General features: G+C 51.9%; 60 protein-coding genes, 1 rRNA gene and 1 pseudogene (1 of these 62 only partly in view). 40 read left to right on the forward strand and 22 right to left on the reverse strand.

The window, feature by feature from the left end; translation table 11 throughout:
• From MV421_RS03365 to wtpC, 5 genes are all read left to right on the forward strand, one after another.
• Window positions 1-7: the final stretch of a GTP-binding protein gene (locus MV421_RS03365; protein WP_297417281.1), read on the forward strand. Its footprint begins 308 nt before the window's first position; only the last 7 of its 315 coding nucleotides appear in the window; the start codon falls outside the window, past its left edge; it ends in the stop codon at window positions 5-7.
• A gap of 2 nt (window positions 8-9) precedes the next feature.
• On the forward strand, window positions 10-570 hold the full coding sequence (locus MV421_RS03370) for an HD family hydrolase (protein ID WP_297417160.1): 561 nt from the start codon (window positions 10-12) through the stop codon (window positions 568-570).
• A gap of 60 nt (window positions 571-630) precedes the next feature.
• Window positions 631-1,692, forward strand: coding sequence for a tungstate ABC transporter substrate-binding protein WtpA (gene wtpA / locus MV421_RS03375; RefSeq protein ID WP_297417157.1), 1,062 nt, complete (start codon window positions 631-633; stop codon window positions 1,690-1,692).
• 66 nt (window positions 1,693-1,758) lie between these two features.
• Window positions 1,759-2,511, forward strand: a complete 753-nt coding sequence (gene wtpB / locus MV421_RS03380) for a tungstate ABC transporter permease WtpB (protein ID WP_297417278.1) — start codon at window positions 1,759-1,761, stop codon at window positions 2,509-2,511.
• On the forward strand, window positions 2,498-3,532 hold the full coding sequence (wtpC, locus tag MV421_RS03385; protein WP_297417154.1) for a tungstate ABC transporter ATP-binding protein WtpC: 1,035 nt from the start codon (window positions 2,498-2,500) through the stop codon (window positions 3,530-3,532). Before wtpB ends, wtpC begins: the two co-directional genes overlap by 14 nt.
• On the opposite strand, the gene tsaA is transcribed toward wtpC, so the two are convergent.
• Complete coding sequence (tsaA, locus tag MV421_RS03390; RefSeq protein WP_297417150.1) at window positions 3,504-4,169, reverse strand: tRNA (N6-threonylcarbamoyladenosine(37)-N6)-methyltransferase TrmO; 666 nt, start codon at window positions 4,167-4,169, stop codon at window positions 3,504-3,506. The two genes, wtpC and tsaA, sit on opposite strands and share 29 nt — an antisense overlap.
• A gap of 107 nt (window positions 4,170-4,276) precedes the next feature.
• On the opposite strand from tsaA, the gene MV421_RS03395 reads away from it, so the two are divergent.
• The 5 genes from MV421_RS03395 to MV421_RS03415 are packed head-to-tail and all read left to right on the forward strand — an operon-like array spanning window position 4,277 to window position 9,984.
• Window positions 4,277-5,251, forward strand: a complete 975-nt coding sequence (locus MV421_RS03395; protein WP_297417147.1) for a MoxR family ATPase — start codon at window positions 4,277-4,279, stop codon at window positions 5,249-5,251.
• On the forward strand, window positions 5,251-7,074 hold the full coding sequence (locus MV421_RS03400; RefSeq protein ID WP_297417144.1) for an Ig-like domain-containing protein: 1,824 nt from the start codon (window positions 5,251-5,253) through the stop codon (window positions 7,072-7,074). The genes MV421_RS03395 and MV421_RS03400 overlap by 1 nt, the downstream gene beginning before the upstream one ends.
• Entirely contained in the window at window positions 7,071-7,871 is an 801-nt protein-coding gene (locus MV421_RS03405) for a hypothetical protein (RefSeq protein WP_297417141.1), read from the forward strand. The genes MV421_RS03400 and MV421_RS03405 overlap by 4 nt, the downstream gene beginning before the upstream one ends.
• Window positions 7,872-7,876: 5 nt before the next feature.
• Window positions 7,877-9,103 carry a DUF58 domain-containing protein gene (locus MV421_RS03410; protein ID WP_297417138.1) on the forward strand — a complete coding sequence of 409 codons (1,227 nt, stop codon included), beginning with the start codon at window positions 7,877-7,879 and terminating at the stop codon, window positions 9,101-9,103.
• Window positions 9,100-9,984, forward strand: coding sequence for a hypothetical protein (locus MV421_RS03415; protein WP_297417135.1), 885 nt, complete (start codon window positions 9,100-9,102; stop codon window positions 9,982-9,984). The genes MV421_RS03410 and MV421_RS03415 overlap by 4 nt, the downstream gene beginning before the upstream one ends.
• On the opposite strand, the gene MV421_RS03420 is transcribed toward MV421_RS03415, so the two are convergent.
• Entirely contained in the window at window positions 9,935-11,200 is a 1,266-nt protein-coding gene (locus tag MV421_RS03420) for an adenosylhomocysteinase (RefSeq protein ID WP_297417132.1), read from the reverse strand. The two genes, MV421_RS03415 and MV421_RS03420, sit on opposite strands and share 50 nt — an antisense overlap.
• Before the next feature lie 338 nt (window positions 11,201-11,538).
• Here MV421_RS03420 and MV421_RS03425 point away from each other — a divergent pair, with 338 nt between their 5' ends.
• Window positions 11,539-12,117 carry a cyclase family protein gene (locus MV421_RS03425; RefSeq protein ID WP_297417129.1) on the forward strand — a complete coding sequence of 193 codons (579 nt, stop codon included), beginning with the start codon at window positions 11,539-11,541 and terminating at the stop codon, window positions 12,115-12,117.
• Here MV421_RS03425 and MV421_RS03430 read toward each other — a convergent pair.
• Together MV421_RS03430 and MV421_RS03435 are read right to left on the reverse strand one after the other, a co-directional pair.
• The gene (locus MV421_RS03430) at window positions 12,102-12,464 is read right to left on the reverse strand and encodes a ribonuclease P protein component 4 (RefSeq protein WP_297417125.1); all 363 of its coding nucleotides are present in this window, start codon (window positions 12,462-12,464) and stop codon (window positions 12,102-12,104) included. The genes MV421_RS03425 and MV421_RS03430 overlap by 16 nt on opposite strands.
• A gap of 1 nt (window position 12,465) precedes the next feature.
• The gene (locus MV421_RS03435; protein WP_297417122.1) at window positions 12,466-13,980 is read right to left on the reverse strand and encodes a hypothetical protein; all 1,515 of its coding nucleotides are present in this window, start codon (window positions 13,978-13,980) and stop codon (window positions 12,466-12,468) included.
• Between the two features lie 55 nt (window positions 13,981-14,035).
• Here MV421_RS03435 and rrf point away from each other — a divergent pair.
• Window positions 14,036-14,157, forward strand: a 5S ribosomal RNA gene (gene rrf, locus MV421_RS03440).
• A 76-nt stretch (window positions 14,158-14,233) separates the two neighbouring features.
• Window positions 14,234-15,313: a hypothetical protein gene (locus tag MV421_RS03445; RefSeq protein ID WP_297417275.1), complete on the forward strand. Its 1,080-nt coding sequence runs from the start codon at window positions 14,234-14,236 to the stop codon at window positions 15,311-15,313.
• Here MV421_RS03445 and MV421_RS03450 read toward each other — a convergent pair.
• Complete coding sequence (locus tag MV421_RS03450) at window positions 15,278-16,024, reverse strand: PH0542 domain-containing protein (RefSeq protein ID WP_297417119.1); 747 nt, start codon at window positions 16,022-16,024, stop codon at window positions 15,278-15,280. The genes MV421_RS03445 and MV421_RS03450 overlap by 36 nt on opposite strands.
• Window positions 16,025-16,093: 69 nt before the next feature.
• Here MV421_RS03450 and MV421_RS03455 point away from each other — a divergent pair, with 69 nt between their 5' ends.
• Window positions 16,094-17,377, forward strand: a complete 1,284-nt coding sequence (locus MV421_RS03455) for a PQQ-binding-like beta-propeller repeat protein (RefSeq protein ID WP_297417116.1) — start codon at window positions 16,094-16,096, stop codon at window positions 17,375-17,377.
• 17 nt (window positions 17,378-17,394) lie between these two features.
• On the opposite strand, the gene MV421_RS03460 is transcribed toward MV421_RS03455, so the two are convergent.
• Genes MV421_RS03460 through MV421_RS03505 form a run of 10 tightly spaced genes read right to left on the reverse strand, consistent with a single transcriptional unit; the run spans window position 17,395 to window position 27,942 of the window.
• Window positions 17,395-18,420, reverse strand: a complete 1,026-nt coding sequence (locus MV421_RS03460; protein WP_297417112.1) for a CheF family chemotaxis protein — start codon at window positions 18,418-18,420, stop codon at window positions 17,395-17,397.
• A 19-nt stretch (window positions 18,421-18,439) separates the two neighbouring features.
• Window positions 18,440-19,189 (reverse strand): hypothetical protein, encoded by a 750-nt coding sequence (locus MV421_RS03465; protein WP_297417110.1) that lies wholly within the window; start codon window positions 19,187-19,189, stop codon window positions 18,440-18,442.
• A gap of 34 nt (window positions 19,190-19,223) precedes the next feature.
• Entirely contained in the window at window positions 19,224-21,467 is a 2,244-nt protein-coding gene (locus tag MV421_RS03470; RefSeq protein WP_297417107.1) for a methyl-accepting chemotaxis protein, read from the reverse strand.
• Window positions 21,468-21,481: 14 nt separating this feature from the next.
• Window positions 21,482-21,970 carry a chemotaxis protein CheD gene (locus tag MV421_RS03475; RefSeq protein WP_297417104.1) on the reverse strand — a complete coding sequence of 163 codons (489 nt, stop codon included), beginning with the start codon at window positions 21,968-21,970 and terminating at the stop codon, window positions 21,482-21,484.
• Window positions 21,971-21,973: 3 nt separating this feature from the next.
• Window positions 21,974-22,699: a chemotaxis protein CheC gene (locus MV421_RS03480; protein ID WP_297417101.1), complete on the reverse strand. Its 726-nt coding sequence runs from the start codon at window positions 22,697-22,699 to the stop codon at window positions 21,974-21,976.
• Complete coding sequence (locus tag MV421_RS03485; RefSeq protein ID WP_297517835.1) at window positions 22,696-23,331, reverse strand: chemotaxis protein CheC; 636 nt, start codon at window positions 23,329-23,331, stop codon at window positions 22,696-22,698. Before MV421_RS03485 ends, MV421_RS03480 begins: the two co-directional genes overlap by 4 nt.
• On the reverse strand, window positions 23,321-25,642 hold the full coding sequence (locus MV421_RS03490; RefSeq protein WP_297503757.1) for a chemotaxis protein CheA: 2,322 nt from the start codon (window positions 25,640-25,642) through the stop codon (window positions 23,321-23,323). Before MV421_RS03490 ends, MV421_RS03485 begins: the two co-directional genes overlap by 11 nt.
• Window positions 25,614-26,726, reverse strand: coding sequence for a chemotaxis response regulator protein-glutamate methylesterase (locus MV421_RS03495; protein WP_297417088.1), 1,113 nt, complete (start codon window positions 26,724-26,726; stop codon window positions 25,614-25,616). Before MV421_RS03495 ends, MV421_RS03490 begins: the two co-directional genes overlap by 29 nt.
• Window positions 26,727-26,741: 15 nt before the next feature.
• Window positions 26,742-27,104 (reverse strand): response regulator, encoded by a 363-nt coding sequence (locus tag MV421_RS03500; protein WP_297517838.1) that lies wholly within the window; start codon window positions 27,102-27,104, stop codon window positions 26,742-26,744.
• On the reverse strand, window positions 27,079-27,942 hold the full coding sequence (locus tag MV421_RS03505) for a protein-glutamate O-methyltransferase CheR (protein ID WP_297417272.1): 864 nt from the start codon (window positions 27,940-27,942) through the stop codon (window positions 27,079-27,081). Before MV421_RS03505 ends, MV421_RS03500 begins: the two co-directional genes overlap by 26 nt.
• Window positions 27,943-28,186: 244 nt before the next feature.
• Here MV421_RS03505 and MV421_RS03510 point away from each other — a divergent pair, with 244 nt between their 5' ends.
• Window positions 28,187-29,410, forward strand: a complete 1,224-nt coding sequence (locus tag MV421_RS03510; protein WP_297503760.1) for a methyl-accepting chemotaxis protein — start codon at window positions 28,187-28,189, stop codon at window positions 29,408-29,410.
• A gap of 4 nt (window positions 29,411-29,414) precedes the next feature.
• On the forward strand, window positions 29,415-29,855 hold the full coding sequence (locus tag MV421_RS03515; RefSeq protein ID WP_297503763.1) for a chemotaxis protein CheW: 441 nt from the start codon (window positions 29,415-29,417) through the stop codon (window positions 29,853-29,855).
• Between the two features lie 20 nt (window positions 29,856-29,875).
• On the opposite strand, the gene MV421_RS03520 is transcribed toward MV421_RS03515, so the two are convergent.
• A complete protein-coding gene (locus MV421_RS03520; RefSeq protein WP_297503766.1) occupies window positions 29,876-30,961 on the reverse strand; it encodes a hypothetical protein in 1,086 nt (361 codons plus the stop codon).
• A 348-nt stretch (window positions 30,962-31,309) separates the two neighbouring features.
• Between MV421_RS03520 and MV421_RS03525 the strand changes: the two genes are divergently transcribed.
• The 17 genes and pseudogenes from MV421_RS03525 to MV421_RS03600 all read left to right on the forward strand — a co-directional run bounded on the left by MV421_RS03525 (window position 31,310) and on the right by MV421_RS03600 (window position 46,229).
• Window positions 31,310-31,639 carry a helix-turn-helix domain-containing protein gene (locus tag MV421_RS03525; RefSeq protein WP_297517841.1) on the forward strand — a complete coding sequence of 110 codons (330 nt, stop codon included), beginning with the start codon at window positions 31,310-31,312 and terminating at the stop codon, window positions 31,637-31,639.
• Window positions 31,640-31,649: 10 nt separating this feature from the next.
• Window positions 31,650-32,603 (forward strand): class I SAM-dependent methyltransferase, encoded by a 954-nt coding sequence (locus MV421_RS03530; RefSeq protein ID WP_297417268.1) that lies wholly within the window; start codon window positions 31,650-31,652, stop codon window positions 32,601-32,603.
• Window positions 32,604-32,777: 174 nt separating this feature from the next.
• A complete protein-coding gene (locus tag MV421_RS03535) occupies window positions 32,778-33,413 on the forward strand; it encodes a flagellin (protein ID WP_297417069.1) in 636 nt (211 codons plus the stop codon).
• Window positions 33,414-33,429: 16 nt separating this feature from the next.
• Window positions 33,430-33,756 (forward strand): annotated as a pseudogene (locus MV421_RS03540) (archaellin/type IV pilin N-terminal domain-containing protein); the annotation flags it as partial.
• Window positions 33,757-33,912: 156 nt separating this feature from the next.
• Window positions 33,913-34,395 (forward strand): hypothetical protein, encoded by a 483-nt coding sequence (locus MV421_RS11030; RefSeq protein WP_297417265.1) that lies wholly within the window; start codon window positions 33,913-33,915, stop codon window positions 34,393-34,395.
• A 51-nt stretch (window positions 34,396-34,446) separates the two neighbouring features.
• Window positions 34,447-35,112: a flagellin gene (locus MV421_RS03545; RefSeq protein WP_297417066.1), complete on the forward strand. Its 666-nt coding sequence runs from the start codon at window positions 34,447-34,449 to the stop codon at window positions 35,110-35,112.
• A gap of 9 nt (window positions 35,113-35,121) precedes the next feature.
• On the forward strand, window positions 35,122-35,766 hold the full coding sequence (locus tag MV421_RS03550; protein WP_297417063.1) for a flagellin: 645 nt from the start codon (window positions 35,122-35,124) through the stop codon (window positions 35,764-35,766).
• Between the two features lie 13 nt (window positions 35,767-35,779).
• Entirely contained in the window at window positions 35,780-36,262 is a 483-nt protein-coding gene (locus MV421_RS03555; protein ID WP_297417262.1) for a flagella accessory protein C, read from the forward strand.
• Window positions 36,263-36,265: 3 nt separating this feature from the next.
• Window positions 36,266-37,747, forward strand: a complete 1,482-nt coding sequence (locus tag MV421_RS03560) for a FlaD/FlaE family flagellar protein (RefSeq protein WP_297417060.1) — start codon at window positions 36,266-36,268, stop codon at window positions 37,745-37,747.
• 27 nt (window positions 37,748-37,774) lie between these two features.
• A complete protein-coding gene (locus MV421_RS03565) occupies window positions 37,775-38,299 on the forward strand; it encodes a flagella (protein ID WP_297417057.1) in 525 nt (174 codons plus the stop codon).
• Complete coding sequence (locus MV421_RS03570) at window positions 38,299-38,787, forward strand: flagellar protein G (RefSeq protein WP_297417259.1); 489 nt, start codon at window positions 38,299-38,301, stop codon at window positions 38,785-38,787. The genes MV421_RS03565 and MV421_RS03570 overlap by 1 nt, the downstream gene beginning before the upstream one ends.
• A gap of 33 nt (window positions 38,788-38,820) precedes the next feature.
• Window positions 38,821-39,519 carry an ATPase domain-containing protein gene (locus MV421_RS03575; RefSeq protein WP_297417054.1) on the forward strand — a complete coding sequence of 233 codons (699 nt, stop codon included), beginning with the start codon at window positions 38,821-38,823 and terminating at the stop codon, window positions 39,517-39,519.
• A 1-nt stretch (window position 39,520) separates the two neighbouring features.
• A complete protein-coding gene (locus MV421_RS03580; protein WP_297417051.1) occupies window positions 39,521-41,164 on the forward strand; it encodes a type II/IV secretion system ATPase subunit in 1,644 nt (547 codons plus the stop codon).
• A gap of 10 nt (window positions 41,165-41,174) precedes the next feature.
• Window positions 41,175-42,908 carry an archaellar assembly protein FlaJ gene (gene flaJ / locus MV421_RS03585; RefSeq protein WP_297417048.1) on the forward strand — a complete coding sequence of 578 codons (1,734 nt, stop codon included), beginning with the start codon at window positions 41,175-41,177 and terminating at the stop codon, window positions 42,906-42,908.
• Window positions 42,905-44,854, forward strand: coding sequence for a hypothetical protein (locus MV421_RS03590; RefSeq protein ID WP_297417045.1), 1,950 nt, complete (start codon window positions 42,905-42,907; stop codon window positions 44,852-44,854). The genes flaJ and MV421_RS03590 overlap by 4 nt, the downstream gene beginning before the upstream one ends.
• A gap of 60 nt (window positions 44,855-44,914) precedes the next feature.
• Complete coding sequence (locus tag MV421_RS03595) at window positions 44,915-45,565, forward strand: protein-L-isoaspartate(D-aspartate) O-methyltransferase (RefSeq protein WP_297417042.1); 651 nt, start codon at window positions 44,915-44,917, stop codon at window positions 45,563-45,565.
• A gap of 40 nt (window positions 45,566-45,605) precedes the next feature.
• The gene (locus MV421_RS03600; protein ID WP_297417039.1) at window positions 45,606-46,229 is read left to right on the forward strand and encodes an HAD-IB family phosphatase; all 624 of its coding nucleotides are present in this window, start codon (window positions 45,606-45,608) and stop codon (window positions 46,227-46,229) included.
• A gap of 151 nt (window positions 46,230-46,380) precedes the next feature.
• Here MV421_RS03600 and MV421_RS03605 read toward each other — a convergent pair whose 3' ends face one another.
• Both MV421_RS03605 and MV421_RS03610 read right to left on the reverse strand, forming a co-directional pair.
• Window positions 46,381-47,595: an A24 family peptidase C-terminal domain-containing protein gene (locus MV421_RS03605; protein ID WP_297417036.1), complete on the reverse strand. Its 1,215-nt coding sequence runs from the start codon at window positions 47,593-47,595 to the stop codon at window positions 46,381-46,383.
• 9 nt (window positions 47,596-47,604) lie between these two features.
• Window positions 47,605-47,769 (reverse strand): class III signal peptide-containing protein, encoded by a 165-nt coding sequence (locus MV421_RS03610; protein ID WP_297417033.1) that lies wholly within the window; start codon window positions 47,767-47,769, stop codon window positions 47,605-47,607.
• Between the two features lie 87 nt (window positions 47,770-47,856).
• Here MV421_RS03610 and MV421_RS03615 point away from each other — a divergent pair, with 87 nt between their 5' ends.
• Both MV421_RS03615 and MV421_RS03620 read left to right on the forward strand, forming a co-directional pair.
• On the forward strand, window positions 47,857-48,201 hold the full coding sequence (locus MV421_RS03615; protein ID WP_297503258.1) for an ASCH domain-containing protein: 345 nt from the start codon (window positions 47,857-47,859) through the stop codon (window positions 48,199-48,201).
• A gap of 5 nt (window positions 48,202-48,206) precedes the next feature.
• The gene (locus MV421_RS03620) at window positions 48,207-48,776 is read left to right on the forward strand and encodes an ASCH domain-containing protein (protein ID WP_297417256.1); all 570 of its coding nucleotides are present in this window, start codon (window positions 48,207-48,209) and stop codon (window positions 48,774-48,776) included.
• On the opposite strand, the gene MV421_RS03625 is transcribed toward MV421_RS03620, so the two are convergent.
• Window positions 48,757-48,987 (reverse strand): hypothetical protein, encoded by a 231-nt coding sequence (locus MV421_RS03625; RefSeq protein WP_297417026.1) that lies wholly within the window; start codon window positions 48,985-48,987, stop codon window positions 48,757-48,759. The genes MV421_RS03620 and MV421_RS03625 overlap by 20 nt on opposite strands.
• A gap of 213 nt (window positions 48,988-49,200) precedes the next feature.
• On the opposite strand from MV421_RS03625, the gene MV421_RS03630 reads away from it, so the two are divergent.
• Complete coding sequence (locus tag MV421_RS03630; RefSeq protein WP_297417253.1) at window positions 49,201-49,908, forward strand: TIGR02253 family HAD-type hydrolase; 708 nt, start codon at window positions 49,201-49,203, stop codon at window positions 49,906-49,908.
• A gap of 96 nt (window positions 49,909-50,004) precedes the next feature.
• Here the strand turns inward: MV421_RS03630 and pgsA are convergent, their stop codons facing one another.
• The 3 genes from pgsA to MV421_RS03645 are packed head-to-tail and all read right to left on the reverse strand — an operon-like array spanning window position 50,005 to window position 52,717.
• Entirely contained in the window at window positions 50,005-50,568 is a 564-nt protein-coding gene (gene pgsA, locus MV421_RS03635; protein WP_297417023.1) for an archaetidylinositol phosphate synthase, read from the reverse strand.
• A gap of 12 nt (window positions 50,569-50,580) precedes the next feature.
• Window positions 50,581-51,114, reverse strand: coding sequence for a tRNA (cytidine(56)-2'-O)-methyltransferase (locus tag MV421_RS03640; protein WP_297417020.1), 534 nt, complete (start codon window positions 51,112-51,114; stop codon window positions 50,581-50,583).
• 4 nt (window positions 51,115-51,118) lie between these two features.
• Complete coding sequence (locus tag MV421_RS03645) at window positions 51,119-52,717, reverse strand: transglutaminase domain-containing protein (protein ID WP_297517846.1); 1,599 nt, start codon at window positions 52,715-52,717, stop codon at window positions 51,119-51,121.
• Between the two features lie 49 nt (window positions 52,718-52,766).
• Here MV421_RS03645 and MV421_RS03650 point away from each other — a divergent pair, with 49 nt between their 5' ends.
• The 4 genes from MV421_RS03650 to MV421_RS03665 all read left to right on the forward strand — a co-directional run.
• Window positions 52,767-53,546 (forward strand): S-adenosyl-l-methionine hydroxide adenosyltransferase family protein, encoded by a 780-nt coding sequence (locus tag MV421_RS03650; protein ID WP_297517856.1) that lies wholly within the window; start codon window positions 52,767-52,769, stop codon window positions 53,544-53,546.
• Window positions 53,547-53,645: 99 nt separating this feature from the next.
• A complete protein-coding gene (locus tag MV421_RS03655) occupies window positions 53,646-53,834 on the forward strand; it encodes a hypothetical protein (RefSeq protein ID WP_297517850.1) in 189 nt (62 codons plus the stop codon).
• A gap of 7 nt (window positions 53,835-53,841) precedes the next feature.
• On the forward strand, window positions 53,842-54,204 hold the full coding sequence (locus tag MV421_RS03660) for a PIN domain-containing protein (protein ID WP_297417011.1): 363 nt from the start codon (window positions 53,842-53,844) through the stop codon (window positions 54,202-54,204).
• Window positions 54,197-54,570: nicotinamide-nucleotide adenylyltransferase (locus MV421_RS03665; RefSeq protein ID WP_297517854.1), on the forward strand; the 374-nt coding region annotated here is incomplete at its 3' end. The genes MV421_RS03660 and MV421_RS03665, both read left to right, overlap by 8 nt.

Genomic DNA, 54,570 nt, shown 5'->3' on the forward strand with positions numbered 1-54,570 from the left:
GGAGTGAAAATGTCCCTCATTGAGCTTTTTCTCGAGGCCGGCAACCTCAAGAGACTCCCGAGAACTGGCTGGCTTCTCCGTGGGATCAAGAACCCAGAGAGTATAGCGGATCACAGCTTCAGAACAGCCCTAATAACACTCTTCCTCGCGGATGAGCTGAAATCCAAAGGCGTTGAGGTCAATATTGAAAAGGCTATTAAGATGACCCTTCTACACGATTTGGCCGAGGCTAGAATAACCGACGTGCCGCTCACTGCCCAGGAATACCTCAACAAAGCGACCGGCGAGAGGGAAGCACTCCAAGAGATGCTCTCCCCGGTCGGTCGTCGGGACCTATTGGATCTCTTTGATGAGTACGAAAACGAGACCACCCTCGAGGGCAAGCTCGTAAAGTTCGCGGACAGGTTGGAGATGCTGGTTCAGACCCTTGAGTATGAGCGAACTGGATTCCAAAACCTCGACGAGTTCTGGGGGGCCGTTGAGAAGCTCAGGGAGAGCGAGCTTTACGACGAGCTAGGTTATTTGGTGGAGGAACTCCTCAAATTGAGAAAACACGAGAGTTTACGTTAATGCCTTTGTTTGCTCAAAATGTTTAAATACATTTTCTGTCATCCTACTTAGGTGGGTTCCATGAGAAAGCTAAGTGTAAGTTTACTCCTAATCTCGGTTCTTCTGATGTCTGTGGCAGCTGCTGGATGCATCGGTAGTTCTTCCAGCGGAGTCACAAAGGCGGCCCAGAGCAAAACCCCCAAGGAAGAGACCTTGATAATCTTCCATGCTGGTTCGCTGAGCGTCCCGCTCCAGCAACTTGAGACGGAATTCGCCAAATACGCCGAGAAGAATCTCGGAGTTAAGGTAACGTTTCAGGATGAGGCGAGTGGAAGCGTCATGGCAGCTAGGAAGGTTACAGATCTCCACAAACCGGCGGACATAGTGGCAACGGCCGATTACACCCTGATCCCGCAGATGTTGGTCCCCAATTACACCGACTTTTACGTCCTCTTTGCCACCAACCAGATCGTCATAGCCTTCACCAACAAGAGCAGGTACGCGAACGAGATTAACTCAACGAACTGGTATGAAATCCTCGCCAAGCCGGGCGTTCGCTTCGGGTTCAGCAACCCCAACGACGACCCCTGTGGCTATCGCTCGGTTATGGTCATGAAGCTGGCCGACCTTTATTACGGCAAACCGATATTCGAGACTCTCGTTGAGAAGAACACCAACATCTACGCCAACGGAACTCACGTCTATGCCCCCAAGGAGATCCAGCTCAAGACCGGTAAGATAGTCATAAGGCCGAAGGAGACCGACCTCGTTGGCCTCGTTGAGAGCGGTGCGATCGACTACTTCTTCATATACAAGAGCGTCGCCGAGCAGCACCACCTCCGTTACATAACGCTCCCTGCCCAGATTGACCTCGCCGACTTCAAGCTCGCTGACCACTACTCCCAGGTTGAGATCACCCTCGGCTCAACCGGGAAGACAATCAAGGCGAAGCCCATAGTCTACGGCGTAACGGTTCTCAAGAACGCCCCACACAGGGAGCTGGCCCTTGAGTTCCTGAAGTTCTGGCTCGGCAAGGAGGGACAGAAAGTTTTCGATCAAAACTACCAGGACTTCCTCAACCCACCGATAGCCTTCGGAAGCGTTCCACAGATAATCCAAAACGAGGTCAAGGTCGAGAAGTGACCGCTTTCCCTCTTTTTGTTAAATAAACCGATAGGAGGCGAAATGACCCTTATCGAGTGGGGAACCATGAGGCGCGACTACACCCTGTACTTCTTTGCCGCACTCGGTAGCTTCCTCATCGTCTACATACTCCTCCCCCTGGCTACGATATACGCGAGACAGGCCGGTGATTTTGACACCTTCGTTAAAACCCTCCACGACCCAATAGTGATTTCGGCGGTTAAACGCTCCCTTCTCACGGCAACGGCAACGGCTTTGATAGCGATCACCCTGGGGGTCCCCCTCGGCTATATCCTGGCCAGAAAAGACTTCCATGGAAAGAGCCTCGTCCAGGCCATCATAGACGTTCCCATAGTCATCCCCCACTCGGTCGTTGGAATAATGCTCCTCGTGACCTACTCCACCTACATCCTCGACAACTATCGGGGGATAATTGCGGCTATGCTATTTGTTTCTGCATCCTTCACCGTAAACTCCGCGAGGGACGGCTTTTTAGCTGTGGATGAGAAGCTTGAGGCCGTTGCGAGAACTCTCGGTGCCTCCCGCCTCAGGGCCTTTTTCTCGATATCCCTCCCAATGGCCTTTCCCAACATAGCTAGTGGGGCGATAATGACCTGGGCGAGGGCCATAAGCGAGGTCGGTTCAATCCTGATAGTTGCATATTACCCGATGACGGCACAGGTTCTGATCCTCGAGTACTTCAACAACTACGGCTTGAGAGCTTCAAGGCCGATAGCGGTTCTCATGGTCACGATAAGCCTTGGAATCTTTGTAGTTCTCAGATGGCTGATAGGGAGGAGTGCCAATGCTCCGCGCTGAGGAAATCTCCAAGGATTGGAGGGAGTTCCACCTCAGGGGTATAACCTTTGAGGTTGAAAGTGGTGAGTACTTCATAATCCTCGGTCCGAGCGGTGCCGGAAAGACCGTTCTCCTTGAAATCATCGCCGGAATCATAGAGCCTGACGGGGGCAGAGTCTACCTTAACGGAAGGGATGTTACGGATTTACCGCCCGAGAAGAGAGGCCTGGCCTACGTTCCCCAGAACTACGCCCTCTTCCCAAACATGAGCGTTTACGACAACATAGCCTTTGGACTGAAGGTCAGAGGGGTTCCAAAGGGTGAGGTTGAGAGAAAAGTGAAAGATATATCCGAAGTCATTGGCATCTCCCACCTGCTCTCCAGAAAGCCGAGAACCCTGAGCGGTGGGGAGCAACAGAGGGTAGCCCTCGCGAGGGCGCTCGTAGTTGAACCTCCCCTGATACTCTTGGATGAACCCTTTGCGAACCTCGACGTCCAGACCCGCTCGAAGCTTTTGAGTGAGATGAAGCTCTGGAGGGAAGAGCTCGGGTTCACTACCCTTCACGTCACCCACTCCTTCGAGGAAGCGGTCAGCCTCGGCGACCGCGTCGGTGTTATGCTCGGCGGAAGGCTCATCCAGGTCGGTTCCGTTAGAGAAGTCTTCTCAAGGCCGGCAAACGAAGAGGTTGCCCGCTTCCTGGGATTCGAAAACGTAATTGAGGGAATCGCCAAAGGGAGAAAGCTACAGGTCAACGGCATTGAGATAGAGCTTCCGATAGAGGCCAGTGGAAGGGTCCGCGTCGGTATAAGACCCGAGGATATAATCCTCTCGACGGAAGAGGTAAGGACCTCGGCCAGGAACACCTTTGAGGCGACCGTTGAGGGCATAGAAGAACTCGGACCCCTCGTGAGGGTCAGGCTTAACGCCTCCGGAACGGCACTTTCGGCATTCGTAACCCGTTCCTCGATGCTTGAAATGAATTTGACGCCCGGAAAAAGGGTCTGGATGAACTTCAAGGCGAGCGCCCTTCACGTCTTCTGAGCTTATCTTTTATCTCGACAGGCAGGCTTTCGTACACCCCCTCCAGCGTTTCAATCAGCTCGACCAGTTCTTCAGCTGTCAGCGTCGTTGCCTTCGGCCCTATCTCGAGGATTACTGCATCGTACTCCCCCGGCGAAACCTCCTCAAGCTCGTCTAAGTGCTCGTTCTCCCTCGGGATAATGTTAACCTCGTCGATCATCCTACCCCCTCTAATGTCGGCTTCCCTCCCCTCTATGGGCATCTCCTTGGGGCAGTCGTACCTCTCAACGAAAATTTTTATATCGACAACCGGAGTGCCGTCCATTGCATCTATCCAATCTATGTAGAGGCGGTTTCCTTCAATGCGATGGATTCTGACGGTGTAGAGCGCTACCGGGTTCGGCCTGTAGGGTGAGCGCGTTGCGAAGACCCCAGTCAAGGGGTTCTTGGGATTGCCGTAGGGGTGAACTTTTAGAACTCTTCTCCCTGCAGGTGTATCGCTCCTGTGGAACCAGAGGACGAGCTTTATCCAGTCTCCCTCATGCAGGCCTTCAATCGCTTCCCGAAACTTGTGAAGGATTTCAATGTAAGTTTCCTGAAGTTCCTCGTTCTTCCTTACATATCTGATAGGGAGAATTTTAAAGGGTTCAAATTTCATCGTATCACTGAACCATCTTTTCTCCGGAACTTTTAAAGGAACCGCAAGATTTAAAACTCTATCTTATTATTAGCGACGGAAATCCAATAGTAATAGCGGTGGTTATAATGGACGTTGAGGAGCTGAAAGAGCTGTCGTCTTCGATCGTTGAATCAGTTTCAAGCGTTTACATTGGAAACGATAACGTTATTATGAAAACACTTACCGCGGCTCTTGTCAACGGCAACGTTCTCTTTGAAGATCACCCTGGTCTTGGTAAAACGCTTCTCGCAAAGGCGTTTTCAAGAGTTCTTGGTCTGGATTATAGGAGAGTTCAGTTTACTCCAGATTTACTCCCTGCAGACATACTGGGAACCAAGGTGTGGCGTCAGAACCTCGGAGCTTTCGAGCTTGTTAAGGGGCCTATTTTCACCAACGTCCTCCTTGCCGATGAAATAAATCGTGCTCCCCCGAAAACGCAGAGCGCCCTCCTCGAGGCAATGGAAGAGAAACAGGTCACGATTGAGGGTGAAACTCTGAAACTGGAGAAGCCGTTCTTTGTAATAGCAACGCAGAATCCAATCGAGTATGAGGGAACTTATCCCCTTCCCGAGGCTCAGCTTGACAGGTTTCTCCTCCGTCTCAGTGTAGGCTATCCCGAAACCCTCGAAGACGAGATTGCAATCCTCGAGGCGAGGATTAAGTGGAAGAAAGATGACCCGACGGCTGACTTGAGGCCCGTTATTGACAGAGGGACCTTTTTGAGGATGCAGGAAATTGTTGAGAACTCGGTGTACGTTAGCAGACCTGTTGTGAAATACATTGCAGAGCTCGTGAGAAACGCGAGGATGGACGATAGAGTCGAGGCAGGGCCGAGTCCTAGGGGTGCCCTTGCTCTGTTGAAGGCATCAAAGGCAAACGCCGCTTTGGAAGGGAGAGATTTCGTGATTCCCGACGATGTGAAGCGGTTTGCGGTTGATGCTCTTGCCCACAGAATCGTAATAAAAGCCGAGTACTCCTTTGAGGGGATTAGTGGGAGAAACGTGGTCAAAAGGGCACTACATAATACTCCCGTACCCAAGGAAAACGAGAGTGAAGAGTGATGGATAAGGTTAGGGCTTCCCTCCTCGTGTTTCTGCTATCTGCCTTGATGGTGCTGTCACTCAGCTACATCCTCATTCCCCAAGGTGGTTTAGCGAAGGGCATATCAAAGTTCCACGAGAGACACTCTGGGGAGAACTCCTCGAGTAAAAAACTGGTATCTGGCGAAGGCAACGTTCCGCCAAGGTTGAACTTTACCTTCAAGCCAACAAATAAAACAGCACCCTGCCCTGTATCGCTTTATCCGAGCAACCCAATGCTTGTCTGTGTTGATACACCCGCCAAGAACGTTCCAATATCAATCAACGAAACATGGGACCTTCTTGTGAAACAACCGGGTGTTTACTACGTTCCCCTTGAGACTTATGGACTCATTAAAGGCGTGGACAAACTTGAATATCTGAGAATTGATAGACCCCTTCAGAAGACTCCCGTCGGGGGAACGTTTTCCGTTAGGATTACTTCCACGATTATTGGCTCCCTAATTTTTAATAAATCGAAGTATCTTGAGGTCGTTGATTCGTCATCTCTTCCCGGGGAGTTTATGTATACCATTCATGTTGCCAACGATACCCCACCAGGATATTACCCCCTCTTCTTTGAGCTGAACGTCAGCGGGTACATTGAAAACGCCCTTCTGGCCTGGGTTCAGGTTCTCCCCCGGGCGGTTGTCAGGATTACTTCTCTTCCCTCCACGCTCAGGGGCAATGACGAGCTCACTATGCATGTTTCGGGAACTGTGGCCTACCCCAATGGAAGCCCAATTAGAAGGGGAACGGTGGCGATAACAATAAACCGGACCAAGGCTGAAAAGGGCATCGTCGTTGGTATGGGAAACGTTGTAAACGGAACCTTCAACGTGACGTGCAGTATACCCTCCAGTGTCTCTGCCGGCGGTTACTCCGTTGTTGCTCACTATACAGGTCCTGACGCCTATCCAGGAAACAGCGACCCCCGGGTAGTCATACAGCGCTATCCGGAAATTGACGTCAACGTTACAACTGGCAACGAAACCATGGTTACCGGTCTTCTGCACTACGGGAACATTCCTCTGAACGGAACCGTTATCTTGGTTGTCAGGACAGATAATGGAACGGTGAGAATTCCCGTGAAGGTCAACAATGGGGTTTTTAATGTAACTCTCAGCTTGACTGTGAAGTCAGTCAAAATTCTTTACCCTGGCAACGGTTTGTACCTTTCGGTGGAAAAAACCGTTTACAAAAAACCCTTTTTGGAGTTCCGCTGGATTGAAATCCATGTCCCGAATAAAGCCACCATTTACTCTTCGATTTTGGCCCTGACTGCCCTTGGGATTGTGGGTATTCTCATGGGGAGAAGGGTTCGGATTGTAGCTGTTGGGGAGGAAACCCCAGAACAGAAAGCTCCTGAACCGCCGAAGGTCTCAGAGCTTCCCATAAAAAGAAGGGTTTTTGTTGAAAGGGAGGTTATTGAACTTCCCGACCTTGGCTGTAAGCTAAAGCTCGATGGCAGGCCGGTCGAGGAGAGAAGGGCAGAGCTAAGAAGGACTGGGCTTCATATTCTGGAGGCATGTGATATGATATCGGAGCTTTGGGTCCTACATCCCAAAGAGGCCGTTGTAACGCTCTATAAACTCCACTTCTTGCCGTTCGCGATGAAATACGTTCCTGTGGAAAATAAGACCCCCTTTGAGATTGCACTGGCCCTCTCTGAGAAGGGCTTTCCCGGAGACGTCTTTCAGATAGCCAGAATTTTCACAACGGCACTTTACTCGCCAAAAGACGTTAACAGGGAGAATTTCTTCAGAATGGTTGATTCTCTCCAGAGGATGGGGGTGTTCCAATGAACTTGGGGAATTTACTGAAGACGTACCTCGAGGGTATAGCCCTCTGGGGGCTCCTGGGAATACTGCTCCGGGGATCTCTTGGAGACATTACGATAATCCTCGTTTTCCTCCTCGCCCTTGCAAATTTGGCGACCGTCTATGGAGAGCCTAGGGGTTATTTGGTGAGAACGCTCGCGTTTCTTTCATCCTCGGTGGTGCTTCTCTTGTCCCTTGGAGGATGGGTTAAAGGGATTCTAGCCGTTCTTTTCCTTTTCGTCGGTTTGGCGTACTTGGTCTCATACCCTCTTTACAGGAGAGGCAACGATTTTCTTCCCCGAAACATGCTGGGCGTGGCTCTCGCAGGTGGTGTCGTTGGATTCGCGACATTTTACGGGCCCTCTTCACTGAAGGCCATTTATTTCCTGGACTTTCTCATTGTAGTGGCCCTTACTTGGATAGCGTTTGTTATCGGGAAGTACGTTTCACTGAGGTTCGGCTCGGGTAACGTGGTGGCGGTTGATACCCCCCCTACAGAAGTCGGCAAAGCTGATTCCTGGCTAAGGGAGGCGGAGAACGCCGTTCGTCAGTTTGTGGAGTACACCAATAAAACTCCCCTCGTTGTCGTTGTTTCCAGGGTTGCTCCCCGAAATGTCAAAAACGGAGATGTCGAGAGGGCTCTGGAGCCAATTATAGGATATCAGCCTGACCTGGGAGGTCCTCTAACACCGGTCTGGCTCAGGCTTCTTTACATGGAGCGGGAAAGGAGAAAACGAAAACAGCTAGTTAACGAGCTTTTCAAAAAAATAAAGGCTTGGTGATTATTATGAACTGGCTTCGCTGGTTTGTTCTCTTTACATTCCTTCCGTTGGTTCTCTCGGTGCTGACGGGAGCGATTAGCATCTCCTATCTTGCCCTTCTTCCAGCATCTGTGCTGGCATTTTCCCTTCTGTTTGAGACTCCTTCGGGTTTCTCCGTTGAGAGAACCGTTGAGAAGACCGGTCTAAAGATAGGTGAAGAGACAGAAGTTAAGGTCAAGCTGAATGTTGAGCGCGGAACGGGTATTGTTCTGGTGGGAGACGTCGTTTCCCCGGCACTTGAAATCGTTGATGGAACCAACAGGCACGTCTTCTTCAAATTGCCTGAGAAGAAACTTGATGTCGAGTATTCCTACAGAGTAAGGGCCATTAAGCGCGGAAGTCATACAATCTCCCCCGTGGAGGTTGAGGGAAGGCACTTTTTTGAGCTTGAGGAGCCAGGATATGCGCTCTTTTCGGAAGAAGTCAGAATCACGGCCAGTTCAAAAATCATGAACATAAAGAGATCCACACCCAGAAGATTGGGGAGACAGGGCTTTCCGCAGGTTACAAGGGCCAGAATGGGTGTTTCCTCAACAGATTTCAGGGAGATACGGGAATACCGACCTGGGGACCCGATGAGAACAATAAACTGGAAGGCCACTGCCAGGCTGGGAGTTCCACTTGTAAACGAATACGAGAGGGAGGGATCCCTTATTTTCATATTTTACGTTGATGCCTCTGATTCAATGGCAGTTGGTGGCTTTAAGGAGAGTGCCCTTGAGGTCGCGGTAAGTTTTATGTTGCCACTGGTTTCGTATCTTCTCAACAGAGGTTACCGTGTCGGCCTTTACGCTCTTGGGCACGGTACCTTGATTTCTCCCGTTTCGGGTTCAGATTCCCTCTCGACGTTTACGAGATTTTTGCTCTCCCTGGGGATGACCTCAACCGAGGAATCCCTTTCTCTTGCAGTTGAAAGGACGAAAAGACTCCTCAAAGGGCAGGTTGTTCCAGTTGTTGTCACGAACCTCACGGATTCAAATCTCACTTCAATCAAAGAGGGTCTTAAGAAGCTTCTGACTAAAACAGGGAACGCTCCCGTGCTCGTTGATGTTGACGTTTACGAGGATTTAAGTGCAGGTAAACTTGTTTCTCTCAGGAAGAAGTCTCTAAGGGAGGAGCTTGCTTTCCCCTCGGTTACTGTCACAAAGGACGTCAGAAAGGGCGTTCTCAAACTTCTGGAGGTGATCTTGTGAGGAATTACGAAAAGTTTTCCATTGGAATTTTAGCCCTTGCCTCAATCTCTCCGGGTTTTTCGCTGGCATATCACTTTAACGGTATTTCCTCCGCCATCGCGGGAAGATCTGGGCTGTATATGCCCCCGGAGGCCATATCTTTCCTGACCCTGTTCGTATTTTCGGTTTATCTTCATAGGGTCAGGGGTATTGGCCTTACCTATGTTGTCATTGCACTGACCGTTTTATATATTTTACCGTACTTGGGAGGCGTCCCTGTTGAGAAAGTTCCCTTTGTTACTCTCACGGCAATGCCGCTGGGTGTTTCCATTGTCTTCGTCCCCTATGCCCATTCTCTCCACTCTAGGATGAAAAGCCTTGGGCTAGGGTATCCTAAGGATGAGCTTGAAAATCTGATAACAATAGAACTGAAGACAATTCTCTTATCCATGCTCCCCGGAGCGATGTTACTGGTTTACCTCCTCTACTCAACATCTCTGGGAAGAAACCCGATTGGACTTTTCCCGACCTACCTCACCGTTCTCTTTGCCCTTCTAATCGGAGTCATCATATCAACAATCGAAAGGAAAGAAGAGAGCGCCTCGAAAACGGTTCTCGTATTCAGAACTTACATGACAGCAGGTGATTCTTTTAGGGTCAAAGAGGGCTCGATATGGGAGAACGGTTTTGAACTCCTTTTGGAAGGGGGCAGTCCCGTAAAAAGAATTGTTCTCCTGAGTTTTCCCTCCGAAAACGTGCCCGAATACGTGGTCATCTGCTCCCCATGGGACAGTAAGTTCCTCACAAAGAAAAAGGAAAGCGTTGAAAGCGGTGTTAGATACATCGTTTTCTCTACGTCCCGTGCTCCCAGCTCTCCAGATAGTTTTTCTGCTCTTCCGTGAGTTCGTCTATCTCCACACCCATCGACACGAGCTTTATACGAGCGACCATCTCATCAATCTCCCTTGGGAGCACGTAGACCTTCGGCTTGAGCTTATTATGGTTGTCCTTGATGTATTCCGCCGCCTTAGCCTGGAGTGCGAAGCTCATGTCCATTATCTCCGCTGGGTGGCCGTCGGCCGCTGCCAAATTGACCAGCCTTCCGTCAGCGAGCAGGTAGAGCCTCCTGCCATCCGCGAGCTTGTACTCCCGTATGTTGGGCCTGACCTCGTTTATCTCAACGGCCAAGGCCTCAAGATCTGGCTTGCTTATCTCAACGTCGAAGTGGCCGGCATTGGCCATTATGACCCCATCCTTCATGACTTCAAAGTGTTCCCTGCGGATGCAGTTGATGTCGCCCGTTGAAGTGACGAAGATGTCCCCTATTTTGGCCGCTTCTCCCATGTTCGTGACAAGGAAGCCGTCCATCCGTGCCTCCAAAGCCCTTATCGGGTCGACCTCGACGACTATCACCGTGGCACCGAGGCCCTTCGCGCGCATCGCTATTCCCCTGCCGCACCAGCCGTAGCCGACGACAACGACGTTTTTTCCGGCAACGAGAAGGTTCGTCGTCCTTATTATGCCATCCCACGTTGACTGGCCCGTTCCGTAGCGGTTGTCGAAGAGGTATTTCGTGTAGGAGTCATTGACCGCTATGATGGGAAACTTCAGAACGCCATCCTTCTCCATCGCCCTCAAGCGTATCACGCCGGTCGTCGTCTCCTCGCTCGCGCCCCAGATTCCATCTATCAGCTCTTTCCGCTCCCTCATCACCGTGCTTATCATATCCGCGCCGTCGTCTATGATTATGTTCGGTCCTATGTCGAGCGCCTTGTGCATGTTCTCGTAGTACTCCTCCCTGCTCTCTCCCCTTACCGCGTAGACCTTAACACCCGATTTGGCCAGTGCTGCGACCACATCATCCTGCGTTGAGAGCGGATTGCTCGCCGCCGCAGAAACTTCGGCGCCGGCGGCTTTGAGCGTTAGAAGGAGGAAGGCCGTCTTCATCTCTAAGTGGAGTGTTGTGGCTATTTTCACACCCTTAAACGGCTTCTTCCCCTCGAAGTCCTTTCTTATGCTCTGGAGAACCGGCATGAAGCGGGAGACCCAGTCTATCTTCCTCTCCCCGCTCGGCGCGAGGTCCAAATCCCTAACGCAGTAGTCCTTCGTGCAGTCCATACCATCACCATAAGAACTTCGGCTGAACTCTTAAAAGCCCTCCGAAAGGTCTCTAAATTGGGGGGGCCTACTACTGCTATTGTAGATGCCCATGCGGGAGAGGGCAACCTTTAAACATTACCACTCCACATTGAGGGGAGGTACTCTAACAACCCCTCAGCTTGCTGGAAGCACTGAAATAGACCTTCTCCTATTGGACACTGCTGGGAATCAAGGGATATCAAGCTGACAATAGAAAAAGTGATCCAGCGCTTTCTAAACAGAGGTACCCCCTCCGCCTTCTTGGGGAAAACGGCAAGGTTTATATTAATTAATACACCCATTACTCTGGTGGGCACATGATAATCGACCTCTCCATTCCCATATCCGAGGAGACCCCGCTCTACCCCGACGACCCGCCGGTGAACATAAAACTCTGGGCGGTTATAGACAGGGACGGCTACTACATGAACGTCATTAAGATGGGGGAGCACACCGGCACTCATGTCGATGCTCCAGCCCATTTCATAGCTGAGGGCAAGACGGTTGATGAGCTTCCGCTCGAGAAGTTCGTCGGAGAGGGCCTCGTTCTTGACGTTCGCGGTGGGGAAGGAGAGGTAAAGCTTGAGGAGATCCCAGATTCAGGGTATTTTGACAGGGTGGTTCTGTTCCTCACCAACGGAAGGGAACTTTCCCCCGAGGTTGCTCTGTTCCTCGTGGCAGAAGGGGCTAAGGCCGTCGGCATCGATGCTATGAGTATAGGGGATGAAGCCGTTCACAAGATACTCCTGAGCGCCGAGGTTCCAATTTTTGAGAACCTGGCAAACCTTGAGGAACTTCTTGAGAAAGAGTTCACGTTCATAGCCTTTCCGCTGAAGATAGAAGGCGGCTCGGGAAGTCCGGTGAGGGCCGTCGCGATGCTTCACTCAGATGACTGACGTCGTTTCTCCTTCTGCTCCCTTAGATAGGGATAGCGAGCTATGTGTCCGCATTTGAGGCACTTAACCACCACGTGGGGATAGGGTCTGCTCCTGAGCCTTACAATTGCGTTTTTCCCAGGGACTAAAAACGAGTGACACCGTTTACAATACCTCCTCTTCCACTTCCTCGGCATCCTTATCCTTGCCTTCTGCTGAATAGCGAGCGCTATCTCAACGTAGCGGTTGGCAAGGTTTTCATCGTAGGGATAAACCTTCTCAGCCAGTGTGAAGAGCGTTTCCACCCTCTCCCGCGCTATTCTCTTCTTTTCCCTCTGTTCTTTCTGCCTGATGAACTTCTTTGACATGCTACCACCCAATTATTTTCAGCCTTCCGGGGAACGGTTCGTAGACGTAGCCCGTGGCCATGAGCTTCTCCACCACCCCAAGGGCATCCCTCTCGGAGAAGCCTTCCCGCACAAGCTCGTGTATAAAGTCCTCCTTTGATACCCCTCCGGTGCGGCTTATCGAGGCAAGGTCGTTGAGTATCTCCAGTGCCCTCCTTGCCTTGAGGCTCCCGGGTATGTACATTTTGTACTCCTTTAAAAGCCTCATCATTTCCTCGGGATTATCTTTGAGAACCACCATCCACTCGTTCACAAGGGTGTTGTTTATCAGCCTGACATCCCTCGCCGCTTTTTTGGTGGCCCTTCCCCTGAAGCGCACTATCGATCCAAACAGCCTCCTCCCGAGTTCGGCGCGGAGTTTTACACTCATCGGGCCGCTTGGGGCTGTAAGTGCTCGAAATTCCTCCCCGTAGTCGTTCCTACTCTCTTGGAGCCACCGCAGGAACTCCTCCTCCATTGGTCTAGTCCTCTTCGCGTCCAGAGCAGAGTACCTGTCCCGATTCATGAAAATCGTCACAAGGAGGTTTGGAATAAGCTGGAAGAACTCCCTTCTGGCCTCAAAGTAGGGCTTCTCTTCCGAGGAAATGAGTACGAATGGGGTCTCCGCCAGTCTCGCCATCCTGTCGAGGGGTCTTGCCTCGACGTTCTTCGGAAGGAATCCTATCGCCCTCTTGGAGGTGATGGCTTTAAGCGCCCACTTCACAGGATTTACAAGCCCCTTCTTTGTGTGGGGAGCATAGTAGCGAATATCGCTTCCGTTGGGGTCTGAAAAGCGGAAGTCAAGTCCCAAAAGTGGGTCGTCTGCCTCTATAACCTTCTTCCTTCTCAGCTGAACCTCCTTTGGTAAGGCTGAATGGAGACTTTTGAGGACGTTCCAGAGGGCCAGCACCTCGGATTCGTCTTTATATCGTAATGCGAGGAACTCAAAGCCCTCCCCCCAGCTTTCTCCGGGAATGTACGGGACGCCGTGAATTGAGTAGAGAAGAGTATTACGCATCTCATCACGGAGATAAACGCTCCCCTCAAACAGATCAATTGTCTCATCCCTGCTGAGGGCGAACTCGCTGTAATCCTTCCAGTAGTCGGAGTAGTCCAGCCCCTCAATGGAGCGCGCCCGTACCATCCGGAGGTTGCCCAGGGGATACGCGTCTAGGATGCCCTTTACGATGACGTAGCTCCCGGGCTTTACCTTCCCTACAAAGGAGGTTTTATCATCAACCCTAACGACGGCGTAGGCTCTGAACTCTCCCCGGGGGAGACTTGCCAGTTCTGACGGTGGGAGCGGTGAGAGGAACAGATAGAGGGCATCCCTGGGTGCGTTAGGGGTCTTCCTGCCTGTCATGAAGCCCTTTACCTCAGCTTCTTCCCCGATTCTGAGGTTCTGAAGCTTTTTTTGAAACTCTCTGAGTCTTTTCCCCGGGCTGAGTGGATCCTTTCCATTCTCCATCCTTAAAAGCTCAAGCAGTTCTTCCTCCATTGATCTACTTTATGACCGTAAGATTTATAAACCCTCCGCGACAGGTATGTATTGGTACGGCGGTCATAGCGGTGGGGTCATACCCGGTCTCGTTTCGACCCCGGAAGTTAAGCCCGCCTGCGTTTCCGGTTGTACTGCCCTCCGGGAGGGGGTGGGAAGCCGGAAACGCCGCCGGCCGCTATATCCTTCTAGAGTAACCACCTACACAAAAGCTATTTAAATTTCTCCGTCGACTTTGTAACGGTTGGTGGTTATGCTCAAGAAGTCAAAGAAGCAGGGACTGGGCTGGGACTACATTAGAGACAGGCATTCCTCTGCCATAGACGAGCTTAAGACCCTCCGTGACTGGGACGGTATTAAATCTGCCATTCCTGAGTCCGAGCACCTCGGCGACTACTCTCTTCTCGCCCTCGAAGCCGTCGCAGCGACAATCCGCGAGCTTCGCCTAGACCGCAGCATGTTAGCAGAGAGGATAGAGATTCTAAACAAGAAGTCCGAGGAACTCAGCACCGCCTACAAGAACGATATCATGGCTCTTGAGAAGCGCATCAAGGAGCTTGAGGATCACATCGCGGAGATAGAACAGAGAACCCTCTTTTTGGACAGTGTTGAGATGCTCATACCGAGGATAAGCGAGATAGAGGAGCGCTTTGAACGCCTGCCAATGGAGATAACCAGGAGAATGGAAGAGCGTTATGGCGGGAGAATCGATGGGTACCTTAAGAAGGAGCTTGAAGGACGCCTTAAGGAGTTTGAGGAGAAGTTAAAGCGGGATATTTTTGGGGTCAGCGTCAACCTCGCTGAAACACTCAGTAACATACAGCAACACTACGAGGAGCTTGTGGAGGAGAACGCCCGCCTACGCTCTACCGCCACTGAAAGAGACGAACTCAAAAAGGCCCTCGTTGGAAAAGAAAGGGAAATCGAGGAGCTGAAGTCTAAGCTGGTGGCCCTGGAGGAGATGTCGAAGCGGGTTGATGCACTCAGCAGGAGGCTCTCCGAATATGAAGCCAAGGCCTCCCAGCTGGCCCTCGTTAAAAAGCACTTAATTGCAATAACCGGGAAAAAGGATCTGAATGAGGCCCTGAAGGTTCTGAAAACCCAGTTCGTTCCAAAGTCTGAGCTTGAGAATACCCTCAAAGAAGTCAGGGAGATGCTAACTGAGATGGATGAAGTCCGCCGGGAGAACGAGAGACTCAGGGGTGAGAACGAGAAGCTTAAAGAGGCCCTCAAAACACTCATTCAGGAGAGACTTGAGACAGGAACGCCGGAGGAAGGTGAGATCCCAGAAGGTAAATCAGGAGCTTCTCTCAAGGATGGTCAGTCTGGTTAACCCGTCTTCGATTTTCTTCATGACGAGGTCGCTTCTCTCGTCCAGCCCCTCAAGTTTTGACCGGATTATTTTCCCCAGCTTTGGGTTCAGTTCTGAGATGTGCACCAGAGTCTCCACGGCGCTTGCACGCACTATCTCGTTCCTGTCATGGAGGAGGGCAAGGAGCTTTGGTAGGAAGGGCGTCACGTATCTCAGCCCGTTCTCCCCGAGGGCCGAGATGAAGTTCAAAGCGGTCAACTTGTCGGTGCTGTCCTTGGAGACAAGCATGTAGCCGATATCCCTGAAAACATTGCCCAAGAGAGACGGTTTGACCCGTATTATCTCCTCAAGAACGTAGGCCATGTTAACCTTTATCTTTGGATCCCCAACGCGGTAGTTGGCGAAGACCGCTGGAACGACCTTTGAGACCCTCTTCGGGGCGACTTCTGCCATGACGCCGAAGGCTCTTGCTATCTCCTGGGTTAAGGGTACAGCCTCGCTCTTTCTGAGCATGACCATGAGCTTTGTTATCAGGGACTCGTGGAGCTCGGGGGTATCCCTCAACGCTTCCATAACTACCCTAAGGGCGTTCTTCTGCACCGTCCACAGGTCGTCGTCGAGGTACTTTAGGATATCCCTCAGGAACTCCTTGTCGATTGTGGCCCTCACGATGAGCTCGTCCATGTGCTCGCCGGTTGCAAGTGCCTCCCTGACGTCAAGTTCCTCTTCCATTGAACCACCAGTTTAATTACCGCAAAGGTTTATATAAGCTTTTCACTTAACTGCATTGAGGGATAGGCCATGAAGAGGGGAGTTTCAGTGATTCTAATGACACTACTGGCTCTTTCCGTGCTCGGGACTGTCCTGGCCGCCAAGAATCCAGTACTATGGAAAGGTTCCGTCTGTAGTAACGTTAAGTACCAGAAAAGCATCGAAGCCGTGGCTATAAGCAACGGTCGAGTTTACGTAGGTTGCTCATATAGGGAGGTGGCTAACGCGAGTGGCATGATTGAGATATACTATCAGGGCAGGTTGGCGGCGTACTCCTCCAACGGAACGCGCCTCTGGCAGAACGATTCCGGCTACGTTGTCAAGCTCTATCCCCTTCGGGATGGGAAAATCCTCGTCGGAAGCTTTGGCGGCTTTATCACGTTTGGTAGGAATGGGAGGTTCCTCTCAAGAAACCTAACCATTAATAAGCTCTACGACTTCCAGGTTGTTGGCGGTAAAGTTTACGCGGTCGATGGAGGCGTTTTCATTCAAAACAATAGCATCCATTACATCGGTCACCTCTACGCGGGAAGAATTGTAAACGACAGTGTTATCCTTGGGAGGCCAATAACAAACTTCACGAGCATGACCAGCAGGGTTCGCGTTGGTAAGGGGATAATCTACGTCGGGGCCGGCTTCCCGTCTGGCTACGTCGGACCCAGCCAGTTCGGCTACATCTATGGTGTTCTGCCGAACGGGACGATTAAATGGAGTATAAACACGGGAAGTTGGGTCCGCGACATGGAACTCCTTAACGGAGATCTAATAGCAGGAACCGGCTATGGAAAATCCAATGGCTGGCTTTATCGGGTTTCTCCATCCGGCAAAATTCTGTGGAAGAAGGTCCTCTTTTACACCGAGGACATAGATGTCGCTGAGGGTAAAATCTTCGTCGGCGGAATGGGGGACGAAGGTGGAGTCCTCGCGGCCGTTGACCCCCAAACCGGGAAGGTTCTCTGGGAGAAGGACTTCCCCTACCGCGTCAAGGTGGTTCGCTACGCCGATGGAAAGCTCCTTGTAGGTGTTGGGAAGTTCCAGAGCGTCAACCAGAATGGAAGCTCTATCGTTTACAGCGTCGGCTCCCTCTACGCGGTCAGTCCAAGTGACGGTAAGGTTCTTGGAGAACTGCCCAACATAGGCTACGTCAGGAGCATAGCGGTTGAAGGCAACACCGCGGTGGTCGGAACCGCCAGCTCGAACTTCTATGTCGTGGACGTGAAAGCGCTTGCAGGAGAATCCGGAGAAAAGGGAATCTGCGGGCCGGCCTTTGTGGTGGTCTTGGCGCTTCTGCCCCTACTTTGGAAGAGGCGCTGAATTCTTTCTTTTTGATTTTACATCGCCACGAGACCGTACTCTATAAGCTTGTTGACTATCTTCCTGCCCTCCCTCGTGAGGTCGACTACCTTCCTTATCATGACTATCTTGAGGAGGCCCTTGTCTATCATCCTATCGTATATCTCCTCTATCTCCCTCTCGTCCAGACCGAGGAACTGGTGCACCTCGAGCGGGTTCAGGCCGGAGTAAAGGGCCATGAGTATCTGCTTCTCCATCTCATCGAGGCTCTCGAGCTCCCTGAGTTCCTTCTCCATGACTTCCTTGAACTCGGCTTGGAGCGTGGGGAACTCCTTCGAGACCTTCATAATGAACTCGAAGTAGCCGGGGATGTACTTCAGCAGGTAGCGGAGGACGTATAATCTCGTCTTCTTCTCCGGGATGTAGAGAAAGGATGTAACCGTCTCGTCTACATAGAAGTGTTTTATCTTCCACGCCTCCACATTCTTCCCGTTCATGTCCACCTGTTCAACGTCCAGATCCTCCACGTCTGAGAATACTGGGATGGGCTTCCTATCGGGGTCGAGGACGACGATGTTCCTCTCCGTTTTTCCCCTCTTGGCGGACTTGACTGACACTATCCTTAGCGAGCCATCCGTCCACTGCGACTCCATGTTTATTGCTCCACCTTTAACCCTCGCGAGAAGGAGCTTAACCGACTTTCCGTTGATAAGAGTCTCGAATATCGTGTGTACAAACTCCTGGAACTTGTTCTCATCATATATAAGGAGGTTGTCCCCTATCGTGAGGATGAGGGTTAAGTCACCCCTCCCGGGGACGTAGAATTTCATCCCAAAGTGCTCCTTCTCAGGGTTGAGCTTGTGACTGTCGGGAACGTTCACGTTTATATCCGACAGCGATGAGAATGGGAAGCTGTCCTCCCCAACGACCTCCCCCATGCGGAGATACCTCAGAATAACCCTATCATTCTGGATGGTGCCTATAGCATCCCTCCATGTAACCCTTCCAGAACCCTTCCATGATGAAATTAGGGCTGCCTTTACCCTGGTCTCTGCTATCGTCATGGTTCATCCCCTGTTGCCCTCATGTAAGGGCGCCGTACTCCTCAAGTTGCCTCTCCATCTTCTCCACCTTGGCGCGGAGTGTCTCGCACTCTTTGGAGAGCTTTATCTCGAGCGGCGTAACGGCCGGGTTCTCTCCCCTACCACTTATGAGGTCATCGAGTACGTTGATGGCACTATTTATATTGCTTGTGATTCTGATGAGCGCCTCCTCCGGAGGAAGCGTCATGCTGTTCTTCCCGTCCCTGCTCCTCACGACTATTGGGAGCTTCGTTTTGGCTATGTAGTTCATCATCGTGTTGAGCTTCTCCCTATCCTTCTGGCTCGGGAACTTGGCGAGCCAAAGGCGCTTGAACTCATCCATCTCGGAGAGCACCTTCATGAGGAATGCGTTGTACTCGTCCTCCGTAACGTAGCCGAGGGTGTACCCTCTGGCCACATCAAGGAGCATGAAGAGCTTCTCCTTCCTGCCCTTTGCCTCGTCGAGAACTTTCTCGACCTTCTGGTCTATAACCTGTCTGAGCTTCTTTATAAGCTCCTCCTCGTTGACGCCGGAGACGCTCATCTTCTCCTTTGGCTTTTCCTCTACCTTGGACTCTTCGTGCTTTTGCCTCTGTGGGGTGCTCTTCCTGTCCTCTTTGAGTTCCCTTTCAACGAGCACCGTGTAAAGCTCGCCCATCTGGTTGTTTATGGTGCTTGAGATTATGTACGCTGACAGGATGGTGCCCACCAGCACCACGACCACCATGACTACCACCATTACCCAGTCCATACTACCACCTCCAAAGGGAAATAGGGGAAGGAGTTCAGAGCTTAAACCTACTTATGATTTCCCTAAGGTTCTGGACGATGTTCTTGAGGTCGTTCGCGGCCCTATGTAGCTCCTCGGTTGCAGCCGTCTGCTCCTCGACGGCAGAGCTGACCTCCTCGGCCGAGGCCGTCGTCTCCTCCGCTGAGGCGGCGAGGTTCTCAAGCGACTTCAGCGCCTTGTCCACTTCATCCTGTGTCCTGACTATCTGCTCCTTGACTTCACCCATCCTTCCGCTGGCGTCTTGCAGGAGGTCCGCTATGTTGGTGAGGTAGTTGATGGTTTCTCTCAGTGTCCCAGCACTTTCTCCGACAACGTTGACTCCCGTCTCGGTGCTTGTCACCGCGTCGTGTATTTCGGTGGTTATCTGGTCGATGATATTTTTGATATTGTCTGCCGCGCTCTTGCTCTCCTCCGCGAGCTTCCTTATCTCCTGGGCGACGACAGCGAACCCCCTTCCGGCCTCTCCAGCACGGGCAGCCTCAATGGCCGCGTTCAAAGCAAGGAGATTTGTCTGCTCTGCTATGTTGGTGATGACGTTGGTTATCTCTTCGATGCTCCTGCTCATCTCCGCAACCTTGGTTACAGCACCCTCTATCTTGTTCATCGTCTCCTGGATGCTTTCTATTTGTCTGACTGAGGTCTCACCCTTCTCTCTACCCTCGTTTGCGATGCTTACGACCTCACCTACAGCCTCCTCAAACTCGCCCATCGCCCTGACGCTCTCGGCACTGCTTTCAGCAACGAAGCGCATTCCTTCGGTTATCTCGTTGATGTTCTCCTGTTGCCTCTGAGCCTCTACGCTCACCTGTTGCACCGCCTCGTTCACCTGGTTGATGGCTTCCGTAACGTCGGTTGAAATCTGGGTAAGAACGTTGGCCCTCTTCTCAAGCTCGTCCGTGACGTGAACTACTTCAGCGATGAGACCCTTGAGCTTGTGTGTCGTGTCGCGGAGGTCTTCTAAGATGTCCCTAAGTTCTCCCCTTGCCTCGATGCTCAGACCGTTGCTGAGGTCTCCCTCCGAGAGACGCTCTAATTTTGAGGCGATGGTGTCAAGGGTTCCAACCAAGTCTTTTCCAACAGCCTCGAAGGCTTTTATGAGCGCTCCGATCTCGTCGTCCTCTATGTAGTGAATTCTCTTGAGTCTCTCGTTGACCTCGCTCAGCCTTCCCTCCGCGAGGGCCTGAGCAACGTCCCTCAGCTGTTCAAGCGGTTTCAGCGAGCTGTCAACTAGCTTGTAAGTTATGAAGACCATTATCAGTGCTATTATGGAAAGGATCGTGGTTATGAGTATTGCCGACTCTGTCATTGTGTTCTTCGTGTTATTTACAACTTCTATAGTGCCCTTGCTTATCTCGGATAGGGGGACCTTGGAGAAGACGTACCAGCCGGTGCTCGGTATCTTCGTTCCGGCCGCAACCGCTGTTACACCATTCCATGTATATGTCACGACTGCATGATCCTGACCGCTCTTTATGATATTTGCTATGGGTTTGAGGGATGGCTCTTTGAAGACGTTGAGTTTCATTATGTAGTCATGGTTCGGGTGCATGTATACTAATCCGTTCTGACCGACAACGAAGGCATAGCCGGTGTCTCCAATTTTGACGTTGTCTATCATCTTGGTCAGTTCATCGATGAAAACGTCGAGACCGATGACACCTACGAGCTTCCCGTTGTAGTATACGGGCATGGAGAATGTAACCACCCACTTTCCGGTTGATGCGTCCTTATAAGGTTCGCTCCAGACCGGGCTGTTCTTCGCAAGGGCATCCTTATACCACGGTCTCACGCGCGGGTCATATCCCTGTGGAAGCTTAACTTTGGGGTAAATGAACATGTTGCCGTTGACGTCGCCGAAGTACACCGCGCTGAGCTTGGGCTGGGCCTCGGCTATCACCTTGAGGTGCTCAAGGAGTATGGGTCTGAGCTTATCAGCGTAGCCCGGGGCCCCGAAGTTAACCCCCTCATCCTTCAGTTCGTTCAGGGAAATCACCGTCAGCTCGGCCGTTGCCCTACCAAGCATCTCCACGGACTGGAAGAACCCCTCGAACTGATCTGCTATCCCCTGAGACTTTGCTGTAACCACTTCCTTGGCCTGCTCCCCGACGACGGGCTGCATCTTTTTCCCTATGGCGTTCGCCATGTGATTCCCTGCGTAGAGCATCATCCCCGCCGCTATTGCCGTAACGAGCAGCAGGGCAACCACCATAATGCCAAGTACCTTCTTTCTAAACTCCATACACCCGGCACCTCTCAGTACGTCTTTTCCAGCACTTTTCCATTCGATACCTTCCGCGTTTTGACTTTACCCGTTGAGAGGTCAAGGTAAATCGTCCTTCCTCCCTGCCCTCCTGTGTCCTCAGCCACGAGCCTGATTCCAAGCTTTTTTAGTTCCATTTTGGCCACCTCGACATTCCTTTTACCTATCATGAGCTTCTCGTTGCTGACGTTGGTGAACATGTGTGCACCTCCGAAGAGCTTTGCCTCTGTCCTCCGGGGGTTGCCTCCGAGCTTTTGAATATCCTTTATCAGCAGTTGCAGGCCTGTGTCCACGTACTTGGCTGGGTTGCCCTTGTTGCCGTAGTATGAAGCCTCCGGAAGGAGGGCATGGAGTAGGCCTCCAACCTTGCTGATGCGGTCGTAGAGGGTTATGCCTACGCAGCTGCCCAGTCCGTAGGTGCTTATTATCCCGACCTTTTTTCCTACTGCGTAGTCGCCGATCCCCACTTTTATCTCCTGCAACGCTCAACCCTCTCCGGCTTCTTCGTTCATTTGGGCTTTTTCCTCCGCCGCAGGCTCTTCCTCCGGGGCACTTCCTCCGCCCTTATCACCTCCTTCGGGGACAGCCTCTTCAGTTTCCTTAACCTGAGCTTCGAGCTTTCCAACCAGCTTATCAAAGGCGTCCTTCGTCGGCACAAGGTAGAACAGGCTCTCAACGCCGGTGTTCTCCTGATAGAAGCGCGTCTTGAACAGTATAACATCTTCCACGTCCCTTAGATCTGGTCTTGAAAGCTCCTTCTCCACGTCGTAGAGACCTTCAGCGGGCTTAGGGGGACTCAGCGAGACAGGTTCCTCTATCAGCTTCGCTAGTATGTCCGTGTACACTGAAATCAGGATGTTGCCTATCTCCATTATCGCCGAGCGTCCCATCTCGTCTATTCCTTCATCCCCCGGATCCATTCCAATCAAAAGTGAGACTAGGGACTTCGCGCTCTCCTTGGGGAACTGGAGTATGGTTAAGCCTCCAAGCCCCTCGGTTATGTCGAATATCACAACAAAGCTGTTGCTTATGCCCTTTGAGGCGAGGGCCGCGAGGAACTGCGCCCTGGGAACCACCTGCACCTCGGGGGGTTCCATCTCCATCTCTCCTATCATGTTGGAGAGAGCCGTTAGCGCGTGGCTCATCGCTATGTTGGACGCCTCGCGGAAGATGTCCTGATACCAGTCCGAAAACCAGCTCTTGTGGCTCATACAAATCCCCCCAGCAGGGTCTCAACTATCCTCTTCATGGACTCTAGGTTGGGAAGTATCATGAAGTGCTCCTTGAACTCCACAGACTCCATCGTTATTTGAGTCCTAAGGAGGATGGTGTAGTCGCAGTGCTGACCGATGTCGGCGAGCGCGAAGTCGAGTATGGCGGGAGTGAAGTCTATTGCGAGATCCGGTGGCGTCTGTTCTATCTCCGCCCCAAGGAACTCGCTGAGTGCGTTGGCGAAGGCCGAGATGAGGATGTTTCCGCCCCCCATTATCGCGGACTGCACCATCTCGTTGAACTCAGTCGTGCTTCCCGGGGGCATGCCCATCATCATGTCGAACATCTTGAGTGCGTCACCGAAGTCTATGAAGAAGAAAGCGTGTCCGCTGAAGCCGCCGCTTAGACCTATATACACGGCTATTTTGATGTCCTCCCCGACCTTCTCGGGAACGTTCTTTATCAATGAGACTTCTATCTGGGGGACGGTTATGTTTACTGTCAATCCGGTCATCTGGCTGAGCGTGTCGGCGGCTCTGGAGGCCCCTATATTGAATGTTTCAACCAGTGCACTCTTTGCGAACTCGTCGAGGTTTTTGATATATCCCTCATAGTCCTCCTCAGATGCCACTCCTACCACCACCGAGCAGTCCGTTTATTTCTATGATGAGAACGACGCTTCCATCTCCGAGTATTGTCGCACCCGCGAAGCCATTGATGTGGGACAGCATTTTGCCGAGGCTCTTGATGACTATGTCCTTTTTGTGAAGAAGCTCATCAACACCTATGGCAATTTTCTGGGCACCCAAATCAATCACTATCGCCGGGAACTCCGGCTTCTCCTCAACAGCGAGTCCAAAGAGTTCGTGGAGCATTACAACAGGGATTATCTCCCCGCGCAGGACTATCACTTCCTTGCCACCGATGCTCTTGAGGTTCTCGCGTTTTATCTCGATGCTCTCGAGGATGTTGTTTATTGGCACCGCGTATATCTCGCCCTGGACTTCGACGAGAAGGGCCTGTATGATAGCCATGCTCACGGGCAACTTGAGCACGAAGGTGCTTCCCTTTCCAACCTCGCTCTTGACGGAGATGGTTCCGTTGAGGCTCTTCACGACGTCCTTTACGACGTCCATTCCGACGCCTCTGCCTGAAACGTCCGTCACCTGCTCCTTCGTGCTGAATCCCGGCAGGAAAATTAGGTTTATCGCCTCCTCGTCGCTCATCTCGGCGGCCTGCTCCGGTGTTATGAGGCCCTTCTCTATGGCCTTGGCCTTTATCTTGTTGGGGTCGATACCCCTTCCGTCGTCCCTGACTATTATCTCAACGTGACTCCTCTCGCGCTTTGCTATGAGTTCGACCCTTCCCACCCTTGGTTTCCCAGTTGCCTCTCTCTCCTTAGGCGGTTCTATCCCATGGTCGATGGCGTTCCTAAGCAGGTGAACGAGGACGTCGCCGAGCTTGTCGAGTATAGTCCTGTCAACCTCTATATCCGCCCCCTCTATTACGAACTCGACCTCCTTGCCCATCTTTCTGGCAAGCTCGCGGACCATGCGTGGGAACTTGTTGAAAACTTCCGCGACGGGCGTGAGGCGCATCTCCATTATCTCGTCTTGGAGTTCCGTGAGGAGCCTGGAGAGCGTTGACAGCGTCTCAAGAAGCTCCCTATCTCCCAGCCTCTCGGCAATCTGCTCAAGGCGGCCCTTCGTGATGACAAGCTCGCCCACGAGGTTCATCAGCCTGTCGAGGTGGGCAACGTCCACCTTGATTATTTTGGAGACCTTGACTTTGGGGGTGGGGATGCCCTTGTTTGACTTCTTGGTTTTTGAAAGCTTCTTCTCAGTTTTGGCCTCCACTTTCTCCTTCTTTTCATTGACCTCAATTGCTTCCCCTTTCTCGACCCTGACGTTCTCAACGTCTGGATGCTTGCGGACGACCTTCTCTATGTCGCCAGGGGAGACACCTGTTTTGAGGAGTACCTTGAAATAGTAGCCGTCGATTAGGTCGCCGTTCTGGATGCCGCTAACCTCTGGAAGGGTTCTCTTTACCATTCCGAGCTTCTCAAGATCCTGGAGAACGAGGTAGGAGCGCACTCCCTTCAATGGGGCGTCCTTCTGGAGGTAAACGGTGACGGTGTAAACGTTTACCTCGTCGCTTTCCTCTCCTTTCTCTTCAACCTTCGGAGGCTCTGGCGAGTATTCCTCGACCTCCGCTTTCTCCACCTCTGGATGCCTCGTTACGACTTCCTTCAGCTTTTCGGAGCTTTCCTCTGTAGCTATGATGAACTCCAGAACGTCAACGTCCGCCTTCCCGTCCTCGATAACCTTTCTCTCAGGTTTTGTGTCGAGTATCTCGCCGAGTTCGTCGAGGTCTGAGAGAATCAGAAACGCCCTAACTCCCCGGAGCTGGGCGTCCTTGTAGAAGTAGACTTTCAGACGATAGACCGGCATGTTCTCCGGGGGTGCCTCTTCAGTGGGCTTCTCGCCGTCTTCCGCTGGTGATTTCTCTTCGGGAGTTTCCTTCTTCTGCTCTCCACCACCTTCGAAGAACTTCTGGGCCTTCTCAAACAGTTCTTCTATGTCGAAGTCTCCCTCGTTTCCCTCCTCCTCGATGTTGTTGACCATGCCTTCTATGACATCTAAGAACTCAAGGAGGACGTCTATAAGCTTGGGAGTGGGTTCCACCTTCCCGCTCCTCACGAGGTCAAAGAGATTCTCCATCTTGTGGGCGACCTTGCTGAGGGTCATAAAACCCATAGTGGCTGCGGTTCCCTTGAGGGTGTGTGCGTCCCTGAAGATCTGGTCTATCATGGTCTTCTTCTCTTCCTCACTTCCACCCTCCTTCACTATCTTCTCGAGGCTGAGGATTGCGTTGCTTAGGCTGTCTATCCTGTCCCTCGCATCGGCAAGAAACTCATCTAGATACTGTGAAAGGTCTTCCACCGGCACCACCCCGGTTAACCTTGTTCACTGCCATCACAACGGTCTCTGCGATTTTACCGAGGGGCACAACGTAGTCAACCATGCCGGTCTCTATGGCTGCCTTTGGCATTCCGAAGATTATTGAGGTTTCTTTGTTTTGAGCTATTGCTATCCCTCCCCTCTTCTTGATGGCCACGATTCCCTGCGCCCCGTCGCGCCCCATGCCAGTCATCACGACGCCAACGGTTCTCCTTCCAAAGGCTTCCGATGCAGTTATCATCATCGGGTCCGCGGCCGGTCGTACCCCGTGCATCTTGGGCTTTTTATTGAGCGTTATGACCGGTTTTCCTGCCCTGAGTTGGACCTCCATGTGATAGTCGCCGGGAGCAACATAGGCCCAGTTCTCTTGTATCGACTCGCCGTCCTCTGCTTCCTTTACGTTTACCTTACTCAGCCCATCAAGCCTCTTGGCAAAGGATCTCGTAAATCCCGGTGGCATGTGTTGGACGAGAAGTATCGCCGCCCTCAGGTTCTCTGGGAACTTGGGGAACACCTTAAGGAGGGACTGTGGGCCACCCGTCGATGATGCCATCGCGACAACTGTCCTAGCTGGGGTGCTGGGCTTCCTAACTTTGCTCTTCTGTGCCCTCAGGAGCCTCGTTCTTCGGAGTTCAAGGAAGCGCCTTGGAACCTTAGCTGCCTCCCTTATCTTGGAGATTATGTCATCCTTCATTTCCTTCATGTTAATGGAAATAGACGAACTTGGCTTGGGGATGAAGTCAATCGCGCCGTACTCAAGGGCCTTTATTGTTGCATCCGCCCCTTCTTGTGTTAGGGCGCTCACCATTATTACCGGCGTTGGGAACTGCCTCATTATCACCCTGAGGGCATCAAGGCCGTTCATGCGGGGCATCTCAATGTCAAGGGTAACGACGTCCGGTTTGTGAACCTTGACCGCATTTATTGCCTCTACTCCGTCCCTCGCTTCACAGCAGACCTCAAGCTCGGGATCGGAGTTGATTATATCCCTGAGTATCTTTCTCATGAAGGCGGAGTCATCGACGACGAGCACCCTACGTTTCCTATTGGATGAGTTCAGCGGCATCATTATTCACCCTACCTAACTCGAGAGTACGCGGTTTATCTCTTCCAGCACTTTAGGCGCTTGAAACGGCTTGACGATGTAGCCCGAAGCTCCTGCCTTAAGGGCCTCCATGACCTTGCCTTCCTGTCCAACCGCGGTTATCATGATTATCTTAGCGTTGGGATCGAGTTTCTTTATCTCCTGAACGGCGCTTATACCGTCCATCTCGGGCATGACTATGTCCATCGTCATCACGTCTGGGCTGAGTTCCTGGTACCTCTGGACAGCCTCCTTACCGTTTCCAGCTTCCCCGACAACCTGGTGCCCGCCCTGCGTCAGTATCTTCTTCAGGAGCATGCGCATAAACGCGGCATCATCTACCACCAAAACCCGTGCCATGCTTCTTCACCTCCAGGTTCTTGCGATATATCCTTGCGACGAGGTCGTACAATTTGAACAGCCTTGCGGCGTTGCCGAGTATGGTCTCGGTCTTGCCGAGGATCAGATAACCGTGATCCTCAAGGGAGTCGTAGAGTTTAGCAAACACCTCTTCCTGGGCGTCCCTCTTGACGTAGATGAGAACGTTCCGGATGAATATGACGTCGAAGCCCTTCGGATACTTCGAGCCGAAGAGGTTGAATTGCTGAAATTTCACGAGTCTCTTAACCTTGGGGGCTATGCGGTAGCGCTCGTCGCTCACCCTTGTGAAGTACTTGGGTATCATGTGCCTTGGGGTCTGCTTCTCCACAACGTCCGCTGGATATTCTCCGCGCATGGCCGTTGCCAGGGCCTCCCTGTCTATATCCGTGGCGAGTATCTGAGCCCTGAATCCACCGAGGCTCTCGCCGAGTGCCTCGTAGAGGGTCATCGCTATCGAGTAAGGCTCCTGTCCGGTGGAGCAGGCAGCACTCCATATCCTTATCAGGCCGTTGTGGTGCTCCTTCTTGTACTTCACAAGCTCGGGGATTACCTTCTTCTCAAAGGCTTTCCACACCACCGGATCCCTGAAGAACTCGGTCACGTTTATTGCAACCGTGAGGAGCAACTCATCAAGCTCCTGTTTGTTGGTCTTGATTATTCTGTAATACTCGAGGTAATCCTTCACCCCGAGCTTCCTCATCCTTGCCCTTATGCGCCTCATCAGGTATGTGTCCTTGTAGGCGTCACTGCTAACCTTGAGGTGCCTGAACAGCTCGACCTTGATCTTCACGTACCCGGGGTCCTTTACGTCCATCATCTTGCCATGCATCCCCTTGGGTTCTATCCCAAACTAACACCATACCATTGCAAACTTTACAGAAATTCTATGAGTGCCCGGCATAAAAATCTTTATGTGTAGATGGTTGTGTAGGTGCATAGGTAGGCCATTACGCCGCGCTTTGCTATTAACATAACGCGTATAATAGGTTATTATCTACATGCGAAAATCTTTTATCTATTGCCATTCATTGATAGATAGTGAGATACCGGAGGTGCACCCCATGAATCGCATTACAGTAATCACTTCGGTAGCTTCAGTTTCCATCCTTACACTCCTCGGTGCCCTTTGGTCGCCCCTCGCGGGACTCGCCCTTGGACTTGCTTCCGTCCTTCCCGTTGCGTTCTACGTAATGCGCCCCGCTGAGGGGTCTGGAGATGCTCTCACAGCCGTCGAAAAGCTCCTCCTCGGTGAAACACCCGACCTCTCAGGGTTTGATCGGAACACTACTGAGAGACTCCTCAAGATCGAGGACGCCATAGATGCAATAAAACGCCGGAGGATTGAGGTGAGGCATGAGGGTGCACCCAAAGGACTTGAGGAGGCACTAAATGCCTTTGAAGAGGTGCATCAGAAGCTGTCCTCCCTCGTTCCTTCATTGAGTATTAACATGGATGCTGATGAAGCGGATGTTGGTGGTGTCCTTGAGAAGGAGCGCTCAACCATCGCTGAACTTGGCGATTACATTCAGACGCTGACCGCTGGTATAGAAGAGATGAACACCCAGTCCCAGGCCCTCACGGATTACGCCCTCGAAACTGCCAACATGGCCGAGAAGGGCAAGCAGATTTCCGACAACGTGGCCCTCAACGTGGCGAGCATCAACGAAGTTAACCAGGACATGGAGCGGGCCGTCTCCATTTTACTCGAGCACTCCAAGAGGATAGGCGAGATAGTAGAGGTGATTGGCAATATAGCAGAGCAGACAAACCTTTTAGCATTGAATGCGGCCATCGAGGCGGCGAGAAGCGGTGAGCACGGGAGAGGATTTGCCGTTGTGGCGGAAAACATAAGGGAGCTTGCGGATCAGTCCAAGCAGTCCACTGACCAGATAGCAAACCTAGTTATGGACATGAAAGAAAGCATAGACACCGTTGTAAGTTCGATAAAGCAGGAGTTCAAAGTGACGGAGGAGATAAAAGACGCCGTTCAGGAGCTTATAGCGGCCTTCGACGATATAGCGAGGCGCGCCAACGAGACGGCGAACATGATAAAGGAACTGTCAGACAGCATCGAGGGACAGGCCCAGTCGGTTCAGATGCTCATGGACACCCTAGACGGGGTTTACTCCCTCCAAGACGAGGTCTCGAACGCCATAACGCCCGTGGTGGGATCTTTCTCTGGAGTTCAGTCAAAGCTCGATGAAATACGAAACGGTCTTAAGGACCTTGAACGCTCGATAGTTGAGTCGAGGGAAATCCTTGAAAAAGTTGCAGCCCGGAGGTGATTGGATGGCCGAAATTCAGGTCGTGGCTTTTATGGTTGGAAACGAGGAGTTCTGCCTTGACATATCGAAGGTCCGGGAGATCAAGGAGATGCTGCCCATAACCCGCGTTCCGAACTCGCCCGACTTCGTCGAGGGTGTTATAAACCTCCGCGGGCAGATAACTACCGTCGTCAACCTCAAGAAGCTCCTCGGCTACTACGATCCCGATGACGACCTCTCCACGAAGAAGATAATCATCGCGGAGGTAAAGGATGAGGTTATAGGCATAATAGTGGACTCCGTCTCGGATGTCATAACCCTTACCGACGAGCAGATCGACCAGCCGCCCAAGACCCTCAGCAGTAGGGTCGATATCCGCTACATAAAAGGCATCGCCAAGATAAACGACGGGGAAAGGCTCCTCATAATGGTGGACCTCGACAAGCTCCTCGGGGACGAGTTTTGAGCTGACCCCGTCTCCTGGTCTCAGAGAAGGTCGAGCTCCCTGAGTATCTCCTCGACGTCCTTTTCTTTTGATGACTCCGGTGGTTTTTCCACTTCACCCTCTGCACCGAGCTTCAGCATCAGCTTTTGAACCTGCTCCTCGAGTTTCCTCAGCTGTTCAAACTGGTACCTTAGCTTCTCGTAGAACTCTTTCTCGACAGGCGTGACAGGAATCGGCTCTTTGAGCTCCTCGGCTACTTCGTCAAGCCCCCCTGCAAGCTCGTAGACGATGTGGTGTATCTGGATGAAGCTCCGCTCGGGATTAAGCTCACGCTCCTTTCCGTCGTGTGTGACCTTCATTGGGAGATTGAGGCGCTTTACCCTAACGATGATATCATTGAACGTCACATAGACGCTTTCATCCGGTATTGAGACGATGGCCAGCTTGCGCAGGTTCTTCAGGAGTTCCACAAGGTTCTCCTTAAGCTCCTCGAACTCCCCGTCCCCCTGCCCTGTGAGCACGTAAACCTTCGCTATGTCCCTCATTGAGAGGAGCGCCCTCTTCGCCTCTGCCATCCCAGCGCTCAGTTTCTCTGGCTGTAATGTTATGCTCGCCTTTATGACCTCAAGGAACTCATCAACTTCAGTCTTCTTCCTTCTCTCTATCGCGTCTTCGAGGTGCTCTATCTCCTCCTCAAGCTCCTCTAGTAGCTCCCTCTTCAGCTCTTTCTTGAGTTCGTCCTCTGTCTTCGTAAGTTCCTCTTCAAGTGTATCTACCTTGGAGCTGGTCCTTTCAATCTCCCTCTTGACGTTGCCTATCTCGTAGTCGACTTTGGTCTCAAGCTTCCGGTAGTCCTTTAGAGATTTTTCAATGCCCTTGAGTTTCTCTTCGAGGGACTTCATCTTCTGAAGAAGTTCAGTGTTTTCACCCCCTTTTGGAGAAGGTGGGGTTCTAACGGCCCTTATCTGTGATTCAAGCTCGTTTTTCATCTTGTTTACTTTATCCTCAAGCTCGCCGACCTCGGAGCGCAGCTCAAAATGCCTCGCGAGAACCTTGTCCGTAACATCCTTCACGTAATAGGCCAGCAGTGCTGCAATCCCTGCCGTGACGGCGAGCTCGATTATCATCCATACCACCTGGCTTTAGTCAAGTAGTTTGTGGCACCATGGTATTTAGATTTTATGCTCTTCATCATGTTTGCTGGAGGTCAGAATGTGTTCATCGTGGTTGGAAATTATCCATTCCATTGTGAAGTCCCTTCTTATGAAGTATCATGTTCAAGTTGTGGGTGAAAATTCTACGATTAAGTTAAAAATACCAATAGCAAATCCTTATAACATAACCGAAAACGTTATATATTATTCAATACTACTATGGCCCACGGAAGTGTTGCATTGATATCCTAGTGACTATCAGTGGTTCTAATCACGCGCTTAAGCTGTTGCTTTGAAGTCTGATTTTGGGAGGGGGGAAGGATGAACACAGTGATTGTTGATCCGCAGGTACTGCGCTCCCTGCACCGTAGTGAACTTCGGAAGAAGATACTGATGTACCTGAACGAGATACACCCCTCTGCCACGTACCTTTCGGAGATAGCGCGGGTCGTTGGCTCGGACCCGTCCAACGTCAGGGGTGCGCTCGTGGGCCTCGGGAACAGGTACAACGGTGAAAGCTCCCTGGTCTATCTTGGTCTCGTGGAAGAGGTCTCCAACAACGGCTTTAAGTACTACAAGCTGACAGATTACGGGAAGACGGTCGTTGAATACCTCAAGGAATACCACCGCTATTACAGGAGGTTCATGTGAGGTGGTGAAGATGAATCCCGTTGATGCCGTCGATGCCAACGTTGAGCAGATGGTTAAGTTTTCGGTTTTCGGCCTCATCAGTCTGGGTACTAAGCACGGTGTCTTCTCGCTTTTGGCCCATGGTCCGACGGTTCAGGAGCTTATAGACAATCTCGACCTGCCAAACAGGCACCTTCTCCTCAAGTTCATTGACACCCTCAGGGCACTTCATATGGTCGAGGATAAGAACGGAAGGCTTCAGTTGAACGGCTTCTCCTACACCTTTCACGTGCCTGACGAGAAGTATGACCTGCTCGTGCCAGACTGGGTGCCGATATTCGAGGAGATAAACCGCATGGTGGACTACGCCTTCATAACTCCCGTCCATCCACACGTCCTCATGGACTTCGACAAGGACGCGGATTTCTGGGACATGCGTATGAGTACGCGCTTCTCAAGGCTCTACCGCGAGGCTATGGCTCAGGTTGCTGGCCTTAGGCCCGGGATGCAGGTACTTGAGGTTGGGTGCGGTTCTTATGCCCCGGTCCAGTTTGGTGAAATGATAGGTTATAACGGCTTCTACCTCGGCGTGGACTACTCTCCTGCGCTCTTGGAGATAGCTAGGGCGAGGGTTGAGGACAGGAACCTTCCCGTTGAGTTCAAGGAGATGGACGCCAAACTGATAAGACCTGTTAACGAGTACAATGTGGCCTTCATTAGCTTCGTCCTCGAGTACATCTCGGACTACCAGAAGGTCCTAACCGCCACCATGGAGACCCTTAAACCGGAAGGCAGGATGGTCGTCCTCGAGCCGTTTAGGGACTCCTTCCAGCACGTTCAGGCGCTTGAGTTCTTTGAGGGCCTCAACAAGGACTTCGTTAGCTTCCCATCCGCAGAGGAAGTCAAGAACGCGATTCTCAGTGAGGGCTTCGACGTCGAGATAAGCAGGCCATCGAGGAGCATGCTCGTTTTTAGAAAGATGTAAATTTTTGATTTTTTCTCCGGATTTACCCTCTCTTATCTCCTCTTGTTTATTTTCTACCCTTCGCATACCTACATATGCACCTACACAACCACCTACACCACTAAGAACAAAAAAGGGCTTTATATTCACCCGGCGTAACCCATAACGCAAATAACCCTAGGGGGTGTATGGGGAATGAAGGCTAGGAACAGGAGAGGTGCCGTTGGTATTGGCACCTTGATTGTGTTTATCGCCATGGTTCTCGTGGCGGCAGTAGCTGCAGCAGTGCTTATTAACACGAGTGGGTACCTGCAGCAGAAGGCTTCCAGCACCGGCAGGGAGAGCACTGAGCAGGTTGCCAGCGGCATCCAGGTCATGCAAGTCACCGGATACAACAACGGAAGTGGCATAACCAAGTTGGCTATCTATGTCACGCCCAACGCTGGAAGCACCGGCATCGACCTTAACAACACCAAGATTCTTCTCAGCAACGGAGTTGTCCAAGGCATACTTAAATGGGGTGGCAGCAGCCTATACAACAACAGTGTCACTGGGGACATATTCACAGCGGGATCAGCTTGGCCCACCAGTGCCACTGAGTTTGGTATCATAGTGGTCCAGGACTATGACCACAGCGTTAGCAACACCACGCCCACTATGAACCAGGGAGATATTGTTATCCTTACCGTTAACTCCACCGCACTGTTTGGCAGCCCAATTCCTGTGAGGACGCACATTACTGGTAAGGTTGTTCCGGAGTTTGGTGCTCCGGGTGTCATTGACTTCACCACGCCCAGCACCTACACCACGGAGGTAGTGAACCTGCAGTAAAGGGGGTGTATGGGGAATGAAGGCTAGGAACAGGAGAGGTGCCGTTGGTATTGGCACCTTGATTGTGTTTATCGCCATGGTTCTCGTGGCGGCAGTAGCTGCAGCAGTGCTTATTAACACGAGTGGGTACCTGCAGCAGAAGGCTTCCAGCACCGGCAGGGAGAGCACTGAGCAGGTTGCCAGCGGCATCCAGGTCATGCAAGTCACCGGATACACTCCGAACAAAGTCGACATTACCCGGCTTGCAATCTACGTCACCCCCAACGCTGGTAGCGCGGGAATTGACCTGAAGAACACTAAGATAATTCTCAGCAACGACAACATTCAGGCCATGCTTGATTACGGGAAGGGACACAACTATACTGGGCTTTCCGTGCCTTTTGTCACCAACAGCAGTTACATCTACGCGAACGCCAGCGCGCTCTTCAATGCCCTCGGAATAGACCCGACCAAAGTCTATTCAAACCTCAGCATAAACTGGAACAACTACTACATCAACATGAGCGCCCTCGAGAAGGCTGGAGCGATAACCTTTACCAACAACTCAGCAAACATAACCTCAGTCTACGTTACCAACTACCAGTACGCCAAGGGTCCAGTCGATAACATCTTCCTGGACGCCCTTGGAGATGAAGCTAGCACCCAAGTCGTTAACGGTACCGTAAACTCCACTGCCAACACTATCGCGATAACCACGACCTACACAATTAATTGGCCCAGCTACATCTGGAGCGCCCTTGGAAATGACAAGTACGGTATAATAGTCGTCCAGGACTACGACGGAAGCGTTACCCAATCGACTCCAACCCTTGACAAGGGTGACATAATCATCCTAGGAGTTAACGCTGGGGATCTCTTTAGTGGCGGCATTCCTGTGAGGACACACATTACTGGTAAGGTTGTTCCGGAGTTTGGTGCTCCGGGTGTCATTGACTTCACCACGCCCAGCACCTACATCACTGAGGTCATTAGCCTGCAGTGATTCTCTACCCTTTCCCCTTTCGTTCTTTGATGGTTTTCAGGAGGTGGTGCTATGCGTAGGGGATCAATAGGCATCGGCACGCTCATCGTCTTCATTGCACTAGTGCTAGTGGCGGCAGTAGCTGCAGGGGTTATCATCGGCACCGCTGGTTACCTTGAGCAGAAGGCTCAAGCTGCTGGCAGACAGACAACTCAGGAAGTCGCGAGCGGACTTAAAGTCACTAACATCTACGGCTACACCAACACCACCCCACCGAGCAAGGGCACCATAACCAAGATGGCGATATTTATATCACCAAACTCTGGAAGCGAAGGGATCGATCTCAGCAACGTTAAGATAGTCCTCAGCGACGGCGTTAAGCTTGTCGTGTACAACTACAGTGGAATACTCTACCATGGGGTCATAAACGGCCTTTTCAACGGCACGAACATTAACAGTGAAGTATGGGACAACGCGAGCCTTACGAACACTTCCTTTGCCATAGCCGTCATTCACGACGGGGCCAGTCAGATGGATGCCAACCATCCCAATCTCGAATGGGGGGACATGGTTGCACTGCTCATCAAGACAACAATATTCCAGGCAGACAACGGCGAACCAGGAATAGGCCCTGCCACTAAGATGGTGGGTAAGGTGATTCCCGAGGTTGGCGCCGCGGGAGTGATAGACTTCACAACGCCCGCCACGTACAACTACAATGTGATGGTGCTTCAGTGAGGTGAGAACATGAGGCGTGGTGCCATTGGTATTGGAACACTCATCGTCTTCATTGCTATGGTCTTAGTAGCGGCAGTGGCCGCGGGGGTGCTGATAAGCACCAGCGGTTATCTCCAGCAGAAGGCAATGGCCACGGGCAGGCAGACAACCCAGGAAGTTTCAAGTGGCATTCAGGTTATGAGTATCTATGGCTACGTCAACAACTCAACACCGACGGTTGCCAATATCACCAAGATGGTCATATACGTTGCACCCAACGCGGGTAGTGGGGGCATAGACCTCAGCAACGTCAAGATAGTCCTCAGCGACGGTAGGACTATGGCGGTCTTCAACTACAACTCCAGTGCGTTTTACAATGGAACAATTAATAACATATTCAACATCACCACATGGAGCAATGTAACTGGCACTAACTTTGGTGTTGCAGTGGTCAGGGATTTAGACAGGAGTATGATAGGAAATCCAGTCCACCCGGTTCTTAACTGGGGAGACATAGCAGCCCTATTGGTTAACGTTACAGAATTTGGCAATGGGAAAGGCATTCCACCGGCCACGCACGTGACGGGTAAGGTCATCCCGGAAAACGGTGCGGCCGGAGTGATAGACTTCACAACCCCACATGCATACACCCAACAGATTATAGGGCTCCAGTGAGGGGGTGGCGTCCATGGCACTTGATTTCCTCTCATCTTTGTTCAAGAAAAAACCCAAGGAAGAATCATCCACCCCCTCGGAGACTGAGCCCGTCTTCGAGGAGGAGCTTGAGGAACAAGTTGGGAACAGAGAGGAGAACGAACAACTGACCCAGATACAGGAAAGAATAACGGAGATCGAGAACGACATCCCCAGGATAAAGATAAGCATTGACACGATAAAGAAGCAGATGCAGGAACTTAGGGATGACATAGACAGGCTCGACAAGACCATCAAGGACGTCATGATGCTCTATGAGGTCATCAGTCAGGAGATAAATCCATTCAAGGAGCAGATGAGCCAGGAAAACCCGCTCACCAGTGAGATTCAAGACCTCCGGAAGGAACTGGAAGACTTAAAGCTTGAGATCGCGCAGATAAAGAACGACATCAAGGTGCTCGCCGGCTACGGCGTGGACCTCGACTCGATAATCTACGAGGTGCTTGCGGAGGTGTGACCCGTGGAGATGGCCAGACTGGTTACAGAGGCTGACATCAACGCAAAGCTGGCGGAGTTGAAGGGCAAGGTCCCAACGGTGGTCATCAATGACCTCCGTGAGAAGCTCATCGCCAGGAAGGACAACCTCACCTATGAGCAGCTTGACAAGATCGTTCAGAAGGTCCTCGACACCTACGGCAACCAGGCAACAAAGTACGAACAGCTCAACAAGCGCGTTGACGAGCTTGGCAAGAGGCTCAGCGACCTCGGCATGCAGCTGACGAGGCTCGTTGAAACCCTCGAGAGCACCAAGTTCGAAGTCCAGGGGAAGAAGGCTGAGAAGGTCTCCCAGAAGGTTGAGGAAGTCCACAGCAAGATAGGGAAGCTTGAAGAGCTTCTTGGAGGTGGAGAAAGGGAGGAGGCTTCCTCCGGGCTTACAGATAAGCTCGATGAACTCCACAGGAAAGTGGAGGAGATAGCTGAAAAGGTCGAGGAGAAGTCCGCGGCAGAGAAGCTTGAAGAGGCCCAGGAGAAGCTTGAGGAACTCCAGAGCAAGATAGCCGCCGGCGAGGAGGTCAGCGAGGAGGAGCTTGCCGCGGCGGAACAGGCCGTTGCGGAAGCCCAAGAGGAAGCAACCATTCAAGTAGAGGCTCCTGAAGAAGGTGAAGTTTCAGAAGTTCCAACTGAAGAAGCCCCTGCTGAGGAAGCGGCCGTCAAAGAGGCTGAAGTTACAGAAGAGCTTAAGGCAGAAGAGGTCCCGCAGGAGGCAGAGGTTGAGGAAGCCACAGTTGAGAGCGTTGAGCTTCCGGAAGAGGAAGCTGTCGAAACCGGGACAGAGAAAATTGAAGTTCCCACAGAAGAAGTCTCCGAGGTGCCTGGGGAGATGGAGGAGGTACAAGAAGCCCTTGAGGAGGTTTCGTCCGAACTGCCGGAGGAGGTCTTGGCTGAGGGAATAGAGGCCGCCCCCGAAGAGGTGGCCAAGGCTGAGGACGTTTCGGAAGTTTCGCTTGAAGAGGTTCCCGCTCATGAGGTTGAATCTGTGGAGAAAATCAAAACTGAGGAAGGTGGTGTTGAGATGGCCGAGAAGATACAGATACCTGAGGACATTGCAAACCTGCTCTTCGAGGAAGAGCCCAAGAAGGCAAGACTGGAAAAACTCCCCGAGGATATCGTTTCCACCATGATATCCCTCAAGTGGCTCGGATTCCTCATCGACAGGGTAGGCATACAGAACCTTGAGAGGGTCCTCGAGTTCTACTATGAGATAGGTTGGATAAGCGAGGAAGTGCTCAACCAGCTACTCCGCTACGCCAAGGGCACCAGACCGCACCACAGGGACCCGGAGTGGAAGCCTGCTGAGAAGCTCACCGTCCAGGACCACCTCATAAGCCTGCTCTTCATCGAGAGGCTTAGGGGGCTTAAGATAAACAGGAACGTCCTTGACAAACTTGAAAGAGAAATCAAGATGCTGGAGAAGACTCTAGACGAGTTCTACGGTATCTGAAGCACCATAAACGGGGAGGGGCGGTTAATGGGGTTCAGTGTATCAGCGAGCGCAGCGATAATCTTTATTTCCTTTTTGGTAGCTGCAAGTACCCTCTACACAGCTTGGGATAACAGTTACACAAACGTCCAGGCCGCCCGGGAGGACTGGTATAACCTTAAGCTTTCGCAGCTTAACACCCTAGTTGATCTGAATGGGACTCTAGGAGCGGCATCCATAGATGATACAGACAAGGTCTATAATGTGACTCTATATATCGAGGACTATGGTTCAACCATGTATGTTAAGGGCTGGAGTGCTGTGTATGATGGTTACTACAGGACTATATACAACGTTAGCGACGATAACGTTGGTTTCCTCAAGAATTACACATACGTTCTTCCTGGGGATACTCTGTTATTAAATGTTACAAATATCCCCCTAGACAGTACACATCATAACTTGACAGTAATCTTTGACAACGGTTGTTGGCTCAGGATTGGCTGGTATTACAATGGCTCAGCTGTGTTAATCACCGACAGGGAGAATGGATGTCCGACGGAGGTGAGCTGATGGCCGCGGGAGGGCCTGCAAGTGAGTTGATAATGTTCATAGTTGCAGTCATAGTTGCCGGGAGCGTCGCTGGTGCCTTGGCCTACGTCACAACAGACATAGCCCACGGGATGAATTACAGGGGTACGTTGCTGGCGGATCAGCTCAGGACCGACTTCGCGATAATCAACGATCCAAACAACATACCACATTCAAACCTCTCTGCACAGCCGGTTAACTACACGTTTTACATCAAAAACATAGGCAAAATCGCGTTCCCCTTCAGTCAAGACTCCGTCCAGGTACTGCTTAATGGGATCATGATTTCTCCCTCTAACTTGACTTTCCTCGACCCTCAAACCGGGGCCGAGATAAACACACTCCAGCCATATGAAGTGGGTGCGGTGAACGTCACGCTCGGGAATGCTCTCACGAGCGGCGATGACTACACCTTGACGGTAGTGCTGAGCAATGGTGAGAGGAGGAGCTTCGTGTTTAGGGCGCCTTAAGGCCTAAAATAACACTGTCAGCGGGTGATCACCTTGGTCGAGGAACTGCTAAAGATTGAACTCAAGGGCGATGAGCTTCACAGGCGCCTTGGGGGTGGCATACCCGCCGGCACCATCATGCTGGTCGAAGGCGACAGGGGTAGCGGTAAATCCATCTTCGTCCAGAGGCTCCTCTACGGTTTCCTCATGAACGGCTACACCGCGAGCTACATCTCGAGTCAGTACACCACCGTCGAGTACATAAAGCAAATGGAGTCCATTGGTTATGGTATAATCCCTTTTTTAATCCGGAAGAAACTCATATTCGTCTCTCTTTACCCACTCCTCACCGGTGTGAGTGAGAAGAGGAAGTTCCTGAGCAGACTCTTTGGCGAGCCTCGTCTCTGGGAACCGGACATTATGATAATTGATTCATTCTCGTCCCTCCTCTCCAGGGAGCAGGACTCAGGTTCCGTTCGTGACTTCCTTCTCTATGTCAAAAAGATGGCCTCCCTTGACAAAGTGATAATCCTCACCGCCAACACCGAAGAGATAGACCGCGATTCCCTCTTCGTCCTTGAGGAAGCGTCCACCATGCTCCTTCGCCTCAACGTGAAGGTCTTCGGTGGTGATCTGAAGAACTCGGCAACGATAGTCAAGTACAACAACGCAAAGGGTATCTTTCAGAAGATTATTCCCTTCCGCGTCGAGCCTAAGGTCGGGCTGATAGTAGAGATCGCGGCGGTGGTGTGATATGGCACAGGCGTTCAGCGACACCCTGGATGAGGCTATGGCAAGAAACCCGCACCTCAGAAGGTACGTTGACCAGTTTAGGAAGAAGTACGGAAAGATGCCTGAGTTCTACGCCCAGCTCAGCAGGGACATGAGTGACATAATGTACCCCAATATACTCTACCCTGTCGGCGATCCTATATTCATCCACATCTTCGCCGACCCCGCCACTGCTGAGAAGAGGTACATCGTGATAGAGCCTCGCGTTGAGAGCAGGGAAGAGGAACAGAAGTACAACAGGATACGTGACAAGATACTCGAGTTGGCTCCAACTAGAAACATCCCAGACGAACAGGAGGAATTTGAGCGTTTTCTGGATGCCCTATTCGATGAGGCGGTTCTGGCGCTGGTTAAGGGCGGCAAAGGTGGGGGACTCCTAGGGAAGGGTGAGAGGTTCACCATAACCAAGGAGGAGATGGAGAAGTTCCGCTACCTCATTAAGCGCGACATCATAGGAATAGGTCCCCTCGAGCCGATAGCTAGGGACCCGTACATTGAGGATATCCACATCATCGGAGCCAATAACGTCTCCCTGGTTCACAAGATATTTGAAATGGTGCCGACGAACATAAGCTTTGGCGACGACGTCAATCTTGCCGACTACTTCAAGAACATGGCCGAGCGCATAGGCAGGCCGGTCAGCGACAGGACGCCCATTGTTGACGGCGCCCTTCCCGACGGCTCGCGTATTAACATCATCTACTCGCCGGACATATCCATCAAGGGGCCGAGCGCAACAATCCGTAAGTTCTCTGCAACGCCGATAAGCATAGTTCAGCTGATCGGCTGGGGAACGCTAAGCGCTGAGATTGCTGCTTACCTTTGGATAGCCCTCGAGTACGGGATGAGCGTTTTTGTCTGTGGGGAGACCGCATCTGGTAAGACGACACTCCTCAACTCGCTCATTCCCTTCATCAAACCGGGTTCGAAGGTGTATACCGCCGAGGACACCCCGGAGGTTCATGTCCCACATCCCGTCTGGCAGAGGCTCATCACCCGTGAGAGGGGTCCCGAGGAGAGTAGGGTTACGCTCTTCGACCTGCTGAAGGCGGCACTGCGTTCGAGGCCGAACTACATCATCGTCGGTGAGATCCGTGGTGCTGAGGGGTCAATAGCCTTCCAGGCAATGCAGACCGGTCACCCGGTCATGTCGACCTTCCACGCCGGTGACATCAAGAAGATGATACAGCGTTTCACCGGCCACCCGATAAACGTCCCTATAACCTTCATTGACAACCTCAACATAGCCGTCTTCCAGCAGGCGGTCTACGTCAAGGGCAAGTTCCTGAGGAGGACGATAAACGTCGTCGAGATTGAGGGATACTACGAGGAGCTGGGCGGTGTCGCCACGAGAAACGTCTTCGAGTGGGACGCGGTGAACGACAAGCACATCTTCCGCGGTTTCAACAACTCATACATCCTTGAGAATAAAATAGGAGAAATCGCCGGCTACGAGGACCCAAAGGAGATATACAACGAACTGTTCCTGCGCGCGAGGATCCTGCAGAGGATGGTCGAGCTTGGCATAACGAACTACTGGGACGTTTACAGGGAGATCAAGGCCTTCTATCAGAGGGGTATCGAGGGCCTGAGCTTTAGGATCTGAGGTGATTCCCATGGTAGAGGAGAAGATCAGCATCTTCACCAAGGCAGACCTCGACATGAAGACGTACATTCACAAGATACTCATACCTTACATGGGGATCTCGGCCCTCCTCTTCATAGCCGTCGGCGCTATGACACTGTTTATCTACATCCCTAAAGCGCTTAAGGTCCTCCTCTTCCTGATACCGGTTATCCTAATGGTATACGCGGCGGTGTATCCTTACATAACCGCCGATTCGAAGAAGATATCCATCAACTCCAAGATGCCATACTTCATCACATATTTCGCGGTTCTCTCCACGAGCGAGATGGGTCGTTCTGACCTCATTGCGGTTCTGGCGAAGGATCCCAAGCTCGGATCCATAGCAGGCGAGCTCAAGAAGGTTCACACCGTTGTCAATAAGCTTCACCTCTCGATGCCAGAGGCCTTCCGCTTCCTCGCTAGGAGGACTCCAAGTCAGATTTTCGCCGATTTCCTCGACAGGTTAGCGTATTCCCTCGACAGTGGTGTCGACCTCAAGGAGTATCTGTTCCAGGAGCAGCAGACGGTTATGGATGATTACCAGACCTTCTACGAGGGCGCACTCTATGACCTTGACGTTTTCAAGGAGATATACGAATCGATAATCATCTCCGTCGTTTTCGTTGCTTCGTTCGTTATCATCGGGCCGCTCATCACCGGCCTTGACCTTGGCACTATGGGTCTCTATGCCATAGCCATGACCCTCGCGGCAGAGATAGGAATCCTGCTCATCGTTAAGCTCAGGATGCCCGATGACCCAATATGGGCACAGGTGAGGGAGGGAATAGCCGACCCGCGTAGGGAGAGGACAAAGAGGGCCGCCATCTACTCCTTCCTTGCTGTCTTTATAGTGGCCCTGTTATACTTTATCGCCATAAAACCTCGCTTTAACATACCCGATCCATTCGTTTTGGCCATTATTCTTACGCCCGTCTTCTATGTTGGGAACGTTGTCAGCAAGGAGGAGGCATCAATATTCCGGAAGGATGAGAACTTTCCAGCTTTCATAAGGAGTCTAAGCTCCTCCCTGGCGGCGAGCGGCGCTTCCCTTGTTCTCGTCCTTAAGTACCTCAGTGCCCACGACTTCGGATCGCTCACCGAGGATATCAAGGCCCTTTACAGGCGCCTTGCAATCCGGGTTGACAGGGATAGGGCATGGGATTTCTTCATAGCCGGAACTGGGAGCTGGCTGGTCGGGATCTTCTCCGAGATATTCCGCGAGAGCCTCAGGATGGGTGCTGAGCCTGACTACGTTGGCCTCGTCATAAGCAGGAACTTCGAGAGGCTCGTCCGCCTCAGGAGAAAGAGGCAGCAGAGCATAGCGAGCTTCATCGGCATAATCTATGGACTCACGGGGGCCTTTGCCTTCTCCTTTGCAGCGTCCTTTCAGGTGGCGGTCTCAATAAGTCAGCTCTTCTCACAGATGAACATCCCCTCGGAGTACATAGGGAACATAATCCATGTTATCCCATCTTCGGGAATAACGTTCCTTATGTATCTAATGCTTGCCATGATGGTCATGCATTCGCTCCTTTCGGCCATGGTCATAAAGCTCGCCGACGGTGGACACATCCTCGGAACCGCGAGGTATTTCGTCATACTAGCATGGATATTCGCAGTTGGAATGTACCTAGGGCAGGTGCTGATGGCCAAGATGATGAACATAGGTGGGGGAGGAACCACCACACAGCTCTTCCTCCACCTTCTGGGGGTGATGGGATGAGAAGGCTCGTAGCGTTCATGACACTCATCATGCTGTTTGTTTCCATATCCGGGATGGTAGTTGCATCCACCTTTAGTGGATGGGTTGAGGTTCCGGGGTTCATAAAGATTGGTAATACGACCGTAGAACTCCAAGACATCTCCTACAGAGACGGTTCACTTTTAGGGGAACTTTACACGGGTTCCTCCTTCAAGGATTTTGTTCTTGGTCCCGGGAAGTCAATTTATATCAATGGTGTAAACATAACCTACATTCGGGCATTGGTCGATGGGCGTTCTCTAGCTCTTGTTAACGCCACTTTTCCATACGTGTTCCCAGGTGAGAACGTAACCTTTGGTAATTACACAATAAGCCTCGTCTCGGTCAGTGGGTCAGGTGCCAAAGTGAGGATTTCAGGTTATAACACTTCCAAAGAGTTTATCTCCAAGGAGTTCACGTTTGGCCATGTTCGTGTATCCCTCTCCGCTTACCCGCAGGTATTTAACGGTTATATCAAGCGAGGTGACAACGTCACAGTTCAGGGTCATACGCTAAAGTTTGTTAATGCGACTGTGGAGAATACCAGCAGTGGGTTTATCGAGAAGGTGTACTTCTCATACGATGGTAGAATCTACCCTATTGACGTGGGAGATGAGAAGGACATAGGTGTGTTCCACGTTAAGGTTAAAGATTTAGTCGGGATTGAGTATGCTGACATCTCAGTCAATCTCCGGGGGGTCTCCCTTGATATTGAGACCGTACCTGATGAAGTTTTCAAGCTGTCTCCCGGCCAGAGCCAGAGGGTTGGTCCGTATCTGGTTACTTACGACTACAACTTTGGCGGGGCAAAGATTTCGATTCGTAATCCCTGTGGACAGGTGCTGAAGAGCGGGAAACTGACCCTTGGTCCTGTTTCATCTTTCCTTTACTATGGTGGGGTTTCCATTGGACTTGAGAAGTTTTCGTCCAACAGTACGGCGACCTTCTTTGCCCTCATTGATAAATCCGCCATACCCAACGTCACCAAGGTTGCAAACCTCCGCATTGATGTATCCACTAATAGTGCCAAGCAGTATGTTCCAATAAAGGCTAAGGTCTCCGTCAAAAACACTGGCACAGTCACCCTTTCAAACATCTCACTCAAATTCGTCCCAGAGGCGGGGGCCAGTGTTGTCTCAGGGGGTAACATGTTCATTAAAAACCTTAAACCCGGTGAGAGCAAGAGCTTCGATGTTACGCTTATACCGGAGATTTCGGGCAACGGCACCCTTGGGTACGTGGAGGCCTCGGTAGTGGCGCCTTTTGAACTTGCCTGTGGTGGGTTCACGGTTCTGAAGTTCCGCTCCAATGAATTGTATGTTTCGGTGTCTCCGTCAACAATGAGTTATTCACTCCTTGTGAATGCCCCGAAAAGGGTTCAGGTGTACCACCCAGTTAACATATCCATAACTGCAATCAATACTGGTGACGTTTCGGTTCCTACCAATATAACCGTGAAGGTTCCCAGGGGTGTTGCGGTTAAGCCGTCCAAGGGCTTTGTATCAATAGGTAGCCTTATGGTGGCACCCCTTAAGTTATCTCCGGGGAATAATACGACTCTAACCTTACAAGTCATTCCTTACATGGATGGGGTTAGGACATTTGAGATCAAAGCTGTAACATCAATAGGAACTATAAACTCCACGGCAATCGTTCTAAACGTGGGGAGCCATCCCAATAACAGCACTGTAACCGTAACCGAGACGAAAACGGTCACCGAGTCCTGCAACGCCACGTCCAATCTTACAGCAATCACGAAAACCGAGACTCTGACCAGAACATCCACCCGGACATTTACCAAAACTACCACAACCACCTCCAAAGTGCCGTATACTCCTCTGAGTTCCAAGGCCCTCTGGGGTAGTGTTGGCTTTGTCTTGGGTTTCCTTTTCGTTGTAATGCTGGCATGGTACCAGGCCCGTAGGTAGCGGCCACACGCCCCCTCCCCTTTTATTTTCTTTGGCAGATGGGCATAGGGGGTACCGTCTATGGACCTTAATGCCCTGTGGCAGAAAACGGTTGAAACACTAGCTGAGGAGGGCATAATAAGGAGCGACAAGGTGAGGAGGGCTTTTCTCAAGCACCCACGCTACCTTTTCGTGGAAGAGCGCTATCGTGCTTATGCTCACGTTGATGAGCCCCTCCCTATTCCCGCGGGGCAGACGGTAAGCGCGCCCCATATGGTGGCAATAATGCTTGAGCTGACGGAGCTTGAGTCTGGTATGAAGGTTCTTGAGATCGGTACGGGAAGCGGGTGGAACGCCGCTTTAATAGCCGAGATCGTTAAGACCGATGTTTACAGCATCGAGAGAATTCCAGAGCTGGTCGAGTTTGCCAGACGGAACCTCAAGCAGGCAGGAGTTAAGAACGTCCAAGTCTTCCCTGGCGATGGAAGTATGGGCTTCCCGCCGAGGGCACCCTACGACAGGATAATAGTCACCGCGGGGGCGCCGAAGATTCCGGAGCCCCTCGTCGAACAGCTTAACCCCTGCGGGAAGCTGGTAATCCCGGTCGGGGGCTGTCACCCCTGGCAGGACCTCTACATCGTCGAGAAAACCGTGAAAGGCGAGGTCAAAAAGAGGCGCTGGGGGAAAGTTGCATTCGTGCCCCTCATAGGCGAGTACGGCTGGAGGGAGTAGGCTTTTAAGCTCTCAGACAGCCTTTCTTTAAGGTGATAACATGGTCAGGCTCATCTCTTTTGATCTCGAGGGGACGCTCGTTAAATCCGTCTCAGGCTGGGTTGAGCTGCACAAACGCTTTGGAACGTGGGAAAAGGGTATGAAATACGCCGAGCTTTTCTTCTCTGGGAAGATAGGCTACGTTGAGTGGGCTGAGCTGGACGCCTCTCTCTGGAGGGGTCACACGCGGGATGAAATCCTCGAGTGGGCGAACTCAGTTGAGTATATGGACGGCGCAGAGGAGCTGGTGGAGTTTCTCAAACAGAACGGCTTTAAAATATCCATTCTCTCCAGCGGGCTTATGTGCCTCGCCGGGAGGGTAGCGAGGGAGCTCAGCGTCGATTATGTCTTTGCGAACGAGCTGATATTCGACGAGAACGGAGTGATTACGGGAAAAGTTAACCCAGTCGTCGACTTCAAGAGTAAAGGTGCCATTCTGCGCGAGCTGAAGGAGGAGCTGAGGCCGGAATTAACGGTGGCGGTCGGCGACGGCTACAACGACGTAAGTATGTTCCGGGAGGCAGACGTTGCGATAGCAATAAAACCCCACGATGGCGTTGAGGGCGACCACAACGTCGAGAGCCTCCGGGAAGTGGGGGAGATTATAGCCGGCCTCCTGAAGTGACGGGGTCTGGGAAGGGCATGCTCATCACTCGTCAGCAAAGCAAAAGCTCGTCATCCCCCTGTCGGCTCGGTCGGAACCCCCGGTTCACGTTTCCCCGGAGAGGGCAGGCGCCGGGCCGGTGATTAAAGTAAGGAGCAGAAGGTTAAAAAGCCTAACTGAAGCCCGCAACCCTGAGGACGAGCCACCAGAAGACATCGCCCCAGAAATAAGCCATCAGGAAACCGATGAAGAGTGCCGGCGCGAAGGGCATGGCCTTCTTCCTCAAAAAGCTGTTCTCAAGCTTTCCCTCTTCTACCAGTTTTCTGAGTTCCTCAATCTGTTCCTTCGCCAGGCCTTCGGCAGTGGGAGACGCTATTACTCTCCCGCGCTTTGGCTTCAGTATCGATGTGTCAAGCTTTGCAATGGCCCGCTTGAACCTTCCAAAGGCACCCTCCCTGTCCCTCAGTATCTCCCCGTTGAGTTCGTGGATGGTCTCCCCCAGGATGTCCCACTCCTGAAGCCTTTCAACGGGAACTTCCTCCATGAGGACCTCCGTACGAAGGTACTTAACGGTTGAGATGAGAACTTTGAACGTGTAGAGAACCACGAACATCCTCCAAGAGACATTGAAGGCCGTTACTGGGTTGCTGTAAACCAGATACGCCAAACTTAGAATACCTACTGCGTTTCCAATCGCTTTAAACTTTGAGAACACCAGCAGGAGAACGAGACCGAGAACCCAGAGGGTGGCTGAGTTACTGAAGCCGGTTGTGGCTATCGCCTCTTGGATTCCCAGGATACCTATGAGCCAGATCCAGAACTCCGCCGTTATCTTCAGGCCACCTGTAAAGACATCACCAAGCTCGTGGAATTTCCCCCTGATGGCCAGAACCGCGAGTGCGTAGACTAGGATGAAGGGGAAAACCGCAAGGATGCTGTTGAAGAGTATCGCGAGGGAGTACAGGGGCAGGGCCCGGCCGTATGGGGGGATGACGCTTGCTGTCTTCGGTGCAAAGGGCAGGAGCGCCGAAAACGCGGCGAGAACCACAACGTCTCCGCTCGCCCAGGCCCCCAGGTAGTAGAACATTATGCCGAGGATAAAACCCACGACGAGTCCAATAACCCCAGAGAGTGCGAGGAGGGTGTTTCCCCCCTTAAGTCCAAGGTAGGCGTAGTAGAGGATTCCACCTTCCGCGGTGGGGATTATTATTTTATCTATCCACTTTGGGAGGTCCACTTCCCCACCATCCTCCTCCCAGCTGAGGAGCTTCCCGATGAGTGTAAGGGTGGGAAAAGCGTGGTTGTCAAAGATAAAGCCAGTCTTTATGTCGGTGTAGGACGTCAAAACTCCTGCTAACAGGCCGAGAATGAGCGGAACCGTCCACATGATTCCACCTCACAGGTTCTCAAGAAGCTGTCTCCTGACCTGCGTCGTGTAGTTGCTCACTGCTCTGTTAAGGTCGTAAACGCTGTTCATGATTACCTTTACGGCTACTGCTACCAGAATCAGAACCGCCGCCAGCATGAAGAGATACTCGAGCGCCCCCTGTGCCCTTCGCATTTTCTACACCTGATTGGATTTCACCTCAAAGGATTTAAAGTTTCCGTCGGCCTTTTAAGCGGGGATGAGGATTGAAGGGTGGTAAAGATGAGGGTTTACAGACTTCGTGTTCGCGGTGAATATCTGGACTACATAAAGTCTGGTAAGAAGAGGACAGAGGTTCGCGTCGCCTACCCGCAGCTTAAGGGTATAATCCCCGGCGACAAGATAATCTTCAACGACGAGGTTCCCGCGGTGGTTACTGACGTTAAGGCCTACGAGACCTTCCGCCAGGTTCTCCGAGAGGAGCCGATAAAGAGAATCTTCCCAGACGAGCCGGGTTTTGAGAGGGCCGTAAAGCGCCTCCGCAACCTCTATCCAAAGTGGAAGGAGAACCGCTACGGCGTGATCGCAATAAGGTTCAAGCTCGTTGGTGAGAACGGTAAACGGTGATGGTTGTGCGCCATCTCGAGTTCGACGGACGCTATGCAGAGGCAATACTAAGCGGGAAGAAAAGGGCAACGGTGAGGCTCGGCAGGAGGCCAGGATTACACCCCGGCGACGAGGTTCTCATCCACTCCGGTGGCTACGCGCTTGGGAGAGCAGTGGTAGAGATGGTGGAAACCAAAACGGTGGGGGGGCTGACCGGTGAGGATGCCCTCCTCGACGGCTTCTCCACTAGGGATGAGCTTATACAAGCCCTCAAGACCCACTACAAGTACGTCAATGACGACTCCACTGCCCATGTCATCGTTTTCCGCCTTGTTGAGCGCTTTGATAAGCCGGTCATGAGCTCTGACTACGCCTACGAGGGTAACAAACCTGTGGAGATAGCGGAGATGGCATTGGAGCATCTTGACCTCCCCGAAGAGGATAGAAAACTCATCGAGCTGTTCCTCAAAACGGGAAGCCTCAGGAAGGCCTCCTACAGGCTCGGTGGTATGAACAAGAGATATATGATTAGGGACGCCCTCAGGAAGGCCTATGAAGAACTGAAGAGGATGGGCCTTATGGAACCGAGACTTTGAGCGATTCGAGTATGGAAACGGTTTCCGTTCCCTCCACGTTTTTCTTGACGGCCGAAAGGGTAATCGGCATGAGCTTAAAGGTCCCTCCATTTATAGTTCTCCTGAGCTGGGACGCGAACTGATCCATCTCAAACTCATCCCGGAACTCCACCTTCGCTATGAAGTCGTACTCCCCGTAAAGCCAGTATCCTTCGGAGGGGAGCTTTTCCAAAACCTCGTCCCGGACGCCCCAGACGAGGAGTATTGCCTCGATTTTTCCTCACCCCCGTTCCTTTCGTTTCTGGAGCCTCGTGGTGCGATAAAAGCTTTTCCAAGTTTTTTCTATCGCACTGGCAGATTTCCGAAAGACCTTCGGTAGGATTTTGTCATTATGCCGGAGAAGAGGTTTTAACCTTACCCGCCAACTTACGATCAGGTGATTGGAATGAAGGCCGTCTTCTTTGACTTCGTAGGCACACTGATAACCAAGGTCGGGGAGAACATAACCCACCAGAACCTCGTGAGGGAAGTGCTCAGGCGAGCGAATAGGGAGGATTTGGACTACATCAAGGTCTGGGAGGAGTACGAGGGGGAGAGCTCGGCGCTCTTCAAGGAGCTGGCCGGAAAGCCCTACGTTAAAATTCGTGATGTGGATACGGAAGCGATGGGGAAGATCGCGGAGAGGTACGGCTTCTCAGTTCCCGAAGACTTCTGGGATATCAGCCTTGAAATGCACGCCCGCTACGGTGAGCTTTTCCCAGATGCAGTAGAGACGATACGGGCACTCAGAGACCTCGGCCTTCACGTGGGCATTATCACGGATTCAGACAACGACTATATAGAGGCCCATCTAAGGGCACTGGGAATTTACGACCTCTTTGATTCAATAACGACTAGTGAGGATGCGGGCTTCTACAAGCCCCACGGGAGGCCCTTCCTCCTGGCCCTGGATATAGCTGGAATTAAGCCGGGGGAGGCCATTTACGTTGGCGACAACCCTGCTAAAGACTGCATTGGGGCGAAAAACGTCGGCATGCTCAGCGTTCTCCTCGATCCGGATGGTAAAAAACGCAACCTCTGGGGAAATTGTGACTTCGTAGTTTCAAAACTTAGCGGGATCGTTGAAATCGTCGAGGGCTTAATGGAGAAATGAGGGGGTCGGCAACGGCAGGGCTCTTCATCGGCAAAACCTCGCCTAGCGAAATTGTCGTCATCCCCCGGTTTCTCTATTCCTCTGAGTTCCGCTTTCTCATTTGAGTCTCTGGTAAGCGACCCACATGCGCTGAAGGACAGTTATCCATGCTAGGATTCCAACAAGATAAACACCGTAGTTAACGTAGCCGAAGAGGGCAAAGCCGATGAGGATTAACAAACGCTCGGCTCTCTCCGCTATCCCAATGGCAAGCTTTCCCGAACCTGCAAGCTCAGCCCTGCAGCGCTCATAGCTCACCAGGTAGGCGCCCATGAATGTGAGGAACGCTATCCTCCAGCCCGCCAATCCCCCGGCGGCTATGCCAAAGAGCACCGCGCCATCGCTTATCCTGTCTGAGGTGGAGTCCAGGAAGGCCCCGAAGCGGCTCGTCTTCCCCGTCATCCTTGCTAGGGTTCCATCGAGCGCATCTATCAGAGAGCCTATGAGTAGAACCACCGCCGCCCAGAACTGCTCGTTCAGGTAGAAGAGGTACGCGCCCACTAGACTTATGAGAAGCCCGAGGACGGTTATCGTGTTCGGTGTCACCCCAGCTTTTGCAAGGGGTCCCACAATCGCCTCAAGGTAACCTCTGACATTCTCACGATAGTTGTTGAGAACCATTGAGACCACCGGTTAAATCTCGATTACCCGCTTTCCCCGTTCTTGGGGTACTATCCTGAGCCTTGCGTTCTTGAATTCTCTCCTCAGGCCCTCCCTGTTGAGAAGCCTGTCGAGAAAGACGGCCAGAGCCGCGACCTCGCTGTGGGGCTGGTTTCCGACGGCCACGTTGTAGTCTGCCATCTCGTAGACTTCCCTCGGAACCTTTTCGGCCCCGACGACTACTAGGAGGTTTCTTCTAGTTTCCATCTCTTTTATTATCATGGGCAGGGCATCGTCTATGTGAATCCCATACATTGTCAGGTGGGCTATTATCCCTCCCCGTTCTTTCCACTCGCGCAGTATCTTCTTCCAGCTGGGGTTGAACTCTATGGTGAAAGTCCCACCCCACCTTTTCACAACATCCTCCACACTCTCTTTAACGTGCTCATCCTCTTCAGCTGTGATTATGATTTTATCGGCCCCGAAGGCCCTCGCCGTTAAAGCGACGTGCGTCGTTATCCTCTTGTCCCTCTCAGGTCTGTGTCCGAGCCTGAGAACCTCTATCATTGAATCACCCCACGAATATCTTCCAGTAGCGCGTGAAGTTCTCGCTCCATTCCATATCCTTGTAGAACTCGTACAGGGCTTTTACGTTTTGCTCTATTTTCTCCGTGCTGAAGTCCTCAAAGGCCGCGTTTAGTGCGTCGTTGTTTGGCGCCGAGCTGAAGAGGAAAAGGGCATAGAGCCTTTCGTTGGGGTTCATGTCGTTCAGGACTATCATAAACTTAGACCTCAGTTGGGGTTTCAGTCTTGAACTCACTATCCTTATCAATCTGTCCTCTAAGTTTGCCATAAAATCTCCCGTCACGTCGATGTGTGCGTGCCCCTTCAATGTGGTGGGACTCTGGGCGACCAGACGGTAGCCCTTCTCAGTTATCAGCTGATATAGCCTCGGGAAGTAAGGACTCGCGAGATAGTCATCTATGTCGCCGATGAAAGAGTGTCTTAGGTCGATGATATACCACCCGTCGGAGGTGTAGAACTCAGTCATTGGTCTCATGGTGCAGTCCGTGCCGTTGTAAAGGGTTACGACCCTCGCTGGAATGTTTATTGAGCGGAGCATCGCGGTTAAGAGTATCTGGCCTTCCGCGTAGCTTATCCTCTTCTTGGTCATTATCTCGGAAGGTTTTAGGGTTGTGGTATTCCCGCCAAAGGTGTACTCGCGGGTTATCCAATCATAAATAAGCCCCGCTGCCTGGGTCTCCGATGTTGCACCCCGTATTAGTGCCAGCGTCTTCTTGCGTAGCAGTTCTCTGTTAAAGTCCGGTGTTGAGTTGTATTTCTTCGCCCAGTAGCCGTCGACGAGGTACTTGTCTGTTATCCAGTGGTACTCGAAGCCGTAGGCCTTCCTAAGTGTACTCGTGTTTGTGTTCCATGGTTCCCAGACGATCACCACCGGAAAGCTCGCGGCAGCGCTCCTGTCTACCCCACCGACGTTGTACTTGAGGATCGCGGAGATGTAACCGTTACGGTAGGCGTAGGGTGTTCTCACGACGTATCTCACCGACACCGTATCGCCTGGTCCAATCTCATCCGGAAGCGTTCCGGCACTCGTTATATTCATTCCCGGAAGGAGATCAAGCTTTAAGTTTTCCAGTATCACCTTGGTGTTCATTGTGTTGGTTATTTCAACCTTCACCGGTGAGATAGCTCCCCCATTCATCCTCCCGGGGGCGGTTATCCCTACCATTACCTCTCCGGTAGGGGGTGTCTTCTTTGAAACAACCACGCGAAACTGGTCGTAAAAGCCGGTCCACGTTCTCTTCAGCTCGTCAGTCAGCTCAAGAGAAAGCTTCATGTTGTATAAACCTGGTTTAACCGGCGCTCTGACTATCCAGACCAGCTGTATGACCTTCCCCACCGGCAGAACATCGGGGAATTTGGGTTCCTGGATTATCTCAAAGTTCCCGTTGCTGATTATGAGTGTCGCACCCGTCAGGCCGACCTTTCCGGTGTTGTTGACTGTGACAATAACGTGTAGTGTGCCTCCGGGGGTTACCGTGGTTCTGTCGAGCGAGAATGTGACCTCCGCCGGCGGCCTGAAGAGACAGCCTGAGGCGATTACGAGCAACAGTATGGAAACGGCCAGTAGTATCCGCTTCATCACCATCTTCCAAATCCTTTAAAGCCCAACCGTTAATAAGCTTTGGGTGATGGAGATGATAATCCTTACGACGGACTTCGGACTTAGGGGCCCCTACGTGGGTGAGATGAAAGCTGCAATGCTCAGGGTTAATCCAGACATAAAAATCGTCGACGTTACCCGCGCCGTGACGAGGCACTCCATAATCGAGGGTTCCTTCGTGATGGAGCAGGTCGCCAAGTACTCGCCAGAGGGAACGGTCCACGTTGGAGTTATCGACCCTGGCGTTGGAACTGAGAGGAGGGCCGTGATCATCGAGGGCGATCAGTGGTTAGTGACTCCGGACAACGGGCTGGCGACCCTTCCGATGAAGTGGACAAAACCCAGGAAGGCTTGGGAGATAGACCTTGAAAAGATCAGGCGGTTCACCGGCTGGAGGATCAGCTCGACCTTCCACGGTAGGGATGTCTTTGGACCAGCCGGGGCGCTCATTGAGAAAGGCGTTTCCCCTGAGGAGTTCGCCAGTGAGATTCCCCTCGACTCGCTTGTTAAGCTCAATTTGAAGCCGAGGAAAGAAGGCGGCATCTGGCATCTTCGTGTAATCTACGTGGACGACTTTGGTAACGTAATCCTTAACTTTGAGAACTATGGAAAGCCGAAGGCGGTAGAACTGCCTGATTTTGGCCTTAGAATACCCTATCACGACACCTATGGTCAGGTGAAGCCTGGCGAACTGCTTGCTTTACCCGGGAGCCACGACTACCTTGAGATAGCGGTCAACCAGGGAAGCGCGGGCGAGAGGCTTGACCTTAAGGTGGGAGACAAGGTGAGGGTAAGGTTAGTTCAAAAATCCTGAACGAAAAGTTCAAAAATTTTGAACATGACCAGTTTGAGTTAAGAAGGTTTATCAACCTTAAATCCAAAAACTTAATGGTGAGAGAAATCGGGGGAAATAATGATGAAGGTCTCAGTCCCGGATGGGCTTGAGGAGCTCTCTGAGAGGGAGTTAAAGACCCTCTCCACAAGCCTCTCAAGGCTGAAAAGAAAACCATCAGTCACCGTTGATTATGTCTTTGGCATTATGCCCTCAGAAAAATCGGCAAAAGAGATGAGGTTGGAGCTGTATGAGGAGCTATTTGGTTGATTCCTCCGTGATTCTTGAGGCCTTGAATGGAAATCTTGGGGCAAGGGAAGTGCTGAACGGTCTTGAGAACATCACCGGGAAAAGCTACCTCACGTTGAGGGGCAACAAAAAGGAACTTTTGACTCATAGAGCAAAGCTTCCCAAGCTTTACAGATTTCTTCGAGAAAATTTCGTCGAAGTCCCCCTGACCGAGGAGATAAGTGACCTGGCCTTCGAATTGATGACAAAGCACGCGCTTCTCCCAAATGATTCGCTGATTCTTGCCACTGCAAAGTTTTATGAGCTGACGTTGGTAACCCTTGACTCAGATTTTGAGGGGCCAGCCAAGGCGGAGGGAATTTCTCTATTCGGAGGTGAAACCGATGGTTAAACGTGCCCTCTTCGTGGGTAGGTTTCAGCCGGTGCACAACGGCCACATAAAAGCGCTGGAATTCGTTTTTTCGCAGGTTGATGAGGTCATAATAGGCATAGGAAGCGCCCAGGCGAGCCACACACTCAAGAACCCCTTCACGACGAGCGAGAGGATGGAGATGCTCATAAGGGCTTTGGACGAGGCAGGATTAACCAAAAAACGCTACTACCTCATCCCGCTCCCGGACATCAACTTCAACGCGATATGGGCCACCTACGTGGTCAGCATGATTCCGCGCTTCGACGTCGTCTTCACCGGCAACTCTCTAGTGGCACAGCTCTTCCGCGAGAAGGGCTACGAGGTGATAGTTCAACCCATGTTTAG

Origin of the sequence: Thermococcus sp., assembly GCF_027023865.1 — an archaeon.
Lineage (GTDB): Archaea > Methanobacteriota_B > Thermococci > Thermococcales > Thermococcaceae > Thermococcus.

What these genes read in the sequence shown, in the direction of transcription:
- MV421_RS03370 (WP_297417160.1), top strand. Translation starts at nt 10, where the DNA reads ATGTCCCTCATTGAGCTTTTTCTCGAGGCCGGCAACCTCAAGAGACTC.
- wtpA (WP_297417157.1), top strand. Translation starts at nt 631, where the DNA reads ATGAGAAAGCTAAGTGTAAGTTTACTCCTAATCTCGGTTCTTCTGATG.
- wtpB (WP_297417278.1), top strand. Translation starts at nt 1,759, where the DNA reads ATGAGGCGCGACTACACCCTGTACTTCTTTGCCGCACTCGGTAGCTTC.
- wtpC (WP_297417154.1), top strand. Translation starts at nt 2,498, where the DNA reads ATGCTCCGCGCTGAGGAAATCTCCAAGGATTGGAGGGAGTTCCACCTC.
- tsaA (WP_297417150.1), bottom strand. Translation starts at nt 4,169, where the DNA reads ATGAAATTTGAACCCTTTAAAATTCTCCCTATCAGATATGTAAGGAAG.
- MV421_RS03395 (WP_297417147.1), top strand. Translation starts at nt 4,277, where the DNA reads ATGGACGTTGAGGAGCTGAAAGAGCTGTCGTCTTCGATCGTTGAATCA.
- MV421_RS03400 (WP_297417144.1), top strand. Translation starts at nt 5,251, where the DNA reads ATGGATAAGGTTAGGGCTTCCCTCCTCGTGTTTCTGCTATCTGCCTTG.
- MV421_RS03405 (WP_297417141.1), top strand. Translation starts at nt 7,071, where the DNA reads ATGAACTTGGGGAATTTACTGAAGACGTACCTCGAGGGTATAGCCCTC.
- MV421_RS03410 (WP_297417138.1), top strand. Translation starts at nt 7,877, where the DNA reads ATGAACTGGCTTCGCTGGTTTGTTCTCTTTACATTCCTTCCGTTGGTT.
- MV421_RS03420 (WP_297417132.1), bottom strand. Translation starts at nt 11,200, where the DNA reads ATGGACTGCACGAAGGACTACTGCGTTAGGGATTTGGACCTCGCGCCG.
- MV421_RS03425 (WP_297417129.1), top strand. Translation starts at nt 11,539, where the DNA reads ATGATAATCGACCTCTCCATTCCCATATCCGAGGAGACCCCGCTCTAC.
- MV421_RS03430 (WP_297417125.1), bottom strand. Translation starts at nt 12,464, where the DNA reads ATGTCAAAGAAGTTCATCAGGCAGAAAGAACAGAGGGAAAAGAAGAGA.
- MV421_RS03435 (WP_297417122.1), bottom strand. Translation starts at nt 13,980, where the DNA reads ATGGAGGAAGAACTGCTTGAGCTTTTAAGGATGGAGAATGGAAAGGAT.
- MV421_RS03445 (WP_297417275.1), top strand. Translation starts at nt 14,234, where the DNA reads ATGCTCAAGAAGTCAAAGAAGCAGGGACTGGGCTGGGACTACATTAGA.
- MV421_RS03450 (WP_297417119.1), bottom strand. Translation starts at nt 16,024, where the DNA reads ATGGAAGAGGAACTTGACGTCAGGGAGGCACTTGCAACCGGCGAGCAC.
- MV421_RS03455 (WP_297417116.1), top strand. Translation starts at nt 16,094, where the DNA reads ATGAAGAGGGGAGTTTCAGTGATTCTAATGACACTACTGGCTCTTTCC.
- MV421_RS03460 (WP_297417112.1), bottom strand. Translation starts at nt 18,420, where the DNA reads ATGACGATAGCAGAGACCAGGGTAAAGGCAGCCCTAATTTCATCATGG.
- MV421_RS03465 (WP_297417110.1), bottom strand. Translation starts at nt 19,189, where the DNA reads ATGGACTGGGTAATGGTGGTAGTCATGGTGGTCGTGGTGCTGGTGGGC.
- MV421_RS03470 (WP_297417107.1), bottom strand. Translation starts at nt 21,467, where the DNA reads ATGGAGTTTAGAAAGAAGGTACTTGGCATTATGGTGGTTGCCCTGCTG.
- MV421_RS03480 (WP_297417101.1), bottom strand. Translation starts at nt 22,699, where the DNA reads ATGAGCCACAAGAGCTGGTTTTCGGACTGGTATCAGGACATCTTCCGC.
- MV421_RS03495 (WP_297417088.1), bottom strand. Translation starts at nt 26,726, where the DNA reads ATGCCGCTGAACTCATCCAATAGGAAACGTAGGGTGCTCGTCGTCGAT.
- MV421_RS03500 (WP_297517838.1), bottom strand. Translation starts at nt 27,104, where the DNA reads ATGGCACGGGTTTTGGTGGTAGATGATGCCGCGTTTATGCGCATGCTC.
- MV421_RS03505 (WP_297417272.1), bottom strand. Translation starts at nt 27,942, where the DNA reads ATGATGGACGTAAAGGACCCCGGGTACGTGAAGATCAAGGTCGAGCTG.
- MV421_RS03510 (WP_297503760.1), top strand. Translation starts at nt 28,187, where the DNA reads ATGAATCGCATTACAGTAATCACTTCGGTAGCTTCAGTTTCCATCCTT.
- MV421_RS03515 (WP_297503763.1), top strand. Translation starts at nt 29,415, where the DNA reads ATGGCCGAAATTCAGGTCGTGGCTTTTATGGTTGGAAACGAGGAGTTC.
- MV421_RS03520 (WP_297503766.1), bottom strand. Translation starts at nt 30,961, where the DNA reads ATGATAATCGAGCTCGCCGTCACGGCAGGGATTGCAGCACTGCTGGCC.
- MV421_RS03525 (WP_297517841.1), top strand. Translation starts at nt 31,310, where the DNA reads ATGAACACAGTGATTGTTGATCCGCAGGTACTGCGCTCCCTGCACCGT.
- MV421_RS03530 (WP_297417268.1), top strand. Translation starts at nt 31,650, where the DNA reads ATGAATCCCGTTGATGCCGTCGATGCCAACGTTGAGCAGATGGTTAAG.
- MV421_RS03535 (WP_297417069.1), top strand. Translation starts at nt 32,778, where the DNA reads ATGAAGGCTAGGAACAGGAGAGGTGCCGTTGGTATTGGCACCTTGATT.
- MV421_RS11030 (WP_297417265.1), top strand. Translation starts at nt 33,913, where the DNA reads ATGAGCGCCCTCGAGAAGGCTGGAGCGATAACCTTTACCAACAACTCA.
- MV421_RS03545 (WP_297417066.1), top strand. Translation starts at nt 34,447, where the DNA reads ATGCGTAGGGGATCAATAGGCATCGGCACGCTCATCGTCTTCATTGCA.
- MV421_RS03550 (WP_297417063.1), top strand. Translation starts at nt 35,122, where the DNA reads ATGAGGCGTGGTGCCATTGGTATTGGAACACTCATCGTCTTCATTGCT.
- MV421_RS03555 (WP_297417262.1), top strand. Translation starts at nt 35,780, where the DNA reads ATGGCACTTGATTTCCTCTCATCTTTGTTCAAGAAAAAACCCAAGGAA.
- MV421_RS03565 (WP_297417057.1), top strand. Translation starts at nt 37,775, where the DNA reads ATGGGGTTCAGTGTATCAGCGAGCGCAGCGATAATCTTTATTTCCTTT.
- MV421_RS03570 (WP_297417259.1), top strand. Translation starts at nt 38,299, where the DNA reads ATGGCCGCGGGAGGGCCTGCAAGTGAGTTGATAATGTTCATAGTTGCA.
- MV421_RS03580 (WP_297417051.1), top strand. Translation starts at nt 39,521, where the DNA reads ATGGCACAGGCGTTCAGCGACACCCTGGATGAGGCTATGGCAAGAAAC.
- flaJ (WP_297417048.1), top strand. Translation starts at nt 41,175, where the DNA reads ATGGTAGAGGAGAAGATCAGCATCTTCACCAAGGCAGACCTCGACATG.
- MV421_RS03590 (WP_297417045.1), top strand. Translation starts at nt 42,905, where the DNA reads ATGAGAAGGCTCGTAGCGTTCATGACACTCATCATGCTGTTTGTTTCC.
- MV421_RS03595 (WP_297417042.1), top strand. Translation starts at nt 44,915, where the DNA reads ATGGACCTTAATGCCCTGTGGCAGAAAACGGTTGAAACACTAGCTGAG.
- MV421_RS03600 (WP_297417039.1), top strand. Translation starts at nt 45,606, where the DNA reads ATGGTCAGGCTCATCTCTTTTGATCTCGAGGGGACGCTCGTTAAATCC.
- MV421_RS03605 (WP_297417036.1), bottom strand. Translation starts at nt 47,595, where the DNA reads ATGTGGACGGTTCCGCTCATTCTCGGCCTGTTAGCAGGAGTTTTGACG.
- MV421_RS03610 (WP_297417033.1), bottom strand. Translation starts at nt 47,769, where the DNA reads ATGCGAAGGGCACAGGGGGCGCTCGAGTATCTCTTCATGCTGGCGGCG.
- MV421_RS03615 (WP_297503258.1), top strand. Translation starts at nt 47,857, where the DNA reads ATGAGGGTTTACAGACTTCGTGTTCGCGGTGAATATCTGGACTACATA.
- MV421_RS03630 (WP_297417253.1), top strand. Translation starts at nt 49,201, where the DNA reads ATGAAGGCCGTCTTCTTTGACTTCGTAGGCACACTGATAACCAAGGTC.
- pgsA (WP_297417023.1), bottom strand. Translation starts at nt 50,568, where the DNA reads ATGGTTCTCAACAACTATCGTGAGAATGTCAGAGGTTACCTTGAGGCG.
- MV421_RS03640 (WP_297417020.1), bottom strand. Translation starts at nt 51,114, where the DNA reads ATGATAGAGGTTCTCAGGCTCGGACACAGACCTGAGAGGGACAAGAGG.
- MV421_RS03645 (WP_297517846.1), bottom strand. Translation starts at nt 52,717, where the DNA reads ATGGTGATGAAGCGGATACTACTGGCCGTTTCCATACTGTTGCTCGTA.
- MV421_RS03650 (WP_297517856.1), top strand. Translation starts at nt 52,767, where the DNA reads ATGATAATCCTTACGACGGACTTCGGACTTAGGGGCCCCTACGTGGGT.
- MV421_RS03655 (WP_297517850.1), top strand. Translation starts at nt 53,646, where the DNA reads ATGATGAAGGTCTCAGTCCCGGATGGGCTTGAGGAGCTCTCTGAGAGG.